The sequence below is a fragment of the Streptomyces sp. NPDC059897 genome (genome assembly GCF_042730865.1).
Classification (GTDB): domain Bacteria; phylum Actinomycetota; class Actinomycetes; order Streptomycetales; family Streptomycetaceae; genus Streptomyces.
The window spans coordinates 1-45,848 of sequence record NZ_JBHWKQ010000058.1 but is presented as its reverse complement, the minus strand read 5'-3'; the positions used below and the strand labels follow the sequence as shown (position 1 = coordinate 45,848).

The following is a 45,848-nucleotide window of genomic DNA, read 5'->3' as shown; positions in this document are numbered from 1 at the left end:
GCCCCTGAAGGGGCGCGGGGAACTGCGCAAACGCGAGCACACGCGAACCGCACCCGCCGGCGCGCAAAGAGCCTCCACGCACCCGCGCGGCAACGCAAAGGGGCGGCCGCCCGGAAGGAGTTCCGGGTGACCGCCCCAAGGCGTTGCGCCTAGGACTTACTTACCCTTGGCGGCTTCCTTGAGCTTCGAGCCCGCGGAGACCTTCACGCTGTAGCCGGCCGGGATGTTGATCGGCTCGCCGGTCTGCGGGTTACGAGCGGTGCGAGCGGCACGGTGGGTGCGCTCGAAGGTCAGGAAGCCGGGGATGGTGACCTTCTCGTCGCCCTTGGCAACGATCTCGCCGACGGTCTCGGCGAACGCGGCCAGCACGGCGTCGGCGTCCTTGCGGGTCACCTCGGCGCGGTCGGCCAGCGCGGCCACCAGCTCACTGCGGTTCATGTTTGTACTCCCGTGTTCTTCTTGCCGTTGAGGCGTGCCACGCGGCCAGGCCGCGTGTTGGGCAACAGCAAAGTTGATGCTGCCAGGGTCTCGGTCAGGCCCAGGACCCGGGTCCGTCGTCCAGACCCTTGCGCCTGAAGAGGCATCCTGCCCCTACCCACGGCGGTAAAGCCAATCCGGCACCCCTTGGGGTCACACGGACAGCGCCACCACGCCGTTTGCAGGGGCGGGCCGGGGGCCTGTTTCCCGGCCAGCCTATGGGGCCCGGAGGCCCCGCAAACCGCGACGCGCCGGTAATCAGGCGGTCGTGGCCCCCGTCACAGCCGCTCCGGCGGCCTTCGCGGCGTCGCGGACGGCACCGGCGACGGCACCGGCGACCTTGTCGTTGAAGACGCTGGGAATGATGTAGTTCGGGTTGAGCTCGTCCTCGGTGACCACGTCGGCCAGGGCCTTCGCGGCCGCCAGCATCATCTCGGTGTTGACCGTGCGCGACTGGGCGTCGAGCAGGCCGCGGAAGACGCCGGGGAAGACCAGCACGTTGTTGATCTGGTTCGGGAAGTCGGAGCGGCCCGTGGCCACCACGGCGGCCGTCTGACGGGCGACCGCCGGGTCGACCTCGGGGTCCGGGTTCGCGAGCGCGAACACGATGGCGCCCTCGGCCATCGCGGCCACGTCGTCGCCGTTCAGCACGTTGGGGGCCGAGACGCCGATGAACACGTCCGCGCCGACGACCGCTTCCTTCAGCGTGCCGGTGAGGCCCTCGGGGTTGGTGTTGTCGGCGATCCAGCGCAGCGGCGAGTCGCTGTCGGCGTCCTTGAGGTCCTCGCGGCCCGCGTGCACGACACCGTGGATGTCGGCCACGACGGCGTTCTTGACGCCCGCCGCGAGCAGCAGCTTGAGGATGGCGGTGCCGGCGGCGCCGGCGCCCGACATGACGACGCGGGTGTCGCCCATGTCCTTGCCCGCGACGCGCAGCGCGTTGGTGAGCGCGGCGAGCACGACGATGGCGGTGCCGTGCTGGTCGTCGTGGAAGACGGGGATGTCGAGGGCCTCGCGCAGGCGGGCCTCGATCTCGAAGCAGCGGGGCGCCGAGATGTCCTCGAGGTTGATGCCCGCGAAGCCCGGGGCGATGGCCTTGACGATCTCGACGATGGCGTCGGTGTCCTGGGTGTCCAGGCAGATCGGCCAGGCGTCGATGTCGGCGAAGCGCTTGAAGAGGGCCGCCTTGCCCTCCATGACCGGCAGCGCGGCCTTCGGGCCGATGTTGCCGAGGCCGAGCACGGCGGAGCCGTCGGTGACGACCGCCACCGAGTTGCGCTTGATGGTCAGACGCCGGGCGTCCTCGGGGTTCTCCGCGATCGCCATGCACACGCGGGCCACGCCCGGCGTGTAGACCATGGACAGGTCGTCACGGTTGCGGATGGGGTGCTTCGACGCCATCTCGATCTTGCCGCCGAGGTGCATCAGGAACGTACGGTCGGAGACCTTCCCGAGCGTGACGCCCTCGATACCGCGCAGCTGCTCGACGATCTCGTCCGCGTGGGACGTCGACGAGGCCGCGATCGTGACGTCGATCCGGAGCTTCTCGTGGCCGGAAGCGGTGACGTCGAGGCCGGTCACCGAGCCGCCGGAGGACTCCACGGCGGTGGTCAGCTGCGAGACGGCGTTACCGCCCGCGGGGACCTCCAGCCGGACCGTCATCGAGTAGGACACGCTGGGCGCCGTTGCCATGGCCGACTTCCTCTGCTTTCACCGTGTAGCTGTTGCCGTCCGATGCTCCCACCTACCGGTGAGTACGTGGTAGTCGCATCGGGTTTTGAAGCTAACGTTCATTCATCTTTTGGAAAGTACTTTCCACCATACGAGAAGTACGGGGAAACCGGAAGAGGAAACAGAACGAGGCCCACGCCACCGGAGTGACGTGGGCCTCGTCCCACGTGTACGACACCGACCCGCCATGCTCGCCTCGCGGCAAGTGGTCCCTCTAAGGGACGATGGTTGGGCCCGGGGGCTTGGATCGAGCCGGTGCCGTCATCAACGGTAACACCGGAGACAGCAGGGGCAAGGGTCAGTCGCGGAGCAGGTCCGGCACCCCGTTCGCGTCCGGTTCGTCGCGTTCGCCGGAGACCACCGTGAGCTGCTGCGTCGCCCGTGTCAGAGCCACGTACAGGACGCGCAGGCCCGCCGGGGACTCGTCGGCGATCTCCGCCGGGCTGACCACGATCGTGGCGTCGTACTCCAGGCCCTTGGCCTCCAGGGAGCCGAGCGCCACGACCCGTTCGCCGAGCCCGGAGAGCCAGCGCGCGGCCTCCTCGCGGCGGTTCATCGCCACGACGACGCCGACGGTGCCGTCGACCTGCTCCAGGAGCCCGGCGGCCTCCGCCCTGACGGTGTCCCCGACCTTGTCCCGTACGACCTCGAAGCGCGGCCGGACGCCCGTCGAGCGGACCGCCGAGGGGGACTCGGAGCCGGGCATCGCGAGAGCGAGGACCTTCGCGGCCAGCTCGGCGATCTCGGAGGGGTTGCGATAGTTCACGGTCAGCGTGAAGCGGCGCCGGGGCCGGGAGCCGAGCGCTTCGTCGCGGGCCTCGGCCGCCTCGTCGGGGGTCGACCAGGACGACTGGGCCGGGTCGCCGACCACGGTCCACGTCGCGTGCCGGCCGCGGCGGCCGACCATCCGCCACTGCATCGGCGTGAGGTCCTGCGCCTCGTCGACGATGACGTGCGCGTACTCGGTGCGCTCCTGGGCGAGCCGTTCGGCGCGCTCGCGCTGGGACTCCTCGCGCTGCGGCATCAGCTCTTCGAGGCCGGAGAGCTGGTCCAGCGGGTCGTACTCGCGCTTCTTCTTCGGGCGGGCCGGGGCGCCGAGGACTGCGGTCAGCTCGTCGAGGAGGGCCACGTCGTGGACCGAGAGGGCGTCCCGCTTCAGCGACTTGGCGAGCTTGCGGATCTCGCCGGGGTTGAGGATGCGGCGGGCCCAGCGGCCGAGGCGCCGCTCGTCGGACATGGCGGACAGGACCGTACGGGGCGTCAGTTCCGGCCACCACGCGTCGAGGAAGCGCAGGAAGTCGTCCTCGCTCGTGATGTCCTCGTCGAAGGAGGAGCGCAGCTCGGCCGCGAGCTCGGGGTCGGAAGTCCGGCTGCCGGCGCCCGACTGGTCCCACAGCGCGTCGAGGAGGAGCTTGCGGGCACGCGGGCGCAGGTGGTTGACGGGGGCGGTGCCGCCGAGGGCGGCCTGCCTGATCCGGTTCAGCCGGTCCGCGTCCAGCTCCAGGCGGCGGCCGAAGGCGACGACGCGCAGGCGGGTCGGGGTCTCGGCCGGCGCGTCCTCGGGTTCCTCGTCGCCGAAGGCGAGCTGCTCCTGGACGGCGGGCCGCTGCGGGCGTCCCGACTCCAGCGCGCCGCGCGCCGCCTTCCGCAGCACCTTGAGCATCCGCGAGGAGCCCTTGACGCGGGCCACCGCCGGGGAGTCGTAGACCGTGGCCTCCGCCCCGTCGACCAGCGAGCCGACCGCGCGGATCGCGACCTGGCCCTCCTCACCGAGCGAGGGCAGCACGCCCTCGGTGTAGGCGACCAGCAGCGGGGTCGGCGAGACGATCAGGATGCCGCCCGAGTAGCGGCGCCTGTCCTGGTACAGCAGGTACGCGGCGCGGTGCAGCGCCACCGCCGTCTTGCCGGTGCCGGGGCCGCCCTCCACGTACGTCACCGAGGCGGCGGGGGCCCGGATGACCTGGTCCTGTTCGGCCTGGATGGAGGCGACGATGTCGCGCATCGAGTGGCTGCGGGCCTGGCCGAGCGCCGCCATCAGCGCGCCGTCGCCGATGGCGGGCAGCCGCTCCCCGTCCAGGTACGCGGTCAGCTCGGGGCGCATCAGGTCGTCCTCGACGCCGAGCACCTTGCGGCCCTTGGAGCGGATGACGCGGCGGCGCACCACGCGGCCCGGGTCGACCGGCGTCGAGCGGTAGAAGGGCGCGGCGGCGGGCGCGCGCCAGTCGATGACGAGCGGCGAGTAGTCCGCGTCGAGCACGCCGATGCGGCCGATGTGCAGCGTCTCCGCGATGTCGGCCGTGTTGTCCTCGCGGACGGCGCCGTCGGCCGGCTCGACCGCCGTGTACGCGCCGTCCGGGCCCTTCTTGCCGTCCTTGCCCTGGAGCAGGTCGATGCGGCCGAAGAGGAAGTCCTCGAACTCGTTGTTGAGGCGGTTGAGGTGGATGCCCGCGCGGAAGACCTGCGCGTCGCGCTCGGCGAGCGCGCCGGGCGTGCCGACCTGGCCGCGCTTGGTGGCGTCCTCCATCAGGAACTCGGCCTCGTGGATCTTCTCCTCGAGGCGCCGGTAGACGGCGTCGAGATGGTCCTGCTCGACGCCGAGCTCACGGTCGCGCACCGAGTCCGCGTTCGCGTCCTTCGCTGCGTCCGTATCCGATTTCACCGCTGAATCGTGCGGAGCCTGAGCGGCCACCGGGCCCCCTTCTGACGTGCTGGGCAGCCGTCAAAGGTACGCGAAAGGGGCCCCGTAGGGCTACGTGCGGCGCCGCGCGTTCGGCCGCGCGGTCAGGCGTTCACCTCCACGAGCCGCTTGCCGTCGAGCGTCTCGACCTCGAAGTGGTCGATCTGGCCCCGGTCGAAGGCCGCGCCCCCGTGCACGTACAGGGGATTCTTCGCGTTCGCGTTGGTGCTGTCGTCGATGCCGTAGCCCCACTTCGGGACGGCCCAGGTGGTGACCGTCTCGCGCTCGCCGTTCTTGCCGACGGCGACGAGGGAGCACTTCAGCGGGCCCTTGACGTTCTTCAGTTCCAGGACGGTGTGGGTGCCCCAGGCCTTCTTCTCCATGCCGATCGTCGCCGTGACGTTCGTCGTGGCGTCGGTGGCCTTCACCTTGTCGGTCATGTGGTTGAAGAAGGCGTCCTTGGCGGGGCTGGTGGAGTGCGGCTCCGCGACGGTGTTGCCGCCCCCGTCGTCCGTCACCGCCATGACCGTCAGCGGGCCGCCGATGATCAGGGCAGCGGCGGCGGCCACCAGAAACAGGCCGCGCCTGCGCTTCTTCGCGCGGCGCCGGCCCAGTTCGTCCGCCAGGGACTCCGCGAGGCGGGGGCTCGGGCGGGCGGCCAGCGAGTCGCCGATGTCCGGGGTCGCGAGGCGCGGGGCGCCGCGCTCGGCCGGCAGGTCGGCGAGGGCGGCGAGCATCGGCTCCATGCCCGCGAACTCCTCCAGGTTCCGCGCGCACTGCTCGCACGTCGCCAGGTGCGCCTCGAACGCGCTCGCCTCGGTGTCGTCGAGGATGCCCAGCGCGTAGGCGCCGACGGTCTCGTGCACATCGCCGCCCGCCGGTCCGTGGCCGAAGGGACCGTACGCTTCATGCCCCGTCGTCATGCCGTCACCCCCCGTTCCTCCAGCGCCAGCTTCATCGAGCGCAGGGCGTAGAAGACCCGCGAGCGCACCGTGCCGCTGGGGATGCCGAGCGTCTCGGCAGCCTCGTTGACCGTACGTCCTTTGAAGTACGTCTCCACGAGTACTTCCCGGTGCGCCGGGGTCAAGTCCTCCAGCGCGTCGGAAAGGGTCATCAGCCACAGCGCCTTGTCGATCTCGTCCTCCGCGGGGATGACCTCCAGCGGCGACGGATCGACCTCCTGCGGCCGGGCCTGCCGGCTGCGGTGGCCGTCGATGACGATGCGCCGGGCGACCGTCACCAGCCAGGGGCGTACCGAACCGGTCGCTCGGTTGAGCTGGCCGGCGTTCTTCCAGGCACGGATGAGCGTTTCCTGTACGACATCCTCCGCGCGCTGCCGGTCCCCCGCCACCAAGCGGAGCACATAGGCCAGAAGCGGCCGTGCGTGCTCGGCGTAGAGCGCGCGCATCAGCTCCTCGTCCGGCTCGGGGGGCCGGGGAGCGCGATGTCGGGCCCGGGGCGGGCGTTCATCGGCCACGGCGGAATCCTTGCGCACGCCTACCTCCGGTGTCCCCTGTTCGGCCATGTCTCTCGGCTGGGCTCACGGGAGGGATACGCAGACGAACTCACGGATGTTCAAAGGCAGTTGCGGATCATTGCTCACGCCCTGGCCAGCGCCGCCGCCCTGCGCCGGTGTCTGGCCACACGCTCCCGGTTGCCGCACACCTCACTGGAGCACCAACGGCGCCTGCGGCCGCGCGACATGTCGAGGTAGATGATCGGGCAGTTGTCGCCCTCGCACGGGCGCAGGGCGCCGCGTACGGCGGGGTCGGTGAGGAGGTCGACGGCGTCCCGCGCGACGGCCGCGAGCAGGGCCGGGCAGTCGGGTTCGATGTGCAGGGAGCGTACGAGGGTGCCGTCGGCGGCGCGGACGGCGCGGGGTGCGGGCGGGGCCGCGCGGGCGAGCAGGTTGACCCGTTCCAGGGCGGCGGGGGCCGGGCGCCCGGAGAGTTCGCCGCGCACCAACTGGGCGACGTGCCCGCGCAGTTCACGGAAGGCGGCGAGCCAGGCGGGCGAGCGGTCGCCCAGCGCGGCGGCCCCCGGGACGAGCCCCGCGCCGACCAGCCAGGCGTGCAACAGGTCGGGGCTCGTGAGGCGTTCGTCGGGGTGCGCGGTGGCGAGGAGGTCCAGGCACAGGCGCCCGGAGTCGAAGCGCAACTCGTAGGGGGCAGGGGCAGGCGGGTGGGGCCCAGTGGGTACTGCTGCCATGTCCTCTACAGTGCCCGCCCGCGGGCCGCGCCGGAACCCCCGCTGCCGGAACGGGGGTTGACGGGCTACCCGCGCCCGTATGCCGGAGGGTCGTCGTGCAGGATGCGCTGGAAGAGGACGTGGTCGCGCCAACCGCCGTTGATGTGGAGGTACTTGGGCGCAAGGCCGTATCGGACGAAGCCGCACTTGGCGAGTACGCGCTGGGACGCCTCGTTGTCCGTGAGCGTGCCCGCCTCGACGCGGTGCAGGCCCAGTTCGGCGCGGGCGGCGCGGCAGACCTCCTCGACGGCGGCGGGGGTCAGGCCCCGGCCCCGATATTCGGCGTCGACCCAGTACCCGAGGTTGGCGCTGCACAGCGGGCCGAGGTGGATGCCGCTGAGCGCGACGCGGCCGACCACGCGGCCGCCCGCGGCCCGGTCGAACAGCAGCCACGTCGCCCCGGTGGGGTCGGCGATCCGCCCGGCCTGGTCCCGCGCCGTGTAGTACGCCTCGGGGCGGTACGGCTCCCAGGGCCGCATGAACTCCCGGTTGCGGACGACGGCGTCGGCGAGCGCCTGCGCGTCCTCGGGGGCGGCGCGGCGCAGTTCGATGTCGGGGGTGATCAGCATCCTCGCCACGATAGAGGGAGCCCATGAGGGAGAGCCCATGTACGCAGCATGGGCTAACCTTGTATGTGACCCATTTCGCGTCCATGGAGGCAGCATGGCGGCCACGCAGATCGACATAGACGACGAAGCGCTGGCCGAGGCCATGCGCCTGTCCGGGGCGCGCACCAAGAAGGAGACGGTGAACCTCGCCCTGCGCGAGTACGTCGAGCGTCAGCGGCGCTCCGAGGCCCGGATGCGGCACTTCGAGGCCGCTCAGAGCTGGGACGCGGAGGACTTCTGGCGTCGGCACGCGGCGGAGAAGGACACCGCCTGACGTGCTCCGCTACCTGATCGACTCGACGGCGGTGTGGCGCCTCCACCGCGACCGCGGCCTGAGTGACGCATGGAGTCACGAGACGGACGCGGGGGCCATCGGGTCCTGCCATCCGCAGCGCACCGAGTTCCGGCGCTCGGCGCGCGGCCTCGACGAGTACGAGGCGATGACCGACATGTTCGCCGACCTGTATCCGGACGCGCCCGTGCCCAAAGGGGCCTGGAAGTGGATCGAGACCGCCCAGTACCGGCTGGCACAGCGCGGTCACCACCAGAGCCTTTCGACGGTGGACTGGCTCATCTGCGCCACGGCCGCGCACCACGGGCTCGTCGTGCTGCACGACGACAAGGACTTCGCGGCGGCGTCCGGCCTGATCTCGGACCTCTCGGAGCGCAACGTCCTCCGTGCGCCCCGCTGAGTCTCACCCGTCCGCGTACTTCGCGTCCGCCGCCGGGTCCAACGCCAGCCGGTACCCCCGCTTCACCACGGTCTGGATCAGCTTCGGTGTCCCGAGGGACGACCTGAGCCGGGCCATCGCCGTCTCCACCGCGTGCTCGTCGCGGCCCGCGCCCGGCAGCGCGCGCAGCAGCTCCGCGCGGGACACCACCCAGCCGGGGCGGCGGGCCAGCGTCCGCAGCAGCGACATACCGGCGGGCGGCACGGGCCGCAGCTCGTCGTCCACCACCACGGCCTGCCCGCGGATCTGCATCTGGTGTCCCGCGACCGGCAACGTACGCGCGCGTGCCGGGAGTTCCTTGCACAGCAGCTGCACCAGGGGGCCGAGCCGGAAGCGCTCCGGCTGCACCGTGTCCACACCGGCCGCCTGCAGCGGCACCGCGGTGACCGGCCCGACGCACGCCGCGAGCACATCGTGACCGAGAGCCGCGAGCAGCTCCTCCGCCAGGCCCCGCTCCTCCGCGCGGCGCAGCAGCGCCGTGGCGGCGGGGGCGGAGGTGAAGGTCAGCGCGTCGACGCCGCGCGCCACCGTGACGTCGAGGAGGCGGTCGACCGGGCCGATGTCCTGCGGCGGCAGCCAGCGGTAGACGGGGACGCCCACCACCTCGGCGCCCGCCTCGCGCAGCGCCTCGACGAAGCCGGGGAGCGGCTCGCCGTGCAGCTGCACCGCGACGCGCCGCCCCTGGACGCCCTCGTCGAGCAGCCGCTCCAGGACCTCGGCCATCGACTCGGACGAGGGCGACCACTCCTCGGTGAGGCCGGCCGCGCGCACCGCGCCCTTCACCTTCGGGCCGCGCGCGAGGAGCTCGACGCCGCGCAGGCGGTCGAGCAGGTCCTCGCCCAGCCCCCAGCCGTCGGCGGCCTCCACCCAGCCGCGGAAGCCGATGGCGGTGGTGGCGACCACCACGTCCGGCGCGTGGTCGATCAACTCCTTGGTGGCGACGAGGAGTTCACTGTCGTCCGCGAGCGGCACGATGCGCAGGGCGGGCGCGTGCAGCACCGAGGCGCCGCGCCGCTGGAGCAGCGCGCCGAGCTCGTCGGCGCGGCGCGCCGCGGTCACGCCCACGGTGAAGCCCTCGATCGGCCCGTGGGTCCGCTCCGGCCTCGTGGTCTGCTGTTCCTCGTCCATGCTGGTTCTCGCCCCGCTCGACGTTCTTCCGTGCACCGGGCGAACCGGTGCGTCGTCCGAGCCTGTCAACGCTCCGTGTCGGCCCCGGATCAACGTTATTGCGTACGTGTTACGGGGGCCAATGTCACACCTCCGCGTAGCTGAGCTGGGGCTTCGCCTCGGCCGTGGAGCTCGCGACGGTGCGCGACGCGGAGCGGCGGAGGTATACGGCCCAGGTCACCGCGAAGCACACGGCGTAGAAGGCGAGGAACGCGACGAAGGCGCCGGTGCCGGTGCCCGCCGTCTGGAAGGACTGCCGGAACGCGAGGTTGATGCCGAGCCCGCCGAGCGCGCCGACGGCACCGATCAGCCCCATGGAGGCACCGGAGAGCCTGCGCCCGTACGCGGCCGCCTCCTCGCCCGTGAGCCCCTTGGCCAGCGCCTTCGCCTGGAAGATGCCGGGGATCATCTTGTACGTCGACCCGTTGCCGAGCCCGCTCAGTACGAACAGGGCGATGAACGCGACGGTGAACAGGGTCAGCGACTTCTCGACCGAGGCCAGCGTCACGACGCCCGTGGCGGCGGCCATGCCGACGAAGTTCCACAGCGTGATGCGGGCGCCGCCGTACTTGTCGGCGAGCTTGCCGCCGACGGGCCGGATCAGGGAGCCGAGCAGCGGGCCGATGAAGGTGACGCCGGCTGCCTGGAGCGGCGTACGGCCGAACTGGGTCTGCAGGACGAGCCCGAACGCGAACGAGTAGCCGATGAAGGAGCCGAAGGTGCCGATGTAGAGGAACGACATGATCCACGTGTGGGCGTCGCGCACGGCCTCCTTCGCGGCGCCGGTGTCGTTCTTCACAGTCGCCAGGTTGTCCATGAACAGCGCGGAGAGGACGGTCGCGACGACGATCAGCGGGATGTAGATGCCGAGCAGCACGCGCGGCCCGCCGCTCGCGCCGATCACGGCGAGCGCGACGAGCTGGACGACGGGGACGCCGATGTTGCCGCCGCCCGCGTTCAGGCCGAGCGCCCAGCCCTTCTTCCGCAGCGGGAAGAAGGAGTTGATGTTGGTCATGGAGGAGGCGAAGTTGCCGCCGCCGACGCCGGTGAGCGCCGCGCACCACATGAAGGTGGTGTACGAGGTGCCCGGCTCCATGACCAGGAACGCGGCGACGGACGGCACGAGCAGCATGCTCGCCGAGACGATCGTCCAGTTGCGGCCGCCGAAGACGGCGACGGCGAACGTGTAGGGCACGCGCGCGAAGGCGCCCACCAGCGTCGCCATCGACACGAGGAAGAACTTCCCCGCCGGGTCGATCCCGTACTCGGGCCCCATGAAGAGGACCATCACGGACCACAGGGTCCAGATCGAGAAGCCGATGTGCTCGGAGAGGATCGAGAAGGCGAGGTTGCGGCGGGCGACCTTCGCGCCCGTCTCCTCCCAGAACACTTCGTCCTCGGGGTCCCACCGCTCGATCCAACTCCGGCGCCGGGTCTGTTCCTTGGGGCCAGGCATGGCACGCCTCCAGGTCACGGTTCGCAGCTGATGCCACCGAAGGTAGGGAGGCGGGATTTCCGCTTCATGGCCTGACGTGACCACCGGGGAACTTTGCTCTCACCCGGCCGGTGCGCAGGTGGTGAGGCCCGGATCCTCAGGAGCGGGCCACCGGGTCGCCCTCCAGCGTCTGCGGGTCGAAGAGCAGCACGGCACCGGCGAAGAACAGCACGAGGAACGGGCCGATGAGATACGGGACCAGGACCGTGAACACCGCGGAACCCGTGCTCCCGGACGCCGCCATCAGCTCGACGGTGAGCGCCTCCATGCCCAGGTAGTGCATGGCACAGACGGCCACCCCCATGAGCAGGCTGGCGCCGAGGCTGACGAGGATCCCGCGTACGTTCATGATCAGCCACAGGGCGGCGGTGGCCGCCACCACGGCCACGGCGACCGAGGCGGTCACGACGAGCGCGTCGTAGTGGAGGGATCCGGCGAACTCCATGGCGGCCATGCCCAGGTAGTGCATGGCCGCGACGCCGAGCCCCATGAAGAGGCCCGCGCCGAGCAGGACCGGCGTGCGCTGCCCGCCGTAACCGGCGGCGAACACCCCCACGCCGACCACGAGCACCGCGACGGCGAGGCTCAGGAAGGTGAGCCGCGCGTCGTAGTCGATGTGCGCGCCGTGCACCTGGAAGCCCATCATCGCAATGAAGTGCATGGACCAGATCCCGACGCCCAGCGAAAGCGCGCTGTACGCCAGCCACTTGGGCCGCCCCGAATCGAGCTGCCGGGCCCGCACGGTGCAGCGCAGCCCGATCCCGCCACCCAGACTCGCCACTAAGAACGCCGCAACCGGGGTCACGGCCCCGTAGCCGAACCCGTCAACCGTCGCCTGCACGTCACACCTTCACCTGGTCGCCCCGTCGGCGCTCGTCCGTCGCGAACGCCCCGGGGCAACGCTAGCGAGACCCTCCATCACTTGGATGCGGAAAATCCACATCGCCATCACATCGTGACCCGGAGTGCCCGAACGGTCAGGAGTGCCGCGCCCTCTTCCCGCCCTTCCGCGCCCCGTCCGGCCACAGCCGCGGTCTGCGCTTCGCGGCGAGGTCCTCGACCCAGCCGGTGGCGACGATGGCGAGGCCGATCAGGGGCCAGACGAGGACGAACGCCCAGAGCATGTACGTCGTGTCCAGCGCGGAACTCAACCGGTCGTCCATGAAGGGCAGTTGGTACAGCAGGTCGATCAGCGGGAACGTCGCCATGATCAGCAGGTTGTGCCACAGGTAGATCGTGACGGCCCGGTTGTTCGCGAGGGTCACCAGGCGGTCCCAGCGGGCGAGCCGGCCGGGCAGCCGCTGCCACGACGGCGCGTACTGGAGCAGGATGACGACGAACCCGAGGGACCAGGTCGCCTGCGCCAGCGGGATCTCGTTCAGGTCCCAGCCCTCTTCGGTGAGGTGGCCAGAGGCCCACCACAGGCCGAAGCCCATGAGGAGCGCGGCGATGGACACGGCGGCGTAGCGCGGCACCTTCTGCAGCACGCCCTCCTGGTGCGCGAAGCCGAGGATCCAGCAGCTGCCGTACACGGCGAAGTCGGTGACGGCCTCGCCGGTGCGGCCGGGGATCTCCACCAGGCCGGTGCCGACCACGGCCGTGAGGACGAGCGGGGCGCACAGCGTCGCCCACGGGAGCTTGCGGAACGCCTTGAGCAGCAGCGGGGACGCGAGCACGAACCACAGGTAGGCGCGCAGGTACCAGAGCGGGCCGATGCCCTGCTCGGCCCACGTGGTCTCCAGGAAGCCGGGCGGGTTGGCGATCTCCCACGGGTAGGCGGGGGCGCCGATCGGGATCACGTAGTTGACGATGCCGAGCCAGCCCCAGGCGCCGCCGCCGGTGTCGGGGTCCTTGCCCGGGTTCCAGCCGCCCACGAAGAGCAGCGGCAGCACCAGCGCGCTGAACAGCCACATCGGCGGCAGGAGGCGCCGCAGCCGGCCCCGTACGACGCTCAGCGCGGGCCTGCTCAGGGAGCGCGCCATCAGCGATCCGGCGAGCGCGAACATCACGCCCATGGACGGGAAGAGGATCGAGAGCCAGACCCAGCCGAACAGGTGGTAGGCGACGACGCGGACCAGCGCGATGGACCGCAGCAGGTCGAGGTAGCGGTCCCGGCCGGGCTTCTTGGGCGCGGCGGCCGGCTCCGCGGGCGGCAGCTGCTGCTGCGTCGGGAGCGGCTGCGTGGGCAGTGCGCGTGTGGCGTCGGCGCGCGTGGGGTCGGCGCTGCCTTCGTACGTCGGGTATGTCATGACACCCGCCTGCGCTGGTCGTCGGAGACCGAGGCCGTCCGCTGGCGCGGCATCCGGGCGCCCGCGTCCGCGCCCACCACGCCGGTGCGGCGCAGCTTCTGCCAGCGAAGGCGGCCGCCGGTGAGCGCGGTGATCCAGGACTGGAGCAGCACGACGTACATCAACTGGCGGTACAGGAGCTGCTGGAGCGGGAGGGATATCAGGTGCGTCATGCGTTCCTTGTCGAGCCGGAAGGCGTACGCCGCGCAGACCGCCTGGACCGCGAGGACGCCGAACCAGGCGCCGACCGTCTTCTCCGTCGGGCCGAACACGAGACCGTAGAGGAGGAAGATGTCGATCAGCGGCGCGAGCAGCGGGGCGAGCACCATGAAGAGCGAGACGAGCGGGAGACCGACCCGGCCGAAGCGGCCCGAAGGGCCCTTGTCGACGACGGCCCTGCGGTGCTTCCAGATGGCCTGCATCGTCCCGTACGACCAGCGGTAGCGCTGCGACCACAGTTGCTGGACGGTCTCCGGGGCCTCGGTCCAGGCGCGTGCCTTCTCGGCGTAGACGACGCGCCAGCCGTCGCGGTGCAGCGCCATCGTGACGTCGGTGTCCTCGGCGAGCGTGTCGTCGCTCATGCCGCCGACGCGCTCCAGGGCGCTGCGCCGGAACGCTCCGACGGCGCCGGGGATCGTCGGCATGCAGCGCAGGACGTCGTACATGCGGCGGTCGAGGTTGAAGCCCATCACGTACTCGATGTGCTGCCAGGCGCCGATCAGCGAGTCCCGGTTGCCCACCTTCGCGTTGCCCGCGACGGCGCCGACGTTCGGGTCGCCGAACGGCTGGACCAGCTCACGGACGGTGGCCGGTTCGAAGACGGTGTCGCCGTCCATCATCACCACGATGTCGAACCGGGCGTTGGCCAGGCCCCTGTTGAGGGCGGCGGGCTTGCCCGCGTTGTGCTGCCGGACGACGCGGACGCCCGGCAGGCGCATGTTCTCCACGATGCGCGCGGTGCCGTCCGTCGACCCGTCGTCGATGACGACGACCTCGATGGGGTGCTCGCTCAGCGCCAGCGAACGGACCGTGTTCTCGATGCACTTGGCTTCGTTGTAGGCCGGTACGAGGACGGAGACCGGTTCCGTGACCGGCGGTCCCCACGCGAAGCCCTTGCGGCGCACCCTGCGCGCGTGCGCCGCCGACAGGATCAGCATCAGGCCGAAGCGAGCCATGACGAGGACGCCGATGACGGCGAGGCCGACGACGAGGACGCCCGTGATGTTGTCCGAGGCCCCCACCGCGTAGACCCACGCCTTGCCCTTCCACAGCTCGACGCCGGTGACCGGCGTGTGCGCGCTGGGCATGCCGAGGGCCTCGGTGAGGTTCGCGAACTTGTAGCCGCTGCCCTGAAGGTCGGGCAGGAAGCGGTCGAGCGCGGCGACGGTCTGCGAGCGGTCGCCGCCGGAGTCGTGCATGAGGACGATCGCGCCCTTGCCGTCCTTGGGCGTGGCACGGCCGATGATCTCGTCGACGCCGGGGCGCTTCCAGTCCTCGCTGTCCGTGTTGTTGACGACGGTGATGTAGCCGCGCGAGCCGATGTACTTGGTGACCGGCCACGACGCGTCGTCCATGGCGTCGGCGAACGAGGAGTACGGCGGCCGGAACAGGGAGGTGCGCACGCCCGCCGCGCCTTCCAGGGCCAGCTGGTTCTGCGACAGCTCCCAGTCGATGCGCTTCTTCGACTGGTAGGAGAGGTCGGGGTGGTTGAAGGTGTGCAGGCCGATCTCGTGCCCCTCGTCCACCATGCGGCGCACCAGGTCGGGATAGCGGGAGGCCATGGTGCCGGTGACGAAGAAGACGGCGTGCGCGTCGTGCTTCTTGAGGACGTCGAGGACCTTCGGGGTCCACTCCGGGTCGGGGCCGTCGTCGAAGGTGAGCACCAGTTGGTGCTTGCCTATGGAACGGCTGGTCTCGCGGCCGCCCCTGGTGTCGATGACGGGGCCGCCGTCGAGGATCTTCTCCGGCACCGTGTCGGTGGCCGCCTCGGGGCGGATGCGGTGGTCGGCGAGGATCTCGCTGTGCACGTAGCCGCGCAGCATCAGCATCGCGATCACGGCGACGAGCAGCAGCGAGGGCAGCAGATAGCGCAGCGGAAGGCGGCGCCTGCGGGCCGCGGCCGGTGCGCGGCGCGGGCGGCGTGAGCGGTCGGACATCTACAGGACGCTGCTTTCCAGGGGCGGGACGAGGGACTCCACCAGGGGCGCCGCGAGCAGGCGCCCGAGACCGCCGGCGAGGGTGTCCGAGCCATCGGTCCCCGCTCCGTCCGCCGGGCCGCTCGGCTGGTCGCCGGGGTCCGTCGACGGGTCGGCGGGATCGTCAGCGGTCGGGTCCGTCGTCGGCTTGTCGCTGTCGTCCGGCTTGGTGGGCTTCACGGTCGGCGAGGGCTTGCCGCTGGGCCCGCCGGACGGCGATGTCCCGGTGGACGGCGTGCCCGAGGTACTGGCTCCGGTCGTCGGCGACGCGCTCGCGCCCGGCGCCGCGGAGGTGCCCGGCTGGGCGCTCCCGGTGGCACTGGGCTGCGTACTGGCGCCGGGCGACCCGGGCGTCGACGCGGTGGGCGTGGGCTGCGACGACTCGGTGCCCACCTTGCCCGCACCCTTGCCCTCGGCGGGCATCGGCAGCCACGGCGCGTCGGAGTTCCCGGAAAAGACGGTGACCACGATGACGACCGCGTAGACCGCGATGGCCAGGCCCGCGGCCACGCCGAAGCGGCGGAAGGTGCGGCCGCGCCGCCCCGAGTCGTCGACGAAGACGGGGAGTTCCTTGTCGTCCGCACCCGCCGGCTCCGCGCCGAGGGGTGCGGGCGCGCCCGGTCTCGCGCCGCCCGGGGTACCCAACTCGCGACCTGTGAAGTCGAGTTGGACCGTCACCTCGTGCGGGTCATGGGTCGGCCCGGACAGGCCGTCTTCTCGCGAGTTCTCCACCGTACGCACATCCCCCCAAGGACACATTCACGGGCGATGTCGCGGGCCTTCACCGGCCGAACCGGACCCCCACCCGATCCCGGCACCCCACTATCACATCGCACCCGAGACCAGAATGTAGCGCACACCAGTGACACCCACGCGCACACCTCATTCACGACTCAACATAATCTGCACATCTGTGGCTGGAATCCATGCCTCCGGGGGCCTTTCCAGCCACCCGTTCTCCGCCGCGAGGGCGTCCGCGGCGGCCCGAAGTGCCGTGATTCCGGGGTGTTTACGCCCCTTTCGCCACACGAGTGACACGGGCGACAGCGGCACCGGATCGACGAGCGGGCGCAGCACCGAGCCCGGCATGACCGGAAAGTCCACCCCGGTGAGGACCGGATTGCGGTACTTGTCCATGATCCGGCGGAACTCCTCCTTACCGACGGCGAGCGGCGCGGGCGGCGCGATGTGAATGCCCCGCCCCTCGAACAACAGCCGGGCCAGATCCGTCCATTCGGGTGTGCGGGGGTTGCCGGCCCCCGCGTAGACGGATTCCCCGGCGAGCCGGTCGAGGGGCACGGCGTCGAGTGCCACCAGCGGATGGTCCTCGGGCAGCATGATCGCCATCGGCTCGTAGCGCACGGGCTGTTGGGCGAGCCGGGCGCGCACGGCCGGGTCGAGCCCGGCGAACCGGCCGAACGACACGTCGAGGCGCCCCGCGAGGAGTTCGGCGGCGGCGCCGGTCAGGCCGCTCTCGTAGCGGGCCATCAGCTCGTGGCCCGGGGCGAGTTCGCGGGCCCGCGCGAGCACCCGCTCGTGCGCGAGGCCCGGACTGTTGACGTCGACGAGCAGCGGCCGGTCGGTGGCGGCGGGCCCGGTGAAGGCCGTCAGCAGCTCGTCCTGCGCCGCGATCACGCGCCGCGCGTGCGGCAGCAGCCGCGCCCCGTCCGCGGTCAGCGTGACCTGCCGGGTGGTGCGGCCGAAGAGGTCGACGCCCAGCTCCCGTTCCAGGCGCCGGATGTCGCGGCTGAGCGCCTGCTGGGCGACGTAGAGGCGGGCGGCGGCGCGGGTGAAGTGCAGCTCGTCGGCGACGGCGAGGAAGGCGCGCAGCAGGCGGGGTTCGACGTTCGCGGGAGGCATCGGGCGAACTTACAACGCAGGTGCGTGAACATTGACAACACAGCCACGTGAATCGGCACCGAGCAGGTGTTGGACCCCGTACGTGACCTGCGGCGACGCTCTTCGCATGCCGACCGCTCCCACGACCACCAGCCCCACGTCGTCCTCCGCCGCCACGTCCTACACCCGCCTCTTCACCATCCCCGGCGCCCGCGCCTTCACCCTCGGCAACCTCATCGCCCGCTTCCCGCAAGGGATGTTCAGCATCAGCGCGGTGATCATGATCTCCGGGTCCCGCGGCTCGTACGCGCTCGCGGGCGCCGTCACCGCCACAGGCCTGGTCGCCAACGCGCTCGTCGGGCCGTGGACGGCGCGCCTCGTGGACCGCTACGGGCAGGCGCGGATCGCGGTCCCGGCCACCGTCATATCGGCCTGCGGCTCGCTCGCCCTGCTCCTTTGCGTGCACTTCGGGGCGCCGAACTGGACACTGTTCGCCGCCTACCTGGCGTCCGCGACGACCCCCAACACGGGCGGCCTGTCCCGGGCCCGCTGGGCGTACCTGCTGAAGGACACCCCGGACGCCCTGCACACGGCGAACTCCTTCGAGCAGGCGGCGGACGAGCTCTGCTACATGCTCGGCCCCGTGGTCGCCGCCTTCCTGTGCGGCTCGCTCTTCCCGGAGGCGGGCACCTTGGTCGGCGCCGTGCTCATGGTGACCGGCGTGCTGATCTTCGCCGCGCAGCGCGCGACGGAACCGCCGCCCCACGCGCGTACGAAGGCGACGAAAACGCCGCTACGCGCGCGTGGCATGCCGCCCCTGCTGCTCGCCTTCCTCGCCTCGGGCGCGATCTTCGGCTCGCTGGAAGTCGTCACGGTCGCCTTCGCCGAGGCGCAGGGCCACAAGGTGTGGGCGGGCGGCATCCTGGCGCTCCAGGCGGCGGGCTCCTGCGCGGCGGGCCTGCTCTACGGGGCGTGGCGACCGGCGGGCCCGGCGGCCCGGCGCCATCCGCTCTGCGCGGCGGCGATGGCGGCCCTGATGACGCTGCCGCTGCTCGCCGCCTGGTCCACGGGCTCCCTGTACGTCCTCGGGGGCGCGCTGCTGATCGCGGGCATGGCCACGGCGCCGACGATGGTGACGGGCATGACCCTGGTCCAACAGCGCACGCCTGACGGCCAGTTGAACGAGGGCATGACGCTCGCCGTGACCGGCATTCTCACGGGCATCGCGACCGGCTCGGCGTCGGGCGGCGCCGCGGTGGAGCACTGGGGCCCCACCGCGGCGTACACGGTGCCGGTCACAGCGGCGTCGTGCGCGCTGCTGCTGGCGCTGTACGCGTACGTACGACGCCCGGACCGGCGCTAGTGGCTCAGTACACGGTCAGCACACGGCCGGCTTGCGCCAGGAGCACTCCAGGTCGCCGTCCCGCTCGGCCGCCGGGACGGCGCGCGTGGACTTCGGCACGGCGGCCTTCGCCTCCTCGGCCGTCGACTTCGCGAGGGTCACCACGATGGCGTCCTCCAGCGGCTTCACGGAGGCTGCCAGGTAGTTGTTCTGGACGACGCTGTAGACGAGCAGCCGCCCGTCGGCGTCCTTCACGTACCCCGAGAGCGCGGACGCGCCCGTCAACGACCCGGTCTTGCCGCGGGCGTTGAGTGCGGCGGGCGTGTCGCACATCCGGCTGCGCAGCGTCCCGCCGACGAACCGGTCCGGGTCGCAGGCCACGGGCAGCGACTTGTACCAGTCGGCGTACCAGGACTCGTCCTGCACGGACAGCAGCAGGTCGGCGAGCTGCCGGGCGGCGAAGTTGTCCTTGCGCGAGAGCCCGGACCCGTCGACCTGCCGCAGCTTGGTGGCGTCGACCCCGGCGCCCTTCAGATAGTCGGCGACGGCGTCGGTGCCGTCGCCCCAACTCCCGGGCCGCCCCGTCGCCTTGTACCCCATGGCCTTGGTGAGGGACTCGGCGTGCATGTTGTTGGAGAGCTTCATGAACGGGACCAGCAGGTCCTTCAGAGGCATGGAGTCGTGCCCGGCGAGCCGCTTCGCGCCCTTGGGCGTGGCCTGCCCCAGCTTGGTGGCTCCGCCGACCTTCACGCCGTGCGCGGCGAGCGCGTCCCGGAACACGGCGGCCGCGTACCCGGTCGGCTCCCACACGGTCACCCACTCCTTGGTGGTGTCCCCGCCCACAGGGACGGTGCCGCTCACGGTGATCGTGTTGGTGCCGTGCCGCCGCTCGACGGCGACGGTGTCGTCTCCCCCGGCCCCGACGGTGGACGCCCGCACGTCCAGGCGCACATAGTCGGTCTTCGGCGTGACGCTGACGGCCGGCTTGTCCCCTGCCTCGGCGCCGGGCTTCACCTCGACGATGACGGTCCCGGTGTCGTAGTCGGTGTCGGGCGCGACGCTGAGCGCGCTGATCTGGGCGGCGTAGTACGAGGACTCGTCGTCGCCGCCCCAGGTGTCGCCGATCCGGTGGTCGTCGAACCGGGTGTCGTCCGCGACGAGCCGCCCGCTCACCCGCTTCACCCCGGCCGCGGCGACGTCGGCGGCGAGCTTGTCGTAGTCGGCGGCCAGCGTGGTCGGGTCGCCGGTGCCGCGCAGATACAGGTCCCCGTCGAGCACTCCGCCGCGCACCCACCCGGCGGCGAGCGCGTCCGTGCTGAACCGGTGGTCGGGGCCGAGGGTGCCCATGGCCGCGGCGGAGGTGGCGAGCTTGGTGTTGGAGGCGGGCATCAGCCGCCCGGTCGGATTGCGCTGGTACAGCGTCTCCCCGGTCTTCGCGTCGGCCACGACGACGCTCGCGGCGCCGCCCTCCATCCGCGGATCCCCGAGAATCGTGTCGATGGCCTCCGGCAGCCCACCGGGGGTGGAATCGGCGCCCGCGGGCGCACTCCACGACAGTCCCGCGGCGGCCACGACGAGCACGAGCGGCCAGGCCCAGCTACGAGTTGATCCCTCACGTCTGCTCATGGCACAGGAGCATCCCGGAACCCCAGAGCCCCGCCAAGACCCACAACTGAGCCAACGAAAAAGGCCCGGCTGTGTGAACAGCCGGGCCTGAATCGCATGGGATGCGGTGATGGTGGAGATGGCGGGAATCGAACCCGCGTCCAACGGTGCAGCAGCAGGGCTTCTCCGTGTGCAGTTCGCTTCGATTTTCTCGGCCCCGGTGATCACGCGAACAAGTCGCCGACGGGCCCAGCCACTGTTTGATTTCCTTTTCCGCCCCGTGGCCGGACGGAAAAGTTTAGTTCCCTAGATTATGCCAGGATCCGGGCCGGGAACACTCCCGGGCTGACACCCTTTTAGGGTCCTTCAGTCGCTGTTATTAGGCAGCGAGGGCGAAGGACTGGGAATCGCTCTTAGAATTGGCGATTATTGGTTGCGACATATGGTTAACGAGATCATTGCCGCTTCCTCGACACGCTTCCCCTGCTTCGACATCCGCTGTCGAAACCGATCATCCCCATGTTGATTTTTCAAGCGTGGACCTTGCGGTCCTGCGTCCCTGCGTGAGGAACAGTGCCATCGTACGTGACCAACGCACGACGATGCCAGCGTATTCCCGAGGGTCGACGGGAGGCGGGCGTCAGCCCATCCGCTCGTTGTTCCGCTGCCGCCGCTTCGCCGCCGCGATCGCCCGGTCCGAGTCCCGCCGGTCCTGCTTCTCGCGCAGCGTCTGCCGCTTGTCGTACTCCTTCTTGCCCTTGGCGAGCGCGATCTCGGCCTTCGCCCGGCCGTCCTTGAAGTAGATCGCCAGGGTCACGATCGTGTGACCGGTCTCCTCGGACTTCGACTCCAGCTTGTCGATCTCCTCGCGGTGCAGCAGCAGCTTGCGCTTGCGGCGCACCGCGTGGTTCGTCCAGGTGCCCTGGTGGTACTCGGGGATGTGGGCGTTGTGCAGCCACGCCTCGCCCCGGTCGATCTGGACGAAGGCGTCGGCGAGCGAGGTGCGACCCTGCCGCAGCGACTTGACCTCGGTGCCGGTCAGCACGATGCCGGCCTCGTAGGTGTCCATGATCAGGTAGTCGTGGCGCGCCTTCTTGTTCTGCGCGACCATCTTGCGCTTGCCGTCCTTCTTGTCGGACGACGCCCCCTTTTTGCCCTGCTTGGGCTGGGACTCCTTCGGTACATACATTGCCTTGGCCATAGTGCTGACCATTTTCGCACTACGAGGGGTCCCCGAGGCCAGTCAATACTGTCTCCGCCCGCCGCAGGGTGTCCGCCTCGGCCTCCAGGTCGGGGGTGATGCCCCGGCCGTCGACCGCGCGGCCCGACGGGGTGCGGTAATGCCCGACGGTCAGCTCCGCCACGGAGCCGTCGGGCAGCCGGCTCGGCATCTGGACCGAGCCCTTGCCGAAGGTCCGGGAACCCACGACGACCGCGCGGCCACGGTCCTGGAGGGCGCCGGTGAGCAGCTCGGCCGCGCTCATCGTCCCGCTGTCGACGAGCACGACCACCGGTCTGGACGTGTCGGCCCCGCGCTGCGCGTGCAGGGCCCGCTGGGCTCCGCGCACGTCGTACGTCGCGACGAGCCCGCCGTCGAGGAACGCGGAGGACGCCCGGACCGCCTCCGCGACCAGGCCGCCGGAGTTGCCCCGCAGGTCGAGCACGACGCCCGCGCGCGCGGGTGCCTCGGCGACCGCCGTGCGCACCTGCTCGCCGACGCCCTTGGTGAAGGCGCTCACCTTCACGAGCGTCGCGCCGTCGGGCAGCCGCGCGGAGGCGACCGAGTCGGTCGACAGGTTGGCCCGGCGCAGGGTCTCGCTCCACGCGCGCGTGCCGCGCTGCAGGCCCACGTGCACGGGGGTGCCCGCGTGCTCGCCCCGCAGGAGCGCGAGGACCTCGGTGACGGGGCGTCCTGTGACCGGCTCGCCGTCGACCGCCGCGATCCGGTCGCCCTCGCGGATGCCGGCGAGCTGGGCGGGCGAGCCCCGCCGGACCTTGGAGACCTGGACCCGCCCGTCGGCGGTGCGGCGGGCCCGCAGGCCGATGCCGGTGTACTCGCCGTCGAGGGCCTGCTCGAACTCCTCGTACTCGCCCTGCGTGTAGACGGAGCCCCAGCGGTCGCCGCTGCGGCTGACGGCGTCCTGGGCGGCCTTCGTGGGCGACTTCCCGTCGGCCATCGCCTCGGCCGCCGCGGCCCTCGGATCGGTCGGGCCCGCGATCGGCTTCTCGTGCGCCGCGACGAGCGAACTGTCCGCGCCTTCCGCGGATTTCCGGTCCTCCCCCGGCCAGGAGCCGGTCGCGGCGCCCGCCGCGAGGACCGTCACGAAGATCAATGTCAGGGTCGCCCCGCGGCCGATGCGACGGGGCCTGGAGTACAGCTCCGGACCTGACATGTCGGTGAGTCTAGGACAACGAAGGGCGCCGTACGGGCCGTTGACCCGCACGACGCCCCGTGGCGCGAAGGACTCTCGTCACACCTTCAGGTACTTGCGCAACGCGACGAACGCGGCAAGCGCGGGCATCAGCACGCTCACTGCGAGGATCAGCGGCAGCTTCGTCAACACCGAGTCCCAGCCGATGAAGTTGATGAGCTGCAGCTTGTCGGAGAGCGCCACGCCGTTGTCGATCACGAAGTACTGGCCGGCCGCGAGGAACACACAGGCGATGCCGCCGCCGATGAGCCCGGCGACCGCGGCCTCCATGATGAACGGCGCCTGGATGTAGAAGCCGGACGCTCCGACGAGCCGCATGATGCCGGTCTCCCGCCGTCGGCTGAACGCGGACACCCGCACGGTGTTCACGATCAGCAGCAGCGCCACGACGAGCATCACCGCCATCACCGCGCTGGCCGCGTAGTTCAGGTAGCCGAGCAGCCGGAAGAGGTTGTCGAGCACGCCCTTCTGGTCCTGCACGGACTGCACGCCGGGCCGCCCGTTGAACGCCGTCGCGATGACGTTGTACTTCTCCGGGTCCTTCAGCTTGATCCGGTACGACTCCTGGAGCTGGTCCGGCGTCAGCGAGCTGGCCAGCGGGGAGTCGCCGAACTGCTCCTTGTAGTGCTTGTACGCCTGGTCCTGCGACTCGTGCGCCACGTTGTCGACGACGGGCAGCTTGTTGAGGTCGCCGAGGATGTCCTTCTTCTGCTCGGCCGTGACCGGGCCCTTGGCGCAGTTCGGGTCGGAGTCGGCGTCCCCCTTGTTGCACAGGAAGATCGAGACGTTGACCTTGTCGTACCAGTAGCCCTTCATCTGGTTGACCTGGTCGCTCATGAGCAGCGAGCCGCCGAACAGGGCGAGCGAGAGGGCAACCGAGATGATCACGGCGAAGGTCATCGTGAGATTGCGGCGGAGTCCTACGCCGATCTCCGACAGAACGAATTGGGCACGCATAGCGTCACTAACGCCTTTCGCAGCTTTCTTTGCTCGGTACTTCTCGGTACTTCTCGGTACTTCTCGCGGTGCCGTGGCCTCAGTGCTGGTAGCCGTAGACGCCGCGCGACTGGTCGCGCACGAGGCGGCCGTGCTCCAGCTCGATGACGCGCTTGCGCATCTGGTCCACGATGTTCTGGTCGTGGGTGGCCATGATCACGGTGGTGCCCGTCCGGTTGATCCGGTCGAGCAGCTTCATGATGCCGACCGAGGTCTGCGGGTCGAGGTTGCCGGTCGGCTCGTCCGCGATCAGCAGCTTCGGCCGGTTGACGAAGGCCCGCGCGATGGCCACGCGCTGCTGCTCACCACCGGAGAGCTCGCCCGGCATGCGGTCGTCCTTGCCGCCGAGGCCGACGAGGTCGAGGACCTGCGGCACGGACTTGCGGATCTCACCGCGGGACTTGCCGATGACCTCCTGGGCGAAGGCGACGTTCTCACCGACCGTCTTGTTGGGCAGGAGCCGGAAGTCCTGGAAGACCGTGCCGAGCTGGCGGCGGATCTGCGGGACCTTCCAGTTGGATACGCGGCCGAGGTCCTTGCCAAGGACGTGCACCTGGCCGTGGCTGGCCCGCTCCTCGCGCAGCACGAGGCGCAGGAACGTCGACTTGCCGGAGCCGGACGAGCCGACCAGGAAGACGAACTCACCACGCTCGACCTCCAGGGAGACATCCCTGAGGGCGGGCCGGGTCTGCTTGGGGTAGACCTTGGAGACGTTGTCGAATCGGATCACGGGTGCGCCTCGGTGCATCGGGGGGCGTCGGAGGTAGGTGTGCGTGACCATACGCGAAGCCGCGCACGGAGCGCAGGCGCCGTCCCCCGTTGAGCGTTTTGTCCCGCTGTGATGCCGGATACGGCGCCGGAATTGTCCACCCCGTGCCTGGTCAGGGGCGGCACCTCCGGAGGGACGCGCCGAAATTCCGGGAAGCTGGCACAGTGGTAGGGGGAACGGTTGCGTTTCCCGGAGCGTTGAGCGGAGAGAACCCAGGGGTACCCGGTGGCAGGCTCCGCCGCGCGGGAGGAGGAGAAGCGCATGACCTACGACCGATTGGTGTGCGCGAACTGCGCGGCCCCCGTGAGCGAGGGCCGCTGCCCGGTGTGCCGGGCGAATCGCGAGCGGTTGCAGCAGAACCCGCTGGCCGCACTGAGCCCCATGGCACTGGTCGCCCTGGTGGCGGTGCTCGTGGCGGCGATGGCGCTCCTCGCGCATCAGACGGTGTAGCCGCCGTACTCGGACATGCGAAAGGGCCCGGAGCCGATCGGCTCCGGGCCCTTTGCGTGTGCGCAGCGTTACGCGGCGGCGCCGCCGCCGCGGTTGCCCGCGAGGCGCGGCAGGAGTCGGAAGCCGACACCGCCCGCGATCATCGTGGCCGCACCGATCACCAGGAACGTGGTGCCGGAGGAACCGGTCTCGGCGAGCTCACCGGTGGCCTGGGCCTTGCCGGAGCCCGTGCCGGTCTGCTGAGCCGGCTCGGAACCGGTGTCGTTCAGGCCCTCCTTGCCCTGGCCCTGCTCGACGGGGTTGTTGTTGCCGTCGGGGTTGGTGTTGTCGCCACCACCGGTGGACGAGCCACCGGTCGAGGAGGAACCGCCGGTGGAGTCGTCGCCACCGGTCGAGGAACCGCCGGTGGAGGACGAACCGCCGGTGGAGGAACCACCGGTGGAGTCGTCGCCGCCGGTGCCGCCACCGATGCCGTTGCCGCCACCGTTGCCGTTGCCACCGGTGGAGTCGTCGCCACCGATCGTGCCGCCGGTGGAGTCGTCGCCACCGTTGCCGCCACCGTTGTCGTTGCCCTCGGTGACGCCGGCGACGCCACCGTTGGTGTTGCCCTCGGTGACACCCGCGACGCCACCGTTGGTGTTGCCCTCGGTGACACCGGCGATACCGCTGCCCGGGTCCTCGTCGCCGGGCGGCTCTTCGTCCGCGCCGTCTTCCTCGGTGGGCCAGCAAATAAGGCCGAGCGGGCCGCAGGTCTCGCCGCTCTTCTCGTCGACGGTGGCGGCGGATGCCGCACCCGCGGCGGTCAGCGAGGCGCCGGCCGCGATCACCGCACCGGCCGCTATCCGCGCAACGCGGATCCGCGTCTTCTTGGTCATCTGTCTGCTACCCCCAGTAGCCAATCGTCAATGGAGCAGCGCCAGGGACCGCGTTCAACCGGAGGCAGCAGAGGCCTCGTGCACCCCTCCCCCGTTCACACGCGTCCCACTAATACGCATGCCGCGCGCCAGCCTTTCCACTTTTGGGATCAACGTCAAGGGCGTTGCGCACGCTATGTCCACACTTGAGCGAGTTGACCGCCTTACGAACATGTGACTGTGACGTAAATGGCTGGCCAGTCTTCACAAGTGCGCCACATCCGGAAGGGGGGTCGGGGCAAAACGAAAGGCAACTGCCGTCCGGTGAACGGCAGTTGCCTTCAATTCGTTGAATGCTGGAGTTACTTCTCCTGCTGCTTGCGCCAGCGAATTCCGGCCTCGATGAAGCCGTCGATCTCGCCGTCGAGAACGGCCTGCGGATTGCCGACCTCGAACTCGGTGCGCAGGTCCTTGACCATCTGGTACGGGTGCAGGACGTACGAACGCATCTGGTTGCCCCAGGAGCTGCCGCCGTCGCCCTTGAGGGCGTCCATCTTGGCGCGCTCCTCCTGGCGCTGGCGCTCGAGGAGCTTGGCCTGCAGAACGTTCATGGCCGTGGCCTTGTTCTGGATCTGCGAGCGCTCGTTCTGACACGAGACGACGATGCCGGTGGGGATGTGCGTCAGGCGGACCGCGGAGTCCGTCGTGTTGACGCCCTGGCCGCCGGGGCCCGAGGAGCGGTAGACGTCCACGCGCAGGTCCGACTCGTCGATCTCGACGTGGTCGGTCTGCTCGACCACCGGGAGCACCTCGACGCCCGCGAAGGACGTCTGGCGGCGGCCCTGGTTGTCGAAGGGCGAGATGCGCACCAGGCGGTGCGTGCCCTGCTCGACGGAGAGCGTCCCGTACGCGTACGGCACCTGGACGGAGAAGGACGTCGACTTGATGCCGGCCTCTTCCGCGTAGGACGTCTCGTAGACCTCGGTCTTGTAGCCGTGGCGCTCGGCCCAGCGCATGTACATGCGCTGCAGCTGCTCGGCGAAGTCCGCCGCGTCGACACCGCCGGCCTCGGCGCGGATGTTGACGATGGCCTCGCGGGAGTCGTACTCGCCGGAGAGCAGCGTGCGGACCTCCATCTCGTCCAGCGCCTTCTTGACCGCCGTGAGCTCGGACTCGGCCTCGGCGCGCGTGTCCGGGTCGTCCTCCTCCTCGGCCATCTCGAAGAGGACCCCGAGGTCGTCGATACGACCGCGCAGCGCCTCGGCCTTGCGGACCTCCGCCTGGAGGTGGCTCAGCTTGCTGGTGATCTTCTGCGCCGCCTCCGGGTCGTCCCACAGGGACGGCGCGGCCGCCTGCTCCTCGAGCACGGCGATATCTGCCCTCATCTTGTCGAGGTCCAGGACGGCCTCGATCGACTCCATGGTCGAGGAGAGGGACTTCAGCTCTTCGGATACATCGACGACTGCCACAGGACCAGCCTAACGGCTGGTGCAAGTGATCCGCCCCGGCCGCCCCCGGGGGGCCCTTCACGGCTGTTCGGGCGCGGAATTGTTGCTGTCCGCGGGCGGTGCCTCGTCGGAGCCGGAGGAGGTCGCCGCCCAGACGCCACCGCCGACCGCGGCCACGAGCACGAGTCCGGCCACGCCGAACGTGATGCGTCTGCGGCGCGCGGAGTTCCGGTTGCGGGCCGAGCCGGGGCGCGGCGAGCCGTGGGCGCGGGGCGCGCGGGCCGTGCCGCGGGCGCCGCCCGCCAGTTCGTCCGGCGCCGGGACCCGCATCGACGTATGGGTGTCGCGGTTGGAGTCCTTGGGCGCGGAGCCGGGGATCAGGGAGACGGCGCCGCGGCGGGGCCGCTCCGGGGGGTCCTGTGGCGTCTCGGTCCGCGGCTCCGGCTCGTCGGCGGCGGGCTCGGTCTCCGGCTCGTCCACGTCGAGCGGCGGCAGGCCCGTGAGCATCGGCTGGAGTTCGCGCAGGCGCGCGGCCAGCTCGGAGGCCCGCAGGCGGGAGGCCGGGGCCTTGGCGAGGCACTGGATGAGCAGCTGCCACAGCTCGTCGGGGATGCCGGGGAGCGGGACCACCGTCTCCGTGACGTGCCGCCGCAGGATGGCACCGGGGTGGCCGCCGCCGAACGGCGTGAAGCCGGCGAGGAGTTCGTACAGGACCGTCGCGAGCGCGTAGATGTCGACGGCCGCGCGCGCGGGCAGGCCCTCGATGACCTCGGGGGCGAGGTAGTCGGGCGTGCCGATGATCTTCGTGGCGCGGGTGCGGCGCGGGGTGTCGATCAGCTTGGCGATGCCGAAGTCGGTGAGCAGCGCGGGGTGCGAGCCGCCGGGGCCGAGCTCGCCCTGCATGTCGAGCAGCACGTTCTCCGGCTTGACGTCGCGGTGCACGATGCCCGCGGCGTGCGCGGCGGCGAGGCCCTCGGCGATGTCCGCGACGACGGCGACGGCGGCCTCGGGCGGCATCCGGCGCTCGCGGTCGAGCCGGGTGCGCAGGTCGGTGCCGCGGACGAGGTCCATGACGAGCGCCAGGTCGTTGCCGTCCACCACCAGGTCGCGCACGCCCACCACGCGCGCGTGGTCGAGGCTCAGCAGGGCGGTGCGCTCCTGGACGAAGCGGCCGACCAGTTCCTGGTCCGCCGCGAGGTCCTCGCGCAGCAGTTTGATGGCGACCGGACCCTCGGGTCCCTCGCCCAGCCACACCGTGCCCGCACTGCCGCGCCCCAGGATCTGGTGTGCGGTGTACCGGCTGCCGATCTTCCGTGCCAAGGCTGCTCCTACAGACGCGTGTTGGCGCCCAAGCTACGCGGCTCGGACGCCAACCTGCGCATCAGAGGGGGAATTCACCCGCTGGATGTCGACAAATCTCCAACGTCACCGGTCAGTTGCCGGTTCGGCTGCCGGTTCGGCTGTCGCTAATTGCCGGTCTTGCTCCCCAGATCGCCGATCCAGCCGGACACCGTGGAGAACCAGTCGGAGATCTGGGCCCAGTAGCCCTTGCCGGTGCCGATCCAGTCCTGGAGCGGGGTGAACTCCCAGACCAGCCAGCTCACCACGAAGAGCATCACGATCATGAACAGGCAGCCCTTGAGGCAGCCGAGGCCCGGGATCCGCATCCGGTTGGGGCTGCGGCGGCGCGGTTCGCGCGGTTCCGGCTCCCGGCGCGGGGCCTGGCGGGGCGGCGGCTGCTGCGGCGGCGCGTACTGCTGGGGCTGCTGCTGCGGCTGCCGGGGCGCGTACTGCTGCGGCTGCTGCTGTTGCTGCTGCTGCGGGCGCGCGACCTGGCGCTGCGGGCGGCGGCGCAGCGGGTCCTCGTTCGGGTCGAGGTACTGGACCTGCGTCTGCTCGTTGCGGTCGCGGGCCGCGCGCAGCTGATTGCCCCAGGCGTCCGGCATCTGCTCCGGCGGGCCCTGCGGCATCGGCGGCATGACGGCGGTCGGATCGGCGGCGTCACCGCCCTGGTCGTGGCCCTGCGACTGCATGACGCTGGTGGCCGCGTTCGGGTCGTACGCCCCCGCCGCCGCGGCACCGGCAGCGGCGCCCGCCGCACCCGCGAATCCCGCGGCTGCCGCGTTGTTCGGCAGCACCTGCGTGGGGTCCGCGTCCGAGGTGCCGTCGGCGCCCGGGACCTGCGCCGGAGTCGGGTCCGGCATCAGGAGCGCGCCGACGCCCTCGGCGGCGGCGATCTGCGCGCTGTTCGCGTGCACGCCGATGCCCTCGGCGACGGTGCGCAGCCCGCGCGCGAGGTTCTCCGCGCTCGGCCGTTCGTCCGGGTTCTTGCGCAGGCAGCGCTCGATGACCGTCCACAGCGGGTCCGGGACCGTCGAGGGGCGGCGCGGTTCGGCGCTGAGGTGCTGGTGCAGGACTTCGAGGGCGGAGCCGCCGGAGAACGGCGGCCGGCCCGTGACCAGCTCGTACAGCAGGATGCCAGCGCCGTAGACGTCGACGGCGCTGGTCTGCGGGCGGCCCTCGGCGGACTCGGGCGCCACGTAGGCGGGCGTGCCGACGAACTCGTGGGTGCGGGTCAGGCCCGGGGAGTCCGCGAGGCGGGCGATGCCGAAGTCGGTGAGCATCGGGTACATCTCGCCGGTGTCCTGCTTCAGCAGGACGTTCGCCGGCTTGAGGTCCCGGTGCACGACCCCGTCCGCGTGCGAGGCGGCGAGCGCGTCGGCGACCTGGGCCGTCAGGAGCGCGGCGCCGACCGGCGAGAACGGTCCGTTCTCGCGCAGGTAGCGGTGCAGGTCGGGGCCCTCGACGAGGTCCATGACGAGGGCGAGCAGATCGCCCTCCACCACGAGGTCGCGCACCCGCACGATGTTCGGGTGGGTGAGCCGCAGCAGGACGGAGCGCTCCCTGAGGAAGCGCATCACCACGTCCGCGTCGTTGGCGAGCTCTTCCTTGAGGACCTTGATCGCGACGGTCTCGCCGGGCTGGCCGGCGACGGCCGCCTCCGCGCCCGCCGTCTCGCGCTGGCGGGCTCGCCAGACGGTGCCCGTGGCGCCGCGTCCGAGCGGCTCCTCGAGCAGGTACTTGCTGCCTACCGGCCGCACGTCATGCGCTCCCTGCATCGGTACTTGCTTGGGTCACCTGGTTCCGGGTGTTCCGACCCACTCTAGTGGCGGATTCCCCGGTACCCACTGTCGATCTTCTGTGGCTTTCGGCTCGGCCCGTGCCGTCCGTCGCACCGGTGTACGGCCCCGGGCCTACCCGTGTTCGACGGAAAGACGCACAGCTGGTGCTGTTGGTTGCCACGGGACGACGTGACCGATCTCAAGCGGGCAACGAGCAGGCACTTTTACGGGCAGAGCCGACCAATCAAGATCACTTACGGGTGGCTGGCGGGCGTGTTGTCAGCGGCAAGTGCAAGGATGCCTTCAGCACTGGCTGACGTGCCCGTGGCGGTGGGGGGAATCTGCGGTGGGGGACCGCGGGGCAGCCCCTCTGTTTCCGGGCGCCCGCGCAGAAGGGACCGCAGGCGGCGATGCAGATCCGGCTTACCGTCGTAGACCCCCTGGGCACGCGCCCCGACATGCTCGCACGTGGTGACGACACACTCGCGCGCGGTGTCGACGTACTGGTCACGGCCCCAGCGGGCACGGCCCTCGCCGCGGTCGCCTCCGGCCTGGCCACGGCCGTCGCGGGCGGCGAGGCGGGGTCCACGACCCTGTACGCGGGCACCCAGCGGCTCGACGCACAGCGCTGCGTCATGGGCGAGCCCCCGCTGATCGACGGCGCGGTGATCGCGCTCGGCGCCCCCGTGGACCCGGGCCCCGAGCCGGACGACGCGGCGGCCCAGCTCCATGTGGTCGCGGGCCCCGACGCGGGCGGCGTCCATCTGCTGCACGGCGGGCAGATCCGCATCGGCCGCTCCGCCGACGCGGATGTCTCCCTCGACGACCCGGACGTGTCACGGCTGCACTGCGCGGTGACGCTCGGCGCCGACGGCCGGATCACCGTGGAGGACCTGGAGTCGACGAACGGCACGTCGGTGGACGGCCGCCCCCTCGACGCCCGCCCCGTGCGCCTGTCCCCCGGTTCGCTGGTGCGGCTCGGCGAATCGGCGCTGCGGGTCTCCGTCGCCGGTGACGCGGCCCGCCCGAGGCCGCTGCGGACGGCGCCGGACGGGGAGGGGCACGTACGGGTGCTGTTCGCCGAGCAGCCGGTGGACGCGCCCGCGCAGGCGCCCGCCACCGACCCCGACCAGGAGACGCGGCACGCGTACGGGGACTCCGCCTGGGGCTCGGCCAGCGATGCCGCCCAAGGCGGCGCGCGGCCCCTCGTCAGCGAGCCGGAGCCTGCCGAGGAGGCGGAGGGCACGCGCGTGAGCACCCCCGCGCGCGGCACCACGCTGCCGCGCGCCCCGCGCAAGCGCGGCGGGCTCTCCCGGCTGCTGCGCCGCGGCAAGCGCGACGAGCGCGACGGCTTCGCCATGGACGACCAGCATCACGAGATCTACGAGCCGCACGTGCTGCGCACCCCGCAGCTCTCGGAATCCGCCGCCGACCCCGGGACACCCCCTGAGGTCTCTTCGTACGAGGAGGAGCCCAGGCCCGTCGCCGCCACCGCCGAGACCTGGCCCGACGCCGCCGCGCTGCTGCTCACCGCGCTCGGCCCGGGGCCCCGGCTGTGGGAGCGCGGTCCCGGCCACGCGGAGGCGCTCGCGGTGCGGCTCGGCAGCGTCGACCGGCCGGGCCCCGGCGGCGTGGGGCTGCTGCCCGCGGTGCCGGTGACCGTGGGCCTCGCCGAGGCCGGGGCCCTCGGGCTCGCGGGGCCGCGCGCGCGGCTCGCCGGTCTGGCCCGCTGCGCCATCGCCCAGCTCACGACGCTGCACGCGCCGGAGCGCCTGGAGCTCGTGCTGATCTCGACCGACCGGGCGCGCTCCCTGGAGGAGCGGGTCGCGGACTGGTCCTGGCTCGGCTGGCTGCCCCAGGTGCGGCCCGCCCACGGCCAGGACTGCCGGCTGCTGCTCGCCTACGACCGGGAGCAGGCGGCGGCGCGTACGAACGAGCTGCTGCGCCGCCTCGACGACCACGCGGCGGGGTTCAGGCCCTCCGCGCAGGCGACCGACGAGCCCGTGGCCGCCACGGTCGTCGTGATCGACGGCGACCCCGGAAGCGCCTCGCTGCGGGAGGCCACGGTGCGGCTCGCCGCCGAAGGGGCCGCGGCGGGGATCCACGTCGTGTGTCTGGCCGAGGCGCCTGCCGCCTCGCCCGCCTCACCTGCCACGCAGAGCTACGAGGCGGCCTGCGCCGAGAGCCCGGCGTTCCGCGCGTGCGGGGCGGTGGCGCTGCTCAGCGGCGATGTGGCGACGACGCTGCGGCTGCACCGGGCGGCGCAGGGACAGCTCGTCGGACACGGGACGGTCGGCACGGCCGACGCGGTGTCGCTCGCCTGGGCGGAGCGGTTCGCGCGGGCGCTCGCGCCGCTGCGCCCGGACGCGGTGGGCGGTTCCGGCGACCGGCCGGGCGCGCGCGTGTCGGCGCCGCTGCCGCAGACGTCCCGCCTGCTGGACGAGTTGGGGCTCGCCCGTGCCACACCGGCGTCCCTCATGGCGCGCTGGGCGGCGGCAGGGGACGATCCGGACTCGCTCGGCGGGCGGGTCTGGGCGGTGCTCGGGGCCGGGCCGCGCGGCCCGCTGACCGTGGATCTGGCCGCCGAAGGGCCGCATCTGCTGATCGAGGGGCCCGCGGGCAGCGGCCGTACGGAGCTGCTGCGTTCGGTCGCCGCCTCGCTCGCCGCGGCGGAGCGTCCCGACCGGCTCGGCATGGTGCTGGTCGACGGTACGCAGAACGGGGAGCGCGGGGAGCGCGCGGAGGGCCTGCGGGTCTGCACGGACCTGCCGCACGTCACGACGCACCTGGCCGCCAACGACCCGGTACGGATGCGGGAGTTCGCCCAGGCGCTGAGCACCGAACTGAAGCGGCGGGCCGAGCTCATAGGGCGTACGCACTTCTCGGAGTGGCACACGCAGCGGGCCGTCTCGGGCCGGGTCGTGTCCCAGCGCGGCGCGCCGTCCTCGGAGAGCGCCGGGGATGTGGACGTGCCGCCGAGTTCGACGATGCGGCTGCGGCCCGGGGCCACGCGGGAGCGCGCGGAGGCCGCTCCTCCGCTGCCGCGGCTCGTGGTGGTAGTGGACGACCTGGACGCGTTGCTGTCGCCGCCGCTCGGGTCGATGGGGCGGCCGGCCGCCGGGTCGGTCGTGCGGGCCCTGGAGGCCGTGGTGCGCGACGGGGAGCGGCTCGGGGTGCACCTCGTCGCGGCGTTCGCCTCCGGCGGGGCACCGGGGTGGAAGGACCGGCCGCGGGTCGTGCTCGACGCGCCGGGGACCGGGAGCGAGGATCCGGCGCCGGGGCGCGGGGTGCTGCACGGGGCGGACGGGCGTGACGTGGAGGTGCAGGCGGGTCGGGTGACCGGGCGCATCCCCCGTACGGCGACGCAGCGGCCGACCGTGGTGGCGCTCGAGTGGGCCCGCATGGGCGACCCGCCGGACCGCCGCCCGGTCCGCGAACTGGGCAACGGGCCCACGGACCTGGCCCTCCTGGCCAGCGCCCTGGAACGCGCGGCCCGCTCCGTCTCGGCGACGGAGGTCCCCTCGCTGCTCTAGGCTGCGCCGCTTGACCAGCCCCTGCGGCGGTTGAGCCAATCAAGCCCCGCCGGCGATTGAGGCGCGGGGTCCGGGGCAGAGCCCCGAGGCCGCAACCGCGGCGAGGCCGACCTGCGGCGGGGCGGCGCCCGTCGTCCCTGTACGCGGCACCGGGGGCAGCCTTGCCCACCCTGCCTTCCCCAAGCTCTCCGACAAGCTCCGAGCAGGGGAGACCCCATGAGGCGGCAGATTGCCCAAGGCGGCAGCGGCGCCATCGAGCCCAACACCCCCCGCCGCTCGGCGGGTTGACGCATCACGACACCGTCACGATCACCCGGTTTACAGCCCTGGCACCCTTGCCGGTTCTCCCTGGCCGGGCGTAGACCAGTGCGCACGGGACAGCGCTCAGTACGTACGTTCAGCGTTCAGGACGAGAACGGGGCAGTGATGGGCAGCACTCGCAGCACTCTTCGTACACGCACACCCCTCCGCAAGGCCCTCGTGGGCATCGCCATCGGTTCCCTCGCGCTCACCCTCACCGCCTGTGGAGGCGAGGACGACAACGGCAAGGAAGGCGGGGACGGCGGCAAGACGCCCGCGTCCTCGGTCAAGCTGCCGAAGCTGAACGGCAAGTCGGTGGAGATAGCCGCCGTGTGGACCGGCGACGAGCAGAAGAACTTCAAGAAGGTGCTCACGGAGTTCGAGAAGCGGACGGGCGCGAAGGTCACCTTCGTTCCGGCCCAGGACCCGATCATCAACTTCCTCGGCTCGAAGGTGGCCGGCGGCGCCCCGCCGGACGTCGCGATGCTGCCGCAGCCCGGCGCCATCAAGCAGGCCGTCGACAAGAAGTGGGCCAAGCCGCTGGGCGAGGACGCCCAGGCGCAGCTCACCAAGAACTACGCGCAGGGCTGGCAGGACCTCGGCAAGGTCGGCGGCAAGCAGTACGGCGCGTACTACAAGGCGGCCAACAAGTCCCTGGTCTGGTACAACACCAAGGTCTTCGAGAACGCGGCCGCCAAGGAGCCGAAGACCTGGAAGGAACTCCTCGCCACCTCGCAGGCGATCTACGACTCCGGTGTCACGCCGTTCTCCGTCGGCGGCGCCGACGGCTGGCCGCTGACCGACTGGTTCGAGAACATCTATCTCTCGCAGGCGGGCCCCGAGAAGTACGACCAGCTCGCCAAGCACGAGATCAAGTGGACCGACCCGTCCGTGAAGGACGCGCTCGGCACGCTCGCCGAGCTGTGGGGCAAGAAGGACTTCCTCGCGGGCGGCAACAAGGGAGCCGTGCAGACCGAGTTCACGAAGTCGGTCGAGCAGACCTTCACCGGCGGCGAGCAGCCCAAGGGCGCCATGGTCTACGAGGGCGACTTCGCGCAGGTGAACATCCAGCAGACCAAGGCGAAGGTCGGCACGGACGCGAAGGTGTTCCCGTTCCCCGCCGTCGGCTCCGGGGACAAGCCGGTGGTCAGTGGCGGTGACGCGGCGGTGATCCTGAAGGACTCCGAGGCGGCGCAGGCCCTGGTGACCTGGCTGGCCTCGCCGGAGGCGGCGACCATCCAGGCCGAGCTGGGCGGCTACCTCTCCCCGAACAAGAACGTGGACCTCGCCTCGTACCCGAACGAGGTGCAGCGCGAGATCGCGAAGGCGCTCGTGGGCGCGGGCGACGACTTCCGCTTCGACATGTCGGACCAGATGCCGCAGGCCTTCGGCGGGACGCCCGGCAAGGGCGAGTGGAAGGCGCTGCAGGACTTCCTGATGAACCCCAAGGACATCGCGGGCACCCAGAAGACCCTGGAGGCCGAAGCGACCAAGGCGTTCAAGGACTGACGCCGCGATGACCTCCGCCGCGGGCGGCGGCACCCCGGACCCCGGGGCTGCCGCCGCGACGTCACCACGCACCCGCAAGAGCGTCACCGGCACCCGCAGGACCGTCGCCGCGCTCTTCCTGCTGCCCGCGCTGATCCTGCTCGGCGCGCTGGTCGTGTACCCGATCGGGTACTCGGTCGTCCGCAGCTTCTTCAACGCCTCGGGCGGCTCGTTCATCGGCTTCGACAACTACGAGACGCTGTTCACGCGCGAGGACACCAAGGCCGCGATCAACAACAACATCTGGTGGGTGGTGCTCGCCCCGACGGTCGCCACGGCACTCGGCCTGATCTTCGCCGTGCTCACCGAACGGATCCGCTGGGCCACCGCGTTCAAGCTGGTCGTCTTCATGCCGATGGCCATCTCGATGCTGGCCGCGGGCATCATCTTCCGGCTCGTCTACGACCAGGACCCGGAGAAGGGCGCGGTGAACGCGGTCATGGTGGGCGTGCACGACACGTTCGCCGACTCCTCCGCGTTCCCGAAGGCGCATCCGCGGGGGCCCGACACGCTCACCGGGAAGAGCGGCGGCCCGTTCCTCACCAAGGAGCCGGTGCGGGCCGGAACTCCCGTGCTGCTCCCGCTCGTCGGCGTCGCCGCCGACCAGATGCCCGAGAACGCCAAACCCGCGAAGCAGCCCGCGGCCGGGAAGGCCGGGGTCACCGGCACCGTCTGGCAGGACTTCACCCTCGGCAAGGGCGCGGGCGCCCGGGACAGGATCGACTCGACCGAGCAGGGCTACCCCGGCATGCGCGTCGAGGCCGTCAGGAACGGCAAGGTCGTGGCCGCCACGGCGGCCGCCGCCGACGGCACCTTCGCGCTTCCGGCCAAGGCCGACGGAGCCCAACTCCGGCTGCCCGCCGCCAACTTCAAGGAGCCGTACAACGGCGCCGACTGGCTCGGCGACAAGAAGTACTTCACGGTCAGCCTCGGCGGCTTCGACCTGTACCTCAACATCGTGACGACCTCGATCATGGTCGCGTACGTATGGATGTGGGCCGGGTTCGCGATGGTGCTCATCGGGGCGGGGCTCGCCGGCATCCCCCGCGAGCTCCTCGAAGCCGCCCGCGTGGACGGTGCCTCCGAGTGGCAGGTGTTCCGCCGGGTCACGGTGCCGCTCCTGGCGCCCGTGCTCGCGGTCGTCCTCGTCACGCTGATGATCAACGTACTGAAGATCTTCGACCTGATCTTCATCATCGCGCCGGGGTCCTCGCAGGACGACGCCAACGTGCTGGCCCTGCAGCTGTACCGCTCGGCGTTCAGCGAGGACAACGAGGGGCTGGCCAGCGCGATCGCCGTGCTGCTCCTGCTGCTCGTGATCCCGGTGATGTGGTTCAACATGAGGCGGCTGCGGCGGGAGACGAGGCGATGAGCACTCTCGACGACACCGTGAAGGCCCCGCGCTCGCTCGCGCGCCGGATCGGCGACAAACTCAGCGGCGGATTCGTCCAGTTCGTGCTGCTGCTGGTCGGCGCGCTGTGGCTGGTGCCGACGATCGGCCTGCTGTTCTCCTCGCTGCGCTCTCCGGAGGACATGGCGGACAGCGGCTGGTGGACGGTGTTCAGCAAACCGGCGCAGCTGACCTTCGAGAGCTACAGCAGCCTCCTGGAGAACTCGGACATCACGCGTTCCCTGGTCAACACGGCCCTGATCACGGTGCCCGCGACGCTGCTCGTGATCGTGATCGGCTCGCTGGCCGGCTACGCGTTCGCGTGGATGGAGTTCCCGGGCCGCGACTGGTGGTTCCTGATCGTGGTCGGGCTGCTCGTGGTCCCCGTGCAGGTCGCGCTCGTGCCGATCGCCCGGCTCTTCGGCGACATCGGCATCTTCGGCTCGATCCTCGGCGTGATCCTCTTCCATGTCGGGTTCGGGCTGCCGTTCGCGGTGTTCCTGCTGCGGAACTTCTTCGCGGAGATCCCGCGCGAGCTCCTGGAGGCGGCGCGCCTGGACGGCTCGGGCGAGCTGCGTCTGTTCCTGCGGGTGGTGATGCCGCTCGGCGCGCCCGCGATCGCCTCGCTCGGCATCTTCCAGTTCCTGTGGGTGTGGAACGACATGCTGGTCGCGCTGATCTTCACGGACACCGACAGCCAGCCGATCACGGTCGCGCTCCAGACCCAGGTGCGGCAGTTCGGCAACAACGTCGATGTACTCGGCCCCGGCGCGTTCATCTCGATGGTGGTCCCGCTGGCCGTGTTCTTCGCGTTCCAGCGCCAGTTCGTGTCCGGAGTGATGGCAGGTGCCGTGAAATAGCACGCCATGGCGTCTCATATCACCTAGGAGGATGGGAACAAGACACACAACGGGGATTTATCGAGCGAGAGGGCCTCTCGTTTCCTCCCGTCCACCACGAGGACACCCCGGACACCTACCCAGAGCGGATGGCCTCCCGGGCCCTGCGGGCCGAGCGCGACGCCCCAGGGCCCGCACCCACGTCATCCGTACTGGAGCTGACATGCAGCACGAGTCCCACACCGCGCCCGCCGAGCTGCCGCGCCCGGCCGCGCTCGACGACGTCAAAGGCTGGTTCCACAACATCGACCAGGTGCTCTTCGACTGGTTCCTGAGCCGGCAGCGCGCGCTCGGCCAGGACGGGGATCTCCTCGAACTCGGCGTCTACCTGGGCAAGAGCGCCATCTTCATGGGGCAGTACCTGGAGGAGAAGGAGACCTTCACGGTCTGCGACCTGTTCGACTCGCCCGCCGACGACGTGGCGAACGACAAGGAGATGAACAAGTCCTACAGCACCCTCACCCGAACCGCCTTCGAGGCCAACTACCGAGCTTTCCATGACGAGTTGCCCGAGGTGGTCCAGGGCCCCTCGAACGTGATCACGTCCGTGGTCGCCCCCGGCAGCTGCCGCTTCGTGCACGTCGACGCCTCGCATCTGTACGAGCACGTGCACGGCGACATCGAGGCCTCCCGCGAACTCCTCGGCGAGGACGGCATCGTCGTGCTCGACGACTTCCGCGCCGAACACTGCCCGGGCGTCGCGGCCGCCACGTGGGGCGCCGTCGCCACGACAGGGCTCAAGCCGCTGTGCATCACGGCGACCAAGTTCTACGGGACGTGGGGCGCGTTCGACCCCGTGCGCACCGAGCTGGGCGCGATGCTCGCGGGCCGCAAGGACTTCTGGCACGGCGCGGAAGAGGTCGCCGGGCACTCGATGATCCGCATCGACGGCAAGAAGGCGAAGCGCCCGGCCCAGCCGGTGTCGCGCCACGCGTCGACGGCCTCGGCCATGCCCGCGCAGGCCCCGCGCCCCAAGAGCCGGCTGCGCTCGCTGCTGGGGCGCTGACTCCGGGCCTTTCGTGGGCCGTCACCCGCACGGCCCACGAAAGGCGGGGCGGGGCGCTCCGGCGGGGCACGCATGCCCCATGCCGTACATGACGACCACCGCACTCGTGCGCGGAGCGGCGCGCGGCGCGACGGCGCTGCGCGGCGGGCAGTTCTGGCGCCCGACCCCGTTCTTCGTCTTCGGCGGCCTGTGCTGGCTGCTGCTGACGCTCGCGTACTGGTGGGTGCCGATGGCCTACGAGTACGGGCTGCACGCGGCGGTGATCGAACGCCTGAAGGTGAGCCTGGCGCACCCGCGCCACCCGCTGGTCGACCTGCCGGGCGCGGGCAGCCCGTACCTCGTCTCCCCGTACGCGATGGCGGAGGGCCTCTTCGCGCGGGCGACGGGACTGACGGGCTGGGAGGTCATGAAGCTCGCGGGCCCGGTCAACCTGCTGGTCCTGCTGACCGGCCTGAACCGCCTCGTCCGCACCCTCACGGCCCGCGATGGGGGCTCCCCTGCTCGAGCGGAGCCGAGAGCTTGGGGAAGGGCGCCGGTCCTCGCCCTGTTGACGCTGACGCTCCTGTGGGGAACCAGCACGGACTGGCGGACCGAGCCGCTCGCGCTGCGCTCCCTGACGATCGACCTCGGCTACCCGTCGACGTTCGCGATCGGGCTGGCGTTCTGGGTGTGGGCGGCGGCGTGGCGGCTGCGGCGCGAGGAGGCCCGGTGGGCCGTGGCGGGGCTCGCGGCGGTCGGCCTGGTGTGGCTGTGGCCGGACACGGGCCCCGCGACGCCGCACGTCCCGTGGCTCGCGCTCATCGGCCTCCCGGCGCTGTGGCCGCGCCTGCGACGCGACCCCAGGGACCCGCTCGTACTCCTGTGCGCGGCGGGCATCGCGGCCCTCGGGTACGCGGCGCTGCTCCACCCCTCCGCGTACGGCGCGGCGATGGTCCTCACGGTGCTGCCGCTCCAGCTCGCCCTGGCCGTCGCGCTGGCGGCGCCGCGACCGTGGACGCGGCAGCGCCGGGCGCTCGGCGGGCTGGCGGCGACGGGCGCGGCGCTCGGCCTCCTGGCCACGGCCCTCGACCCGCCGCCGAGCGGGCCCGACTACATGTGGGCGGCGCGGCACGTCCCGCCCGGCAACGTGGTCCTGACGGACGGCCACCACGCGGTCCGCGCCCTGCCGGGCCACGGGCCGACGCTGGTCGCGCCCGCCCGCCCCGACCCGGTCGTCGACAGGACCGACTGGGACCGGCGCCGGGCGGCGGTGCGCGCCTACCTCTCCCCCGCGTCCACCCGCACCGAGCGGCAGGACATCGCGGACCGCTACCGCGTGCGCTGGCTGCTGCTCGACCGGGACGAACGGCTGCCGCCCGAGGCGGTGCTCGTGGCGTGGGGCCCGCGCACGGGCGAGGTGCTGGCGCGGGTCAACGGGGGTACGTCCCGGCGTGGCTGAGGCCGGTTCGACTGCTTACTCGACGACGAGCTGTACGTCTTACTCGACGACGAGCTGTACGTCGATGTTGCCGCGGGTCGCGTTCGAGTACGGGCACACCTGGTGCGCCTGCTCGACCAGCTTGCGGCCGGTCTCGGCGTCGACCGAGTCGGGCAGCTCGACGCGGAGCACGACGGCGAGCCCGAAGCCCTCGCCCTGCTTGCCGATGGAGACCTCGGCGGTGACGGCGGCGTCGGAGACGTCCACCTTGGCGCCCCGGCCGACGAGCCCGAGCGCGCTGCCGAAGCAGGCCGCGTAACCGGCGGCGAAGAGCTGCTCGGGGTTGGAGCCCTGCCCGTTGCCGCCCATCTCGGTGGGCACACCGAGCTGGAGGTCGACGACGCCGTCCGAGGAGACGGCGCGCCCGTCGCGGCCGTGGGTGGCGGTGGCGACGGCGGTGTAGATGGCGTCCATGGGAAGGACCTGCCTCTCGGTTCGGTGTGGTCACTGCGCACTCTGCGTACCTCCAAATAGAGCACACAATTCAATTGTGCACAACTCAATCGCGCGACGAGTACCCTGGTGCCATGGCCAGCACCGACGACTACCTCCGGCTCGACCGCCAGATCTGCTTCGCGCTCAACGCGGCGTCGCGCGCCTTCGGCGGCGTCTACCGCACGCTGCTCAAGGACCTGGGCCTCACCTACCCCCAGTACCTGGTCATGCTGGTGCTCTGGGAGGCCGCGGAGGACGAGGGCCCGCTCCCGGTCAAGCGCCTCGGCGAACGCCTCCGGCTCGACTCCGGCACCCTCTCCCCGCTCCTCAAGCGACTGGAGGCGAACGGCCTGGTGCGCCGCGAGCGCAGCGCCACGGACGAACGTTCGGTGACGGTCGCCCTCACCGACTCCGGCGCGACCCTGAAGGACCGCGCGGCCGAGGTCCCGCGCCGGATCGCCGCGGCGACAGGCTTCGACCTGGACGAGATCGAATCCCTGCGGACCCGGCTCGAGCACCTGACGGACGCCCTGGACGAGTGGGCGGAATCGAGCCCCAGATCGAGCCCCGCCGGCGATTGAGGCGCGGGGCCCGGGGCGGAGCCCCGTGACGCCCACCCCGCCGCGGCAGAGCACTCCCCGCCCCCCGGACCCTCCGGACGAGCTGCGCCGCCTCCCCCGCCAGCCCCACCCCCACGGCGATCGCCAGCGTCACCCCGGCGGCATGCACAAGGCCTCCGACCCCCGTCGTGGTCCGCCCGGAGGCAAGCGCGGCCAACGCCACGTACAGCGCACCGCCCGGCAGCAACGGGGCGATCCCGGGAACGACGAGCGGCAGCGCGGACTCCCGCCGCCGCCGGGCCACGGCGTGCGCGGCGCACCCGACCCCGGCCGCCACCACCGCCGTACCGACCAGCGAGGGAAGCCCGAGGACGGCGAACTCGGCGGCCACCACGAACCCGCAGGTTCCCAGCAGCGCGGCGGGCAGCCAGTCGCGCCGGGGCGTGCGCGCCCGGGCCGCCACGGCCACCGAGAACACGGCGGCGCCCACCGCGGGCGCGCCCAGGTACTCGGCCCGCGCGGCCGTCGGCACGACAGGCGCCTCGAACCCGACGAGCCGCCCCACACCGAGCACGGCCACCACGCCCGTGACCACCGCCGCGAACACCAGCATCGCGTCGAAGAGCCGCCCGAGCGCGGTCAGATAGTGGCCGGTGAGCGCGTCCTGCACGGCGCTGACGAAGGTGACGGTCGGCAGCAGCCCCAGCACCCCGGCGACCACGACCGACTGCACGGTCGCGGGCGGCGCGCTGTGACTGATCGCGACGGCGAGCACGGCGGCCGGCATCGCGGCGACGGCCGACCGGTAGAACGCGGGCACGCCATGGCGCCCCAGCCAGCCGCTCAGCAGCGCCCCGAGCAGCCCGGCGACGAACGCGCACACGGAGGTCAGTGCCCCACCGCCGAACGCGATGCCGCCGCCGGCCGCCACGAACCCGGTCTGCACGGGCACCCGCCACCGCCCCCGGTCCGCGGGTGCGTCGAGTATCCGCGCGGTCGCGGCCCGCGCTTCGTCCAGGCCCAGCTGCCGCGCGCTGATCCGCTCCACGAGCGCGTGGATGCGCCCCAACGTCCGGAAGTCGGTGGCGTGCTTGCGGATCACCCGGTTCGCGTGCAGCGGCGTGAGCTCACCGGGGGCGTGCGCGGACAGCGACACGGAGGCGAGCGTGACACTCGGCTCGCAGTAGCTGAGCCCGTACGTCTCGGCGACGACGAGCATCCCGGCGACCGCCTCCTCGGCGGAGGCGCCGTACGACAGGAGCGCCTCGCCGAGCCTGGTGGCGAGCTCGGCAACGCGCGCGCCGTATGCCTCCATGTCGGCCCGCCCGTCGTCGAGCAGCAGCTCCCCGCCGTACCCGTAGCTTCTGATCGGCTCGATGCCGCGCAGCCGGGGCAGCGCTTTGGTCAGCCAGGGGTCGGCGCGGTCGAAGGTGGCGGCGGGGCGGGTCCTCGAAGGCATACAAATGGAGCGTAACGGACATCACACTTGAACGGCTCAAGAGTTTCGGACCACGACCGGAGCTGCCAGGATCGAAGACGTCCGGGGGCCGTGGGAACCGTGAGGACTGTGACGCAGAATGCCGCACTGGCCGTGATCCTGCGTCACAGTCCCTCGTGACAGCTCCACCTCGCAGTCCCTCAGAGCGCCTTGAGGGCCGCCGCCGTCGCCGCCGACAAGCGCTTCAGGTGGCCCTTCGGCAGCTTCGGCGCCCGGACCACCAGCGTGCGCCAGTACAGCGGGCCCGAGATCAGGTCAAGCGCCAGCTCCTCGTCGAGGCCGGAGCGCAGCTCGCCGCGCTCCACCGCCGCCCGCACGATCCCGCTCGCCACCCCGTGCTGCCCCTCGCGCAGCGCCTTCTGCAGCGCCTCGGCGATCTCCGGGTTGCGGGCCGCCTCCGCCTGGAGGTCCGGGATGATCTGGCCGGCCACGGGGTGCCGCAGCGCGCGTGACGTGACCTCGTAGAGGAGCCGGAGGTCCTCCTCCAGGGAGCCGGTGTCCGGGGCGGGCAGGCCCTGCACGGCGATGGCCGAGACCAGGTCGAGGACCAGGTGGAGCTTGGACTTCCAGCGGCGGTAGACCGCCGTCTTGCCGACGCCCGCGCGGCGCGCGATGCCCTCGATGGACATGCGCGCGTAGCCGGCCGAGGCCAGCTCCTCGAAGACCGCCGCGCGGATGGCTTCCGTCACGTCCTCGCGCAGGACGGCCGCCCCTGCGGGGGCCCTGCGACGCGTCGGCTTGGAGGAGTCGGCGTTGGTCGTCATACGGCAAAGCATAGGTGGGCGACGACGAAACGGTTGCGTTCCGACGTCGATCCGCCCTACTCTCACGTGACGACGATACGGGCCCGTCCCGACGTGAACGGCGGGTGAACACCGGCCGTCGCCCCACCCCCCGACCGAAAGCAGCGGATGTGAGCCAGGTCCTGGACGCGCCTCCCCCGCAGGAGGCACCGCGGTCCACCCCCGAGGATCCGGCGGCCCTCGCCGCCCGGTACGGGCTGAGCGTCAGCGGCGCCCGGCCCTCGCTGCCCGCGTACGTGGGACAGCTGTGGCAGCGCAGGCACTTCATCGCGTCCTTCTCGACCGCCAAGCTCACCGCCCAGTACAGCCAGGCGAAGCTCGGGCAGGTCTGGCAGGTGCTGACGCCGCTGCTGAACGCGGCGGTGTACTACCTGATCTTCGGCAAGCTCATGGGGACCAGCCGGGGCGTGCCGGACTACATCCCGTTCCTGGTCACGGGCGTGTTCGTATGGACGTTCACGCAGTCCTCGGTGATGGCGGGGACCAAGGCGATCTCCGGGAACCTCGGGCTCGTGCGGGCCCTGCACTTCCCGCGGGCCTCACTGCCGGTCTCGTTCTGCCTCCAGCAGCTCCAGCAGCTGCTGTTCTCGATGTGCGCGCTGGTGGTCATCCTGCTGGCGACGGGCGTGCCGCCGGCGCCGTCCTGGGTGCTCGTGGTGCCCGCGCTCACGCTCCAGTTCATGTTCAACACCGGGCTCGCGCTGATCATGGCGCGGCTGGGCTCGAAGACCCCGGACCTCGCGCAGCTGATGCCGTTCCTGCTGCGTACGTGGATGTACACGTCCGGCGTGATGTGGAGCCTGACCCACCTGACGGAGGGGCGGGACATGCCGTCGTTCGTGACGACGCTGCTCCAGGTCAATCCGGCCGCCGTCTACATCGACCTGATGCGCTTCGCGCTCATCGACAGCTTCAGCGCGGACCAACTGCCGGACCACATCTGGGCGTTGGCGGCCGGCTGGGCGCTGCTCGCCGGGGTCGGCGGGTTCATCTACTTCTGGAAGGCCGAGGAGACGTACGGTCGTGGCTGACACTCTTTCCGACACGAACACCGAGCAGGTGCCGACCGTCATCGCCGACGGCGTCGACATCGTCTACCGGGTCAACGGCACCGGCGCGGGCCGCGGCGCCGCGACCGCCGCCCTCAGCCGCATCCTCGGCGGCCGGAAGAAGGCCGAGAAGCGGGCGGGCGTACGGAGGGTGCACGCGGTCAAGAACGTGTCCTTCACCGCCTACCGCGGCGAGGCCATCGGGCTCATCGGGACCAACGGGTCAGGAAAGTCCACCCTGTTGAAGGCGGTCGCCGGGCTGCTCCCCACCGAGAACGGGCACATCTACACCAACGGCCAGCCCTCCCTGCTCGGCGTCAACGCGGCCCTGATGAACGACCTCACCGGCGAGCGCAACGTACGCCTCGGCGGGCTCGCCATGGGCATGTCCCGGGAGCAGGTGCGGGACCGCTACGACGAGATCGTCGACTTCTCCGGGATCAACGAGAAGGGCGACTTCGTGACGCTGCCGATGCGGACGTACTCGTCCGGCATGGCCGCGCGGCTGCGGTTCTCGATCGCCGTCGCCAAGGAGCACGATGTGCTCCTGATCGACGAGGCCCTCGCCACCGGCGACCGGTCCTTCCAGAAGCGGTCCGAGCAGCGCATCAAGGAGCTCCGCAAGCGCGCGGGCACCGTCTTCCTCGTCAGCCACAGCAACAAGTCGATCCGCGACACCTGCGACCGGGTGCTGTGGCTGGAGCGCGGCGAGCTGCGGATGGACGGGCCGACCGAGGACGTCCTCAAGGAGTACGAGGCGTTCACCAACGCCACCGGCGACAAGCCGAAGCCCAAGGCGAAGAAGCCGAAGGCGCCCGTGGCCGCGTAGGCACCACCCGTACGGAAACGGGGGCGCCCCGAGCCGATGATCCGGCTC

At 71.4% G+C, this 45,848-nt stretch carries 38 protein-coding genes, 1 other RNA gene and 1 pseudogene; 13 read left to right on the top strand and 27 right to left on the bottom strand.

All coding sequences use genetic code 11. From position 1 onward, the window contains the following. Window positions 1-156: 156 nt before the first annotated feature. The 7 genes from ACFV9W_RS36215 to ACFV9W_RS36185 all read right to left on the bottom strand — a co-directional run bounded on the left by ACFV9W_RS36215 (window position 157) and on the right by ACFV9W_RS36185 (window position 7,701). On the bottom strand, window positions 157-438 hold the full coding sequence (locus ACFV9W_RS36215; RefSeq protein ID WP_016645140.1) for an HU family DNA-binding protein: 282 nt from the start codon (window positions 436-438) through the stop codon (window positions 157-159). Between the two features lie 297 nt (window positions 439-735). Beyond that, complete coding sequence (locus ACFV9W_RS36210; RefSeq protein ID WP_385769783.1) at window positions 736-2,169, bottom strand: NAD-dependent malic enzyme; 1,434 nt, start codon at window positions 2,167-2,169, stop codon at window positions 736-738. Window positions 2,170-2,506: 337 nt separating this feature from the next. Then, entirely contained in the window at window positions 2,507-4,867 is a 2,361-nt protein-coding gene (locus ACFV9W_RS36205) for a HelD family protein (RefSeq protein ID WP_385769781.1), read from the bottom strand. Between the two features lie 122 nt (window positions 4,868-4,989). Further along, entirely contained in the window at window positions 4,990-5,808 is an 819-nt protein-coding gene (locus tag ACFV9W_RS36200; protein ID WP_385769779.1) for an anti-sigma factor family protein, read from the bottom strand. Further along, window positions 5,805-6,410, bottom strand: a complete 606-nt coding sequence (locus tag ACFV9W_RS36195; RefSeq protein WP_266710860.1) for a sigma-70 family RNA polymerase sigma factor — start codon at window positions 6,408-6,410, stop codon at window positions 5,805-5,807. The genes ACFV9W_RS36200 and ACFV9W_RS36195 overlap by 4 nt, the downstream gene beginning before the upstream one ends. A gap of 74 nt (window positions 6,411-6,484) precedes the next feature. Then, a complete protein-coding gene (locus tag ACFV9W_RS36190) occupies window positions 6,485-7,093 on the bottom strand; it encodes a CGNR zinc finger domain-containing protein (protein WP_385769776.1) in 609 nt (202 codons plus the stop codon). 65 nt (window positions 7,094-7,158) lie between these two features. Beyond that, a complete protein-coding gene (locus tag ACFV9W_RS36185; protein ID WP_385769774.1) occupies window positions 7,159-7,701 on the bottom strand; it encodes a GNAT family N-acetyltransferase in 543 nt (180 codons plus the stop codon). 94 nt (window positions 7,702-7,795) lie between these two features. Between ACFV9W_RS36185 and ACFV9W_RS36180 the strand changes: the two genes are divergently transcribed. Together ACFV9W_RS36180 and ACFV9W_RS36175 are read left to right on the top strand one after the other, a co-directional pair. Then, window positions 7,796-8,014, top strand: coding sequence for a type II toxin-antitoxin system VapB family antitoxin (locus tag ACFV9W_RS36180; RefSeq protein ID WP_385769772.1), 219 nt, complete (start codon window positions 7,796-7,798; stop codon window positions 8,012-8,014). A gap of 1 nt (window position 8,015) precedes the next feature. Beyond that, window positions 8,016-8,432 (top strand): PIN domain-containing protein, encoded by a 417-nt coding sequence (locus tag ACFV9W_RS36175; protein ID WP_385769770.1) that lies wholly within the window; start codon window positions 8,016-8,018, stop codon window positions 8,430-8,432. 3 nt (window positions 8,433-8,435) lie between these two features. On the opposite strand, the gene ACFV9W_RS36170 is transcribed toward ACFV9W_RS36175, so the two are convergent. The 7 genes from ACFV9W_RS36170 to ACFV9W_RS36140 all read right to left on the bottom strand — a co-directional run bounded on the left by ACFV9W_RS36170 (window position 8,436) and on the right by ACFV9W_RS36140 (window position 17,476). After that, window positions 8,436-9,599: a uroporphyrinogen-III synthase gene (locus tag ACFV9W_RS36170; RefSeq protein ID WP_385769768.1), complete on the bottom strand. Its 1,164-nt coding sequence runs from the start codon at window positions 9,597-9,599 to the stop codon at window positions 8,436-8,438. 124 nt (window positions 9,600-9,723) lie between these two features. Beyond that, window positions 9,724-11,094: a nitrate/nitrite transporter gene (locus tag ACFV9W_RS36165; RefSeq protein WP_385769766.1), complete on the bottom strand. Its 1,371-nt coding sequence runs from the start codon at window positions 11,092-11,094 to the stop codon at window positions 9,724-9,726. 136 nt (window positions 11,095-11,230) lie between these two features. Next, entirely contained in the window at window positions 11,231-11,974 is a 744-nt protein-coding gene (locus ACFV9W_RS36160; RefSeq protein ID WP_385769764.1) for an MHYT domain-containing protein, read from the bottom strand. A 136-nt stretch (window positions 11,975-12,110) separates the two neighbouring features. Next, window positions 12,111-13,382 (bottom strand): acyltransferase, encoded by a 1,272-nt coding sequence (locus tag ACFV9W_RS36155; RefSeq protein ID WP_385769762.1) that lies wholly within the window; start codon window positions 13,380-13,382, stop codon window positions 12,111-12,113. Further along, complete coding sequence (locus tag ACFV9W_RS36150) at window positions 13,379-15,577, bottom strand: glycosyltransferase (RefSeq protein ID WP_385769760.1); 2,199 nt, start codon at window positions 15,575-15,577, stop codon at window positions 13,379-13,381. The genes ACFV9W_RS36155 and ACFV9W_RS36150 overlap by 4 nt, the downstream gene beginning before the upstream one ends. After that, on the bottom strand, window positions 15,578-16,348 hold the full coding sequence (locus tag ACFV9W_RS36145; protein WP_385769758.1) for a hypothetical protein: 771 nt from the start codon (window positions 16,346-16,348) through the stop codon (window positions 15,578-15,580). 150 nt (window positions 16,349-16,498) lie between these two features. Further along, window positions 16,499-17,476, bottom strand: a complete 978-nt coding sequence (locus ACFV9W_RS36140; RefSeq protein ID WP_385769756.1) for a LysR family transcriptional regulator — start codon at window positions 17,474-17,476, stop codon at window positions 16,499-16,501. A gap of 106 nt (window positions 17,477-17,582) precedes the next feature. Between ACFV9W_RS36140 and ACFV9W_RS36135 the strand changes: the two genes are divergently transcribed. Beyond that, entirely contained in the window at window positions 17,583-18,818 is a 1,236-nt protein-coding gene (locus ACFV9W_RS36135; RefSeq protein WP_385769754.1) for an MFS transporter, read from the top strand. 15 nt (window positions 18,819-18,833) lie between these two features. Here ACFV9W_RS36135 and dacB read toward each other — a convergent pair whose 3' ends face one another. The 6 genes from dacB to ftsE all read right to left on the bottom strand — a co-directional run bounded on the left by dacB (window position 18,834) and on the right by ftsE (window position 24,560). Further along, the gene (dacB, locus tag ACFV9W_RS36130) at window positions 18,834-20,423 is read right to left on the bottom strand and encodes a D-alanyl-D-alanine carboxypeptidase/D-alanyl-D-alanine-endopeptidase (protein WP_385769753.1); all 1,590 of its coding nucleotides are present in this window, start codon (window positions 20,421-20,423) and stop codon (window positions 18,834-18,836) included. 110 nt (window positions 20,424-20,533) lie between these two features. Next, window positions 20,534-20,921: a transfer-messenger RNA gene (gene ssrA, locus ACFV9W_RS36125) on the bottom strand. Window positions 20,922-21,042: 121 nt separating this feature from the next. Next, entirely contained in the window at window positions 21,043-21,591 is a 549-nt protein-coding gene (smpB, locus tag ACFV9W_RS36120; protein WP_385769785.1) for an SsrA-binding protein SmpB, read from the bottom strand. A 31-nt stretch (window positions 21,592-21,622) separates the two neighbouring features. Next, a complete protein-coding gene (locus tag ACFV9W_RS36115) occupies window positions 21,623-22,795 on the bottom strand; it encodes a S41 family peptidase (RefSeq protein ID WP_385769751.1) in 1,173 nt (390 codons plus the stop codon). A 78-nt stretch (window positions 22,796-22,873) separates the two neighbouring features. Further along, complete coding sequence (ftsX, locus tag ACFV9W_RS36110) at window positions 22,874-23,791, bottom strand: permease-like cell division protein FtsX (protein ID WP_385769749.1); 918 nt, start codon at window positions 23,789-23,791, stop codon at window positions 22,874-22,876. 79 nt (window positions 23,792-23,870) lie between these two features. Next, a complete protein-coding gene (ftsE, locus tag ACFV9W_RS36105) occupies window positions 23,871-24,560 on the bottom strand; it encodes a cell division ATP-binding protein FtsE (RefSeq protein ID WP_266710884.1) in 690 nt (229 codons plus the stop codon). Between the two features lie 300 nt (window positions 24,561-24,860). Between ftsE and ACFV9W_RS36100 the strand changes: the two genes are divergently transcribed. Continuing rightward, a complete protein-coding gene (locus tag ACFV9W_RS36100) occupies window positions 24,861-25,049 on the top strand; it encodes a hypothetical protein (RefSeq protein WP_385769746.1) in 189 nt (62 codons plus the stop codon). Window positions 25,050-25,117: 68 nt separating this feature from the next. Here the strand turns inward: ACFV9W_RS36100 and ACFV9W_RS36095 are convergent, their stop codons facing one another. The 4 genes from ACFV9W_RS36095 to ACFV9W_RS36080 form a co-directional block, all read right to left on the bottom strand. Further along, window positions 25,118-25,924, bottom strand: a complete 807-nt coding sequence (locus tag ACFV9W_RS36095; protein ID WP_385769744.1) for a hypothetical protein — start codon at window positions 25,922-25,924, stop codon at window positions 25,118-25,120. 341 nt (window positions 25,925-26,265) lie between these two features. Further along, the gene (gene prfB, locus ACFV9W_RS36090) at window positions 26,266-27,372 is read right to left on the bottom strand and encodes a peptide chain release factor 2 (protein ID WP_385769742.1); all 1,107 of its coding nucleotides are present in this window, start codon (window positions 27,370-27,372) and stop codon (window positions 26,266-26,268) included. 57 nt (window positions 27,373-27,429) lie between these two features. Then, window positions 27,430-28,671 (bottom strand): serine/threonine-protein kinase, encoded by a 1,242-nt coding sequence (locus tag ACFV9W_RS36085; RefSeq protein WP_385769740.1) that lies wholly within the window; start codon window positions 28,669-28,671, stop codon window positions 27,430-27,432. Between the two features lie 146 nt (window positions 28,672-28,817). After that, window positions 28,818-30,452 carry a serine/threonine-protein kinase gene (locus ACFV9W_RS36080; protein WP_385769737.1) on the bottom strand — a complete coding sequence of 545 codons (1,635 nt, stop codon included), beginning with the start codon at window positions 30,450-30,452 and terminating at the stop codon, window positions 28,818-28,820. Window positions 30,453-30,883: 431 nt separating this feature from the next. Here ACFV9W_RS36080 and ACFV9W_RS36075 point away from each other — a divergent pair, with 431 nt between their 5' ends. From ACFV9W_RS36075 to ACFV9W_RS36050, 6 genes are all read left to right on the top strand, one after another. Next, on the top strand, window positions 30,884-34,006 hold the full coding sequence (locus ACFV9W_RS36075) for an FHA domain-containing protein (protein WP_385769735.1): 3,123 nt from the start codon (window positions 30,884-30,886) through the stop codon (window positions 34,004-34,006). A gap of 426 nt (window positions 34,007-34,432) precedes the next feature. Then, entirely contained in the window at window positions 34,433-35,815 is a 1,383-nt protein-coding gene (locus tag ACFV9W_RS36070) for an ABC transporter substrate-binding protein (protein ID WP_385769733.1), read from the top strand. A gap of 7 nt (window positions 35,816-35,822) precedes the next feature. Continuing rightward, on the top strand, window positions 35,823-37,226 hold the full coding sequence (locus tag ACFV9W_RS36065; protein WP_385769731.1) for a carbohydrate ABC transporter permease: 1,404 nt from the start codon (window positions 35,823-35,825) through the stop codon (window positions 37,224-37,226). Beyond that, on the top strand, window positions 37,223-38,104 hold the full coding sequence (locus ACFV9W_RS36060) for a carbohydrate ABC transporter permease (protein ID WP_385769729.1): 882 nt from the start codon (window positions 37,223-37,225) through the stop codon (window positions 38,102-38,104). Before ACFV9W_RS36065 ends, ACFV9W_RS36060 begins: the two co-directional genes overlap by 4 nt. Window positions 38,105-38,306: 202 nt before the next feature. Next, the gene (locus tag ACFV9W_RS36055; protein WP_385769727.1) at window positions 38,307-39,149 is read left to right on the top strand and encodes a class I SAM-dependent methyltransferase; all 843 of its coding nucleotides are present in this window, start codon (window positions 38,307-38,309) and stop codon (window positions 39,147-39,149) included. Between the two features lie 88 nt (window positions 39,150-39,237). Then, window positions 39,238-40,587 carry a hypothetical protein gene (locus tag ACFV9W_RS36050; protein WP_385769725.1) on the top strand — a complete coding sequence of 450 codons (1,350 nt, stop codon included), beginning with the start codon at window positions 39,238-39,240 and terminating at the stop codon, window positions 40,585-40,587. Between the two features lie 39 nt (window positions 40,588-40,626). Here ACFV9W_RS36050 and ACFV9W_RS36045 read toward each other — a convergent pair whose 3' ends face one another. Continuing rightward, a complete protein-coding gene (locus ACFV9W_RS36045; protein WP_385769723.1) occupies window positions 40,627-41,040 on the bottom strand; it encodes an organic hydroperoxide resistance protein in 414 nt (137 codons plus the stop codon). 113 nt (window positions 41,041-41,153) lie between these two features. Between ACFV9W_RS36045 and ACFV9W_RS36040 the strand changes: the two genes are divergently transcribed. Beyond that, on the top strand, window positions 41,154-41,642 hold the full coding sequence (locus tag ACFV9W_RS36040) for a MarR family winged helix-turn-helix transcriptional regulator (protein ID WP_385769721.1): 489 nt from the start codon (window positions 41,154-41,156) through the stop codon (window positions 41,640-41,642). Window positions 41,643-41,751: 109 nt separating this feature from the next. Here ACFV9W_RS36040 and ACFV9W_RS36035 read toward each other — a convergent pair. Together ACFV9W_RS36035 and ACFV9W_RS36030 are read right to left on the bottom strand one after the other, a co-directional pair. Next, window positions 41,752-42,936: pseudogene (locus ACFV9W_RS36035) on the bottom strand (threonine/serine exporter ThrE family protein); the annotation flags it as partial. A 323-nt stretch (window positions 42,937-43,259) separates the two neighbouring features. Continuing rightward, complete coding sequence (locus ACFV9W_RS36030; protein ID WP_385769719.1) at window positions 43,260-43,895, bottom strand: TetR/AcrR family transcriptional regulator; 636 nt, start codon at window positions 43,893-43,895, stop codon at window positions 43,260-43,262. A gap of 137 nt (window positions 43,896-44,032) precedes the next feature. On the opposite strand from ACFV9W_RS36030, the gene ACFV9W_RS36025 reads away from it, so the two are divergent. Further along, window positions 44,033-44,953 (top strand): ABC transporter permease, encoded by a 921-nt coding sequence (locus tag ACFV9W_RS36025; RefSeq protein WP_385769717.1) that lies wholly within the window; start codon window positions 44,033-44,035, stop codon window positions 44,951-44,953. Beyond that, a complete protein-coding gene (locus ACFV9W_RS36020) occupies window positions 44,946-45,800 on the top strand; it encodes an ABC transporter ATP-binding protein (RefSeq protein WP_385769715.1) in 855 nt (284 codons plus the stop codon). The genes ACFV9W_RS36025 and ACFV9W_RS36020 overlap by 8 nt, the downstream gene beginning before the upstream one ends. Window positions 45,801-45,848 lie beyond the last annotated feature (48 nt).

Coding starts and splice junctions, on each gene's coding strand:
- ACFV9W_RS36190 (WP_385769776.1), bottom strand. CDS start 7,093: ATGGCAGCAGTACCCACTGGGCCCCACCCGCCTGCCCCTGCCCCCTAC.
- ACFV9W_RS36050 (WP_385769725.1), top strand. CDS start 39,238: ATGACGACCACCGCACTCGTGCGCGGAGCGGCGCGCGGCGCGACGGCG.
- dacB (WP_385769753.1), bottom strand. CDS start 20,423: ATGAGCAGACGTGAGGGATCAACTCGTAGCTGGGCCTGGCCGCTCGTG.
- ACFV9W_RS36075 (WP_385769735.1), top strand. CDS start 30,884: ATGCAGATCCGGCTTACCGTCGTAGACCCCCTGGGCACGCGCCCCGAC.
- ACFV9W_RS36095 (WP_385769744.1), bottom strand. CDS start 25,924: ATGACCAAGAAGACGCGGATCCGCGTTGCGCGGATAGCGGCCGGTGCG.
- ACFV9W_RS36170 (WP_385769768.1), bottom strand. CDS start 9,599: ATGGACGAGGAACAGCAGACCACGAGGCCGGAGCGGACCCACGGGCCG.
- ftsX (WP_385769749.1), bottom strand. CDS start 23,791: ATGCGTGCCCAATTCGTTCTGTCGGAGATCGGCGTAGGACTCCGCCGC.
- ACFV9W_RS36165 (WP_385769766.1), bottom strand. CDS start 11,094: ATGCCTGGCCCCAAGGAACAGACCCGGCGCCGGAGTTGGATCGAGCGG.
- ACFV9W_RS36180 (WP_385769772.1), top strand. CDS start 7,796: ATGGCGGCCACGCAGATCGACATAGACGACGAAGCGCTGGCCGAGGCC.
- ACFV9W_RS36055 (WP_385769727.1), top strand. CDS start 38,307: ATGCAGCACGAGTCCCACACCGCGCCCGCCGAGCTGCCGCGCCCGGCC.
- ACFV9W_RS36210 (WP_385769783.1), bottom strand. CDS start 2,169: ATGGCAACGGCGCCCAGCGTGTCCTACTCGATGACGGTCCGGCTGGAG.
- ACFV9W_RS36215 (WP_016645140.1), bottom strand. CDS start 438: ATGAACCGCAGTGAGCTGGTGGCCGCGCTGGCCGACCGCGCCGAGGTG.
- ACFV9W_RS36045 (WP_385769723.1), bottom strand. CDS start 41,040: ATGGACGCCATCTACACCGCCGTCGCCACCGCCACCCACGGCCGCGAC.
- ACFV9W_RS36040 (WP_385769721.1), top strand. CDS start 41,154: ATGGCCAGCACCGACGACTACCTCCGGCTCGACCGCCAGATCTGCTTC.
- ACFV9W_RS36070 (WP_385769733.1), top strand. CDS start 34,433: ATGGGCAGCACTCGCAGCACTCTTCGTACACGCACACCCCTCCGCAAG.
- ACFV9W_RS36030 (WP_385769719.1), bottom strand. CDS start 43,895: ATGCTTTGCCGTATGACGACCAACGCCGACTCCTCCAAGCCGACGCGT.
- ACFV9W_RS36155 (WP_385769762.1), bottom strand. CDS start 13,382: ATGACATACCCGACGTACGAAGGCAGCGCCGACCCCACGCGCGCCGAC.
- ACFV9W_RS36060 (WP_385769729.1), top strand. CDS start 37,223: ATGAGCACTCTCGACGACACCGTGAAGGCCCCGCGCTCGCTCGCGCGC.
- ACFV9W_RS36195 (WP_266710860.1), bottom strand. CDS start 6,410: ATGGCCGAACAGGGGACACCGGAGGTAGGCGTGCGCAAGGATTCCGCC.
- ACFV9W_RS36135 (WP_385769754.1), top strand. CDS start 17,583: ATGCCGACCGCTCCCACGACCACCAGCCCCACGTCGTCCTCCGCCGCC.
- ACFV9W_RS36200 (WP_385769779.1), bottom strand. CDS start 5,808: ATGACGACGGGGCATGAAGCGTACGGTCCCTTCGGCCACGGACCGGCG.
- ACFV9W_RS36065 (WP_385769731.1), top strand. CDS start 35,823: ATGACCTCCGCCGCGGGCGGCGGCACCCCGGACCCCGGGGCTGCCGCC.
- ACFV9W_RS36140 (WP_385769756.1), bottom strand. CDS start 17,476: ATGCCTCCCGCGAACGTCGAACCCCGCCTGCTGCGCGCCTTCCTCGCC.
- ACFV9W_RS36150 (WP_385769760.1), bottom strand. CDS start 15,577: ATGTCCGACCGCTCACGCCGCCCGCGCCGCGCACCGGCCGCGGCCCGC.
- smpB (WP_385769785.1), bottom strand. CDS start 21,591: ATGTATGTACCGAAGGAGTCCCAGCCCAAGCAGGGCAAAAAGGGGGCG.
- ACFV9W_RS36115 (WP_385769751.1), bottom strand. CDS start 22,795: ATGTCAGGTCCGGAGCTGTACTCCAGGCCCCGTCGCATCGGCCGCGGG.
- ACFV9W_RS36185 (WP_385769774.1), bottom strand. CDS start 7,701: ATGCTGATCACCCCCGACATCGAACTGCGCCGCGCCGCCCCCGAGGAC.
- ACFV9W_RS36100 (WP_385769746.1), top strand. CDS start 24,861: ATGACCTACGACCGATTGGTGTGCGCGAACTGCGCGGCCCCCGTGAGC.